The sequence below is a fragment of the Nonomuraea sp. NPDC048826 genome (assembly GCF_043198225.1).
In the GTDB taxonomy this organism is placed as follows: domain Bacteria; phylum Actinomycetota; class Actinomycetes; order Streptosporangiales; family Streptosporangiaceae; genus Nonomuraea.
Map to the genome: position 1 here is coordinate 282,776 of NZ_JBICUQ010000010.1, position 56,426 is coordinate 339,201.

The following is a 56,426-nucleotide window of genomic DNA, read 5'->3' on the forward strand; positions in this document are numbered from 1 at the left end:
CGCCACTCGCTACGGCAACAGAGAACGCATCTACCTGGACACCATCGGCGTCGCCTCGATCCGCATCTGGGCACCATCGGCGTCGCCTCGCATCTGGCTCCGCCACGCCGTCACGTGGCGGGCGCCCCCTCACCGTCGCCGAGGATGGTCACCGTCTCCTCCAGGATTTCCACGAACTCAGCAGCCGGGAGCCTGGCTACGAAGACCGTTTCCGCATGCTCGGGATGTGTGAGCAGGTGGCTCTCTCGCCAGAACTCCAACGTGATCACCAGGCGGACCCCATCCCGCCAGAGGAATGACGTCACGTTGTCGGTCGTGGGACCCCAGCCCCAGCGATGAAAGAACCCGAACCGCTCGTACTCCTGCTCGCCGTCCCCGGCCTGAAGCCGCCGGTGCATGGACGCCGGGGGCAAACCGACGAATGGCGGGGCCCGGTCCTCGGCGGAGCGGATCCCGGCAGCGGTGCGTGTCACGGAAGAACGGAACTGTTTGACGAAGACCATGTTGTCTTCGCACGTCACCCACTGACCGGCGATCCACAGATCCACCCGGCGCAGCGCCGAGCCGTCCCCGTCTCCGACCTCGACAGCGAACCTACGCTTGTCGCCCAAGAGCCCAGCCATCCGAGCACCGTGGCAGATGCCTCGCCCAGGCACAAACACGCCTCGCCCAGGCACGAACACGCCTGCCCGTCACGCACACCGCAGCCATGATCACGGACACGCCCTGGGGCCGGGTTGTGTCCGACGGGCGCTGACGGTCGGATGGTCTCCGGTGTCGATGGCCGGGGTGTCGAGTCGTCGGGCTCGCATCGACTCGTTGCCTGCTCCGGGTCGGGCGGCGGCCTGGCCTTCCGACTTCCCGGGGTGGCGGTGCCGACGGCGGGCCCCACGGCGGGGCCGGGGTGTGGCCGGCCCCGCCGTGGGCGGTGGGATCGCGAGGGTCAGCAGGTTGTGTTTTTCGGGGGGAGGGTGGCGTCGGTGAGGTAGCGGTCGATGTGGGCTCGGGCGCAGGTGTTGACGCCGTAGAGGGTGTGGCCGGGGCCGTCGTGGGTGATCGTGACGCTGCCCGGGACCCGGCTGATGGCTCGGGTGACCGCCTCGGACTCGCCCCACGCCCCGGCGCCCAGGAGGGGCGGCAGGGTGGTGGGCAGCGGGGCGGGCGGGTTGGTGACGGGGACGGGCCAGCCGACACAGGCCAGGCCCGCCGTCGCGATGGTGTTGGCGGGGCCCGCGTTGGGGGCGACCTTCCGGAGGCGGGCCGTCATGGCGTCGGAGGCCGCCCGGCTGGCAGGGCGCGGCCAGTCGACGCACTCGGTCACCCCGGTGGCCATGTCGGGGAAGCGGGCGCCGCGCTGGGGGACGAAGGCCGAGGCGTCGCCGCGGTGGGCCTTGCGGATGGCAGCGGCCAGGGTCGGCCAGGCGGCACTGCCTCCGCGGGCCATGGAGATGGCGAACGACTGGAGGTCGCGCGCGGTGTAGGCGACGCCTTCCGCGGCGCGGATCGGCTTGCGGTCGGCCCTGGTGACGATCGAACGCCATGCGCGGGGGACGTCGGGGCAGTCGCCGGCGGCGCACCAGTCGAAGAACCGGGTCAGGAACTTCTCGTTGCTCCTGGCCATCGCCTCCAGCTCCTTGTCCCAGTCGGCGGCGGCGTGGTTCCAGGTGCCGTCGAGGACCATGGTGCGGACCTGGCCGGGGAAGAGGCGGGCGTAGGTTTGGCCGTAGAAGCCGGCGTAGGAGGCTCCGTAGTAGTTGAGTTTGCCGCCGATGGCCTTCCTGATCGCCTCCATGTCGCGGGCGTGGTCGGCGGAGCTCATGTGGGCGAACAGCTCGGGGTCGCCGGGACGGCACGCCTCGGCGAGGCCGCGGTTGGTGTCGGACATCCGCCCCCACTCGGCGTCGTCGCGCGGCGCGGCGGGGAGGGGGACGCGGGTCCAGAGACACGGCAGGCCGGTGCTCAGGCCGCCGAACTGCTCGCCGTAACCTCGGGTGTCCCACACCACGACGTCCATGCGCTTGCGCAGATCGGCCCACCAGCTCGCGATCGGCTGGGTGTAGGCGATGCCGGGGGCGCCGGGGCCGCCGTAGGCGACGAGCACGGACCCCTCGGAGCGGCCGGTGGCCTTGAGCCTGCCGAGCTTGAGCGTGATCTTCCGGCCTTCGGGCTTGCTCCAGTCGACCGGCACTCGCAGGTCGGAGCACTCCATGCCGATCTTGTCGGTGGGACACGGGCCCCAGGTTGGGGAGTCGGCCTTCGGCGCGTGCGTGCCGCCTGAGACCGCAAGGATCAGGGCCATCACGATGGACTTCAGCATGCCGCTCACGATGGCCGAACGCCCCGGCCTGCCACATCAGACCACGGTCTGGTTCTCCGAGGGCTGGATCAGACCGTGGTCTGTCATCCCACCACTTGATGGCGCGGCCTTGATGGCGCGGCCTTGATGGCGCGGCCTTGGTGGTGCGGGCCTTGGTGGCGCGGCCTTGATGGTGCGGGCCTTGATGGCGCGGCACTTGATGGCGCGGGGCCTGACGTGCAGGCCTGATGCGCGGGGCCTGGCTCCGGGTCCCTTGGAGTGTGGATCCGTCTGCGATGTGCCTGAGGCGTGGGGTCCGTTGGCGGGTCGTCGGAGCGGGGGCCGTCTGCGCTGGGCTGTGGCGCGGGCCCCGTCTGCGGGGCCGTGAAACCCGGGCCCACCTGCGGGGCGTATGAAGGGCGGGACCCACCGGCGGATCCCACCGGCGGGTCCCCGGAAGCGGGGACCCGTCGGCGGGGTGTCTCAAGCCTGGTGTCTCGGCTGCGGTGCTGCTGGACGTGGGGGTCTCGGCTGCGGCACGGCCGGACCGAGGGACGGCGGCTAGAAGTGGAGGGCCTTCTTGAGGAAGTCGACCTGGAGCAGCAGCAGGTTCTCCGCCACGACCTCCTGCGGCGTCATGTGCGTGACGCCCGAGAGCGGCAGCACCGTGTGCGGCCGGCCGGCCGCCAGGAGGGCCGACGACAGGCGGAGGGTGTGGGCGGCCACCACGTTGTCGTCCGCCAGCCCGTGGATGAGCAGCAGCGGACGCTCCAGCTTGGCGGCGTCGCCGAACAGCGAGGACTTGTCGTAGATCTCCGGCTGCTCGTCGGGATGCCCGAGGTAGCGCTCGGTGTAGCAGGTGTCGTACAGCCGCCAGTCGGTCACCGGCGCGCCCGCCACCGCCGCGTGGAACACGTCGGGCCTGCGCAGCACCGCGAGGGCCGCCAGGAACCCGCCGAACGACCACCCGCGGATCGCCACCTTCTCCAGGTCGACGTCGTCGGGGTACTGCTCGGCGACCCCCTGCAGGGCGTCGATCTGATCTTCGAGGGCCGGCGTGGCCAGGTCGTTGAGCACCGCCCGCTCGAAGGCGGGCCCGCGCCCTGGGGTGCCCCGGCCGTCGGCGACGATCACGGCGAACCCCTGCTCGGCGAACCACTGGCTCTCCAGGTAGCCGCCGCGCCGGTTGAGCGCCCGCTGCGCGTGCGGGCCGCCGTACGGGTCCATGAGGACCGGCAGCCGTCGCGAGCCCGGCTCGTGCCAGGAGGGCAGCACCACGGCGGTGGCCAGCTCGCGACGGCCGGAACGGCCGAGCGAGACGCGCAGGTCGAGGCCGGGACGTTCGGCGTAGGAGGGGATGGGGACGGCCATGCCGTCGCGGCGCACGACGGTGGTGGAGACGCCTTCGGAGTCGAGACTCTGCTCGGTGAGCACGCCGACGCCGCCCGCCATCCGGCCGCTGAACACGCCGGACCGGGTGGAGACCGGCAGCAGCGAGTGGCCGTCCCAGGTCCACAGCTGGATCTCGGTCGGGTCGCCGCTGGCGCTGAACAGCACGCTGTCGTGGTCGACGTCGAGCACCGCGCGCACCTGGAGGGTGGGCGGGGTGACCGGGCGGTCGCCGACGAACAGCCGGTGGCCGCCGTCGGCGACGGCCACCCAGACCAGCGAGCCGTCGTCGAGGTGGGCGGGCACGCCGGGGACGATGTCGACCCAGGCCTGATCGGTGTCTTCGCGCACCAGCGTGGACTTCCCGGTCCGCGGGTCGACCGAGAACAGGCGCATCGTCTTCTGGTCGCGGGAGAGCGTCACGATCGACAGCGCGTGGGAGTCCCACGCCGCGGTCGCGAGGTATTCGTGCTCGTACGGGACAGCCACCCTGGACCCGTCGAGCCCCAGCACGAACAGCTCGGTCACGGCGTTGGGCGTGCCTGCGGCGGGATAGCGCTGGGGAGCGGCGGGCCGGCCCGGGTTGGCCGGGTCGGCGATGTGCCAGGTCTGGACCGGCGCCTCGTCGGCCCGCTCGACGAGGAGGGCGTCACTCGACGGCGACCACCAGTGGCCGCGCATGCGGCTCATCTCCTCGGCGGCGATGAACTCCGCGAGCCCGTACGTGACCGTCTCGGACTCGGGGGTGGCCAGCGCCCGGTCGTCGCCGGTGGCCAGGTCGTGGACGTGCAGCGCGCCGCCGGTGACGTAGGCGACGCGGCGGCCGTCGGGGGAGACACGGGGGTCGATCACGGGGCCCGCGGCCTCCAGCCGCCGGGTGCGCCCGGCGGCCACGTCGGTCACGTAGAGGCCGCCGGACAGCGCGAACACCGCCGTGGCCGCGTCGGCGTCGGTCGAGTAGGACACGACCCCGCCCGCCTGCTCGCGGCTGCGCTCGCGGCGGGCGCGCTCCTCCGGCGGCAGGTCCTCGTCGCCGGAGTCGAGCGACCGCGGGTCGACGACCAGCCGTTCGACGTGCGTCTCGGTGTCGAGCTCCCACAGGCACGTGACCGGGTCGGTGCCGGACTCGGTGCGCAGGAACAGCACGCGGGCCCCGTCGGGGGAGATGGTGAAGCCCCTGGGCACTCCGAGGGTGAAGCGGCGGGTCCTGGCGTACAGGCGCGGGAAGCTCTCACTCATGGGCCCAATCCTGCCAGTTGTTACGCTCGGGACCATGACTGACCGACGGCTGCTGCTCGTGCACGCCCACCCCGACGACGAGTCGATCGGGACCGGCGCCACCATGGCCCGCTACGCCGCCGAAGGCGCCCACGTCACGCTGGTCACCTGCACGCTGGGCGAGGAGGGGGAGATCATCCCCGCGGAGCTCGCGCACCTCGCGTCCGACAAGGACGACGCGCTCGGCCGCCACCGGATCGGCGAGCTGGCCGCCGCCTGCGAGGCGCTCGGCGTCGAGGACCACCGGTTCCTGGGCGGCCCGGGTCGCTGGCGCGACTCCGGGATGATGGGGGCCGCGACCAACGACAGGCCCGACGCGTTCTGGCAGGCCGACCTCGACGAGGCGGCGGCCGAGCTGGTCGCGGTCATCCGCGAGGTGCGGCCCCAGGTGCTCGTCACGTACGACGAGAACGGGCACTACGGGCACCCGGACCACATCCAGGCGCACCGGGTCGCCCGGCGGGCGTTCGAGCTGGCGGCCGACCCGGGCTTCGGCGCGGGCGAGCCGTGGCGGATCGCGAAGTTCTACCACACGGCCACGCCCAGATCGGTGCTGCTCAGGTCTACCGAGGCGCTGCGCGAGTCGGGGGCCCCGTTCACTCTCGCGAGCGTGGACGACCTGCCGTTCGGCGACCGCGACGAGGACGTCACCACCGAGATCGACGCCCGGCCGTGGCTCGGCCACAAGGCCGCGGCGATGCGCGCGCACCGGACCCAGATCACGGTGGCCGAGCAGTGGTTCGCGCTCTCCAACGACATCGGTCAAGAGGTACGCGGGGTCGAGCACTATGTGCTGGCCATCGGCGAGCGCGGGCCCGCCGTGCCCGGCCCGCCGCCGGAGACCGGTGGCCTCGGCGAGCCGCACGTACGCGAGAACGATCTGTTCGCCGGCATCCACTAACCTCGATCGACATGGAGCAACGCAGCCAGGCCGAGTCGGCGCTGGGGGGAGCCGCCTACGGGATGCTCTTCGTGCTGGGCGTCGTCATGGGTGTGGTGGGCGGGTTCACGCACGGCGCGTGGCCGGGGCTGCCGATCGTCTCGGCGGTGCTCTGGCTGCTCTTGGTGTTCGGCGTCTCGCTGGGCGCGGGCAAGCTGATGGGCGGGCGCGCGGGCGCCGCCGTCACCTCGGCCGGGTGGTTGCTGGTGACGATGGCGTTCTCGATGCAGCTGGGCGCGGGAGACCTGGTCATCGCCGGCACCGTGGCCGGTCATGTCTACCTTTACGGCGGGGTCGTGGCGGCCGTCGCGGCATTCTTGATGTCGCCCTCGACCGGGGGTTCCTGGCTGTTGCGCGGATATCCGGAGAGTGGCCGGGTCGACTCCGCGAAATAGCGTGCGGCGGGGCGATGAATGCACTGCTGAATAGCGCGGCGGACCATTTGTCGATCTATCGCCGCGGTCAATATAAGGGCCGATAAATATAACTGTGTGTTTCTCCCGGCCCGGCGGAGGAAGGGTGGCCGCCGGGCCGGGAGAAGACGATCACCGCACCGGCGGCGTCACGGTCTCCGTCGGGGGCGGGGTGTCCGTGGGCACATCGGTCGGCACATCGGTCGGGGTGTCCGTCGGCACGTCCGTCGGCACATCGGTCGGCTCGGGGCACGTCGGGATCTCGGTCGGCTCGGTCGGGAGGTCCGTCGGGACGCCGGTCGGCACATCGGTCGGGACGTCGGTCGGCGTGACCGTGGGAAGGTCCGTGGGAACGTCCGTCGGCGGGTCCGTGACGGTCGGCGTCACCGTGGGCGTCTCCGTGGGCGTCTCCGTAGGCGGCTCGGTGGGAGGCTCCGTGGGAGGCACCGTGGGTGTCTCCGTCGGATCGACCGTCGTCGTCGCCGTGGGCAGCTCAGGCGGGGGCGCGGGCCGGCAGGTGAAGGTCTCGGTCACCGTCGCGGTGACGGTCTCCGTGACGGTCACCGGTGGCGCCGTGACGGTCACCGTGGGGCCGGGGAGCGGCCACATCCGGATCCTCGGCTTGCCGCGCAGCCAGTAGTCGCCGCGCCCGAGGCGCTTGCTGACCTGACCCGATCCGGCCGCCACCGTGAGCCCGACCTGGATCGTACGGCACTTGCGCTTGCAGACCCGTTGCCTGACTCTGAACTTGGCCGCGGTGTCGTACGTGATGGCGACGTCCAGGTAGGACACGCCTTCTCTCTCGACGATCTCGGTCCTCGCCACGTACGCCCCCTTGCCGGGGGAGGTGGTGGCGGGTAACGCCGCCGCGGCGGCGACCGGAGAATCGTTCACGGATAAGGGATCGGTGGCTGATGTCTGGGTGATCGCGATTCCGCCGGCTCCGGCCAGTGCTGCCGCACCGAGCAGCGCGCCCAGGATGGTGAATCTCATAATCCTGCTCTTCTAGGAGATTTCAGGACGCAGATCATTATTCCGATTTGTCAAGATTGGTCAAGACTGAGACGCATGAACAGGCGATATCGGTTCCGGCGCATCATCAATTTCCTTAATCTCACCACTCCGCTCGGCCTGCTCATCGCGGTGATCGGGGGCGCGACCAGGCGACCGGGGCCCGACGGGCTCGTGCTCGCCCACGGCTACCGCTACCGCTTCCCCATCGCCGGGGCGTTCACCGTGGGGAACGTGGTGATCACCCGGCGCGACCATCTCGACGAGACGCTGATCGGTCACGAGAACCGGCACGCGACCCAGTGGGCCTGCTGCGCCGGCCTGCCCATGCTTCCCCTGTATCTCCTCTCCATGCTTGTTTCGGTCGTCGTCTGCGGGGATCAGGCCTCGTACAACCCCTTCGAGCGGCTGGCCGGCCTGGACGACGGCGGATACCGCCGTACGCCGCCCCGCTGGCGCAAACGCGCAGATGGGGATGCCCGTGGGTGACTGATCCAGCACGGAGGGCAGGGGCCCTCCATGACGCAGATCATCCGTACTCCGAAGAGACCTGAGAGTTACCGGGACCGCCTCACCGACATCCCGTCAGGGGTGCGGGAGGTGCTCAGCATCGCCTGGCACAGCGTGTTCCCGCCTGACCTGCGGGAGGCCGCCCGCATCCCGGTGGCCGGCGGCGGGTTGCCCCCGGTCGCGGCGGGGGAGACGTCCGTGACGTGGGTCGGCCACGCGACCTACCTGCTCAGGATCGGCGGCCTGGCCATCCTGACCGACCCCGTGTGGTCGCGGCGCCTCCCGGGCGTGCGCGCCCGGTTGACCCCGCCCGGCCTCGCCTGGGAGGAACTGCCGCGCGTCGACGCCGTGGTCATCAGCCACGACCACTACGACCATCTGGACTGGCCCACCGTGCGCAGGCTGCCCAGGGAGACGCCGATGCTGGTGCCGGCCGGGCTCGGGACCTGGTTCACCGAGCGCGGCTTCACCGAGGTGATCGAGCTGGACTGGTGGGAGTCGGCGACGGTCGGCGGGGTGAGCTTCGAGTTCGTGCCCGCCCACCACTGGAGCAGGCGCACCCTCTTCGACTTCTGCAAGACGCTGTGGGGCGGCTGGGTGATCGGCGGGTCGGTGTACTTCGCCGGCGACACCGGCTACGGCGAGCGGCCGGCCCGGATCGGCGCCCGCCACCCCGGCCTGGACCTGGCGCTGATGCCGATCGGCGCCTACCAGCCGCCATGGGCCATGGAGCCCGCCCACGTGAACCCGTCACAGGCCGTACAGGCCTTCCTCGACGTGGGCGCGCACCGGATGGCCACCATGCACTGGGGCACGTTCGTCCTGTCGGGCGAGCCGCTGCTGCGCCCGCTGGAGTGGACCCGTGAGGAGTGGGCCGCCCACGGCCTGCCCCGGGAGTGCCTGTGGGACCTGGCCGTGGGCGAGTCGCGCTCCTTCACTCCCTGATCAGGGGCGCAGCCGCAGCGTGTGCACGGCGGACTTGGTCACCGACTCCGCCTCCGAGCGCATCGGCAGCAGCTCACCCTTGGCCCACAGCTCGGCCTGGTCCCAGTAGTTGTCGTGGAACGCGTGGCCGGACGCCCCGGTCAGGTTGATCCACTGCGACTCGTCCAGGTCGCCGAGGTCGACGATCATCCGCATGGACGGCACGGTCGTGACCGCGTATCCCTCCTGGACGTTCCAGCCGGCCGCGTTCACCGCGTCCTTGCCGCCCGCCACGGCCAGCGGCCCCCGGTTGAACAGCGCCTCGATCGGCGCGATGCCCGAGGTGCCGAGCGAGCCGTGGGTGAGCGTGAGCCGGTGCAGGTCGCCCCAGCGCCACGCCCGCACGTCCGGGCCCAGCAGCTCCGACAGCTCTTGGTACGCCGAGGCCATGGCCAGGCGCAGGATGTCGTCACGCCGCTCGGTGACCTGCTCGGTGCGGGTGTCGTCCCAGAACGGGTCGTCGGGGGCGCGCAGCAGCTCGGCCACGACCTCGTACCAGCGGTCGCCGCCGTTCGGCCGGGCTCCCTCCGGCAGTTCGTCGTGGAAGGTCCGCTCCAGCAGGTGCCGCCAGACCGCGTTGTAGTAGGCCGCCGGGGCCGACCCGACGTCCTGAGCGCCGTCCCAGCCGTCGAGCAGCGCGCGGGCCTCCTTGCTCGGGCCGGCCAGGTCAACGGCCATCAACGAGGGCACCAGCGTCTCGGCGAACAGGTTGCGGTCGTCGCGCTGGATGCGGGACATCGCCGCGGCGTCCACCTTGCCCTTGCCGATCTCCTCGCGCAGCAGGTCGAGGATGCGCTGCGAGCGGTAGCCGTACGACCAGTCCTTCGTCAGCAGCGGCCCGTAGCGCGCCGGGTCGATGACCGCGTTGTTGGCCGTGACGACGAACCCCTCCTCGGGGTCGCGCACCGACGGGAGCTGGTCGTACGGGATGGGCGCGGCGTTCCAGTCGTACTCGCCGGTCCAGCCCGGCACGGGCGCGGTGCCGTCGCCGGCCTTGCGTACGGGGATGCGTCCGGGCGCCTGGTAGCCGATGGCGCCCGAGGTGTCGGCGTAGACCAGGTTCTGCGCGGGCACCTCGAAGAGCGCGGCCGCCGCCTGGAACTCGTGCCAGTCGGTCGCCTCGTTCAGCTCGAAGATCGCGTCGACGGTTCGGCCGGGCATGAGCGCGGTCCACGACAGGGCCACCGCGTTGGCCTCGCCGCTGGGTTTCACCTGGCCCATGACCTCGTTGACCAGCGGCCCGTGCCGGGTGCTGCGCACGGTGAGGGTGACCGGGTCGCCGCCCGCCACCTCGATCCGCTCCTCACGGGTCTCCAGCGGGACCTGCTCGCCCTGGTAGAGGTACGTGTCGCCGTCGACCTTCTCCAGGAACAGGTCGGCCACGTCGGGCCCCAGGTTGGTGAACCCCCAAGCGATCTTGTCCGTGTGGCCGATGATCACGCCGGGGACCCCGGAGAATGAGAAGCCGGTCACGTCGTACGAGCACGACTCGCTCAGCTCGCGGCAGTGCAGCCCCACCTGGTACCAGACCGACGGCATCTGGGCCGACAGGTGCGGGTCGTTGGCCAGGAGCGGCTTGCCGCTCTTGGTGTGCTGACCGGAGACCACCCACGAGTTGGACCCGATGCCCTCCCGGTCCGCCGCGCCCATCGTGGTGGGCACCGCGTCGAAGGTCCGCGCGGCCTCGCCGAGCGCCCGCGCGCCGCTCCTCGGGTCCTGCCGGGGGCGCGGCTCGGCGGCCTGGTCGAAGCGCTCCTGGTCGATCGTGCCCTGGGTGACGATCGGGCTGTGCTCGTCGTACGGGTAGCCGGGGTAGAGCTGGGCGACCCGCTCCGGCGGCAGCGCGGTGAGCGCCAGGCCGCGGTCGATCTCGTCCTCCAGGTTGGTGCGCAGGTCCCAGGCCATGGCCTTGAGCCAGGAGACGGAGTCGAGCGGGGCCCACGGCTCGGGGTCGTAGGCGCCGTTCTGCACCTTGAGTATCGAGTATTCGAGACTCCGGTCGGAGGCGTTGGGGTTGGCGGTGATCCAGGAGTTCACGCCTTTGGCGTAGGAGTCGAGGAAGCGCCTGGTGCGGTCGGTCAGCTCCGGGAGCTCCTGCTCGGCGACCTGGCGCCAGCCCATGGTCCTGATGGCCTTGTCGTTGTCCAGGGTCGCCGCGCCGAACAGCTCCGACAGGCGGCCCGCGGTGACGTGGCGGCGGAAGTCCATCTCCCAGAAGCGGTCCTGGGCGTGCACGAAACCCTGTGCCATGAAGAGGTCTTCGGAGGTGTCGGCGTAGATATGCGGGATGCCGTATTTATCCCGATAAATCTCCACATTCCCGGTGAGGCCGGGGAGCCGGATCGTCCCCTCCAACTGCGGGAACGACTGCCGCACGGTGTAGACCAGCACCGCCGCGAGCACCAGCACGATCGCCAGGAGAACGGTAACCAGCCGCGCGAACCACCGAAGCGGCCTAGGCATCCACGCGTACGGCCTCAACCTCACGAAAAACCTCCATAATCCCCGCTGGCACCAAGTTTGGCAGCCTCCGCCCACTGCTCTCGCCGCCGTCACGCCACGTCCTCTTCCAGGCACGGGAAGACGGTGCGCAACCCGGATGCAACCCAAGATCTGCCTATCGTGCGGATGGCGCGTTTCCGTCCACACCCCCGCACCAGGACGGCGCCACCGGGCGGACGGCTCCTGCCATGCCGTCCGCCCGACCCTCTCGCGCGAACGGCCCGGAGCCGCCTAGGGCCGGGGCTTGCCGATGTCGGCGGACAGGTCGACGGCCAGGACGTGGTCCAGGTGCAGGAACGACTCGAACTTCGCGCCCGGCGGCACCGAGTCGTCCGCCTCCAGCTCGGCCAGGACACGCAGCGCCGTCGCGGTGTCGAGGTCGTCGTCGAGCGCGGCCTCGGCCCGCCGGACGTGCGCGACGGCCATCGGCGCGCTGGGGGACTCCGACCACTCGGCCACCCGGCCGCGCCAGCGGCGCACGGTCTCGTCCGCGGCGCGCAGATCGTCCCAGGTGAGGTCCAGCGGGGTGCGGTAGTGGCGCTCCAGGAAGGCCAGCCGCACCGCCAGAGGGTCGATCCCGGCGCCCGTCACCGCGGCGAGCTCCGGCGGCTCGCCGCCCTCGACCAGCAGCCGCTCGCCGTGCACCCAGTGACGCACCACCTCGTGCCCGGTCACGGCGTCGGACTGGACGCGCACGGCCTCGTGGTGCGGGCGGATCAGCTCGGCCTCGCCCGTCAGGATGTCGATCCGCTCGCCCAGCAGCCGCAGCGACATGGCCGAGCACGCGGCGTGCGGGCCGGGCAGCCCGCGGCCCCACGGGGAGTCCCAGGCCGGCTCGCCGTCGACCGGCCGCCACAGCTCCCAGGTCGTCTCCAGGTCCGTCTTCCCGGACAGCTCGCCGTACGAGGGAGAAGCGGCGGCGTCGAAGAGCACGCGGCCGTCGGCGGTGCGCGCGTGACCCTGCTCGATCAGCCTGGAGATCAGCCCGATCACCTGGTCGGCGTGGTCGGCGGCGCGGGCGGACCGCTCCGGCGGGCGCAGGTTGAGCGCCGCCGCGTCATCGGCGAACCCGCCGGCCGCCCGCTCCGGGTGACCGGGGTCGTCGGCGCCCAGGCAGACCACCATGCGCACGCGGTGCCGTTCCAGGACCCGGCGGATCAGGTCGGACAGCAGCGCCTGGCGCAGGTCGCCGAGGTGGGCCCGGCGGTGGACCGGCGGGGCGCACGCGTACATCCGGAGCCCGCGGGCGGGCGCGATCTCCTCGACCTGCCTCGCGCGCGTGTCGTAGATCCGCAGCATCCCTCGACCCTAGCCGTCATCCCCCGAGGAAGCCGAGGATGTCGCGGTCGCCCCGCTCGCGCAGTCGCGCGAAGACCTCTTCGCGGGTGGCGGTCTCGGGCAGCCCGATCCGCGCCCCGATCAGCCGCAGCCCCTCCATCTCGGAGGCCACCGGCGCGGTGTAGCCGATGAGGTAGAGGGCCCGGTTGAGCGGCGGCATCCCGGGAGGGGCCGCCGGCAGGTAGCGGGTGAGCAGCTCGCCGCCGTCGGAGACGGTGAGGAACACGTGGTCGCCCTCGCTCGCCTTGAAGTCGGCGAGTACGTTGCGGATCGAGCCCATCGTCGGCTGGTTGTGCCAGCTGACGACCACGTCCCCGGAGGGCGTGGCGGCGGTGAGCGACCCGCCCGGCGCCATGCCCAGGTGCGCGGCGAACCCGGTCGGCAGCGGCGAGCCGGAGCCGCGCAGGTGCTCGGCGTTCACGTCCACCCGGTGCCACCAGCGGCCGTCGCGGCTGCGGAAGCTGCGCCGGGTCTCCGAGACGTCCTTGCGCGGCTGGTAGGCGCCGCCCTCACCGGACGGGGAGGTGCCCGCCACCCGGATCCAGCCGCGCTGGCTGCGCTCGAACCCGGGGCCGCCCGAGTAGGCGCGCACCGAGCTCTCGCTGACGTCGTAGCGGGAGGTCAGGTTCGTCACGATCGTGCTGACCGGGGCCTCGCCGCCGGCCCGCTCGATCTCCCTGACGATCATCTCCCTGATGCCCAGGTACTCGTCGCCGCCCCAGCGGGCCAGGCCGTACTTGTTCCGGTCGAGCCGCAGGAACCGGTCGTCGGCGGTGAGCTGGTTGCGGATGCCGACCAGGCTGTAGTCCTCGCCGATGCGCTCCTGGATCTCCTCGGGCGACATCGGCTGCCCGGCGACCGCCAGCACCGCCTCGGCCTTGTCGTTGATGCTGCGCGGCCACGGCACCACGTGCCCGTCGAGCACCCGCAGCTGCGGCACGGCGAGGATCCACCGTTCGGCGACGTCCTCGCGGACGCCGAGCTGGGCCACCATGGTGACCGCCTCGGCCAGCGGGTGCGGCCCGTCGGCGAACAACTGGCGGGTCTTCTCCCGCAGGTCCTCGGCGCCGCCCGCGACCAGCCAGCCGTCGGCCTGCTCGTAGCCGGTCAGCAGCGTGCGCACGAACCGCCAGGCCGGGATGCCCAGCGTGCGCAGCTCGGCCCGGTGCCACGGCACGGCCGCCGTCAGGTCGTCGGCGGGCGCGGCCGAGCCGAGCCGGCCGCGCAGCCAGGTGACGTGCGCGACCAGCGCCGCCGCCTCGGGGCCGCCCAGCCAGAGCTCGACGTGGTCGCGCAGATCCCGCTCGATCTGCCGGATCCGCTCACGGGTCACCGAGAAGCGCTGGGCCAGCTCGTCCAGCGTGGCCCGGTCGGCCGCGTACAGCCGGTCGCGGGCGATGGCCCGCTGCCGCTCGTCCAGCGCCCCGAACACGCCGTCGATCAGCTCGGGCAGCGGCCGGTCCTGCGGGGCCGGGCTGGCCACGGCGGCCGGCGCGGGCTCCAGCAGGCGGTCGAACACGCCGCTGAACAGTTTCTGCACCACGTCCTTGCCGAGCGTCTCCGGCGTCCGCTCGGCCTCGGCGGGGTCGGAGAAACGCAGCAGCGGCAGGATGTCGCCCAGCACCAGATGCCCCCAGAAGGCCACGGCGAGGTCGGCGAGCCGGCTCGCCACGGCCTGGGTGCCCACGATGGCGCACGCCCGGTCGAACGGGATCGCCTGCCACCACGCCTCGGGCAGCTGTGGCTCTTCCGCGATCGGCGCGATCTGACCAGGTGCGGTCCAGCGCAGTGGTGGCGCGATGTCGCTCAAGCTGAGGTTCATTGGGGTCCAACCGGCAAAGATAGATATCCGCAGTTCAGACTATGTGATCAGAAGGACAGAAAGGGGCTCCCTCTTCCGGAATGGGATATGTAGAGCATCGTCCTGGCCCGGGTGCAGGCCACGAACAGCATGCTCCGTTCCCGTTGCAGCGCGCGCGCCCGAGCCCCGGGATCCTCCGGAGGCTGCTCCGGAACGATCCCCTCGGCCACGCCGATGAGCGCCACCCGGTCGAACTCCAGCCCCTTGAGGTTGGCGAACGTCGACACCCGTACGGGCACGTCCCGCAGCGTCCCCTTGGCGGCCCGGACCAGATCCTGGTTGCGCGCCCCCACCGCGATCCGCTCGGCGGGCACGCCCTCGTCCAGCCAGGCGGCGATGGTGCGCTCCAGACCGGCCAGCTCCGCCTCGGCGCTCTCGTACGCGCGCACCACCGGCCTCGGCCCCACCCGCGCGGACCGGAACCCGAACAGCGCCGACACGCCCTTGACCAGCCCGTCGGTCGGCCCGCCGCCGCGCACCCGGACCGCGAACGTCAGAAGCTCGTGCGGCAGCCGGTACGAGACCTTCAGCGCGTACTGGATGGCCGGGATGCCCACGGCGCCGAGAGTCACCCGCGTGTCGGTGACGCGCTGGTGCGGGTCGCCGACGATGAACAGGTCGTCGGCCGCGCGCGGCGCCGCCGCCCGCAGCAGCCGCCACTGCGCCGGGCTGACGTCCTGCGCCTCGTCCACGACGATGTGCCGGTACGGTTTGCGTCCCGGTTCGACGTCGTCCAGCAGGTCGCCGGTCGCCCTGGACAACAGCAGGCGCGCCTCGTCGATCAGCTCGTCCATGGTCCGCGCGCCCGGCCCGACCAGCGCCGGGCGGCGGCCCTCGGCCTGGGCCACGATGCGCATGGCCAGCCGCTCCGGGTTGTCCACCTCGATGCGCTTGCGTACGAGCTCGTCCTGGACGAGCTGGTCGAGCCGGATGGTCAGCTCGTCGCAGAGCCCCTGCGAGAACGTCACCAGCAGCACCGGACCACTCCCGTGGGCCGCCAGATGGGCGGCGCGGTGCAGCGCGATCACCGTCTTGCCGGTGCCGGCCCCGCCCACCACCAGCACCGGATGGTCGAACCTGGCCCTGGTCAGCCGGTGGTGCGGCGGGTGCGGGAACACGCACCACTCGGGCGCCGTCAGCACCCGGTCCAGCTCCATCTTGTCGGCGGCGAACACCGCCCGGTCAGGGCTGCGCAGCAACGCCCGGTGGAAGTCCTCGGGATCGACCGGCTCCTCGGCGTCCTCCTCGAAGGCGCGCCAGCCGTCGAGCTCCCGCCACGCCTCGGCGAGCGTGCCGCCCCTGGCCAGCACCGCCAGCGGCACGTACTGGGTGGGCGGCAGCAGCGGTTCGAGCGCGGCCACGTCCGCCTCGGTGGTGATGAGCCGGACCAGGGGCAGCGCGTGCACGTCGATGCCCAGCGCCAGCAGGTCGCCGTCGCAGATCGGGTCGAACAACCCCGAAGGGCCCGCCGATCGGCGTAACGCGGGCTCGATCCGCTCCAGCGACTCGGCGTCCCACTCCTCGACCACGCCGAGCACCGGGTTGACCCCGTACCGGTGCCTGGCGGCGTACGACCAGGCCTCCGGGTCGGGCAGCACGGTGCGCAGCCAGTAGACGTCCCGCCGGCGCACCACCACGCCCCGGTGGCCCTCGGCCAGCCGGAGCGTCGCCACCCGGGAGTCCCTGGCGCCCCTGACCGACTCGGGGTGCGGGGCGCCCGCCACGTTCAGCAGGAACCGCCGCAACGCGACCACGACGTCCCTGCGCACCGGCTGAGCCAGTGCGCAGAGCTCCCTGGGAAACTCAGGGCCGATCGCGAGCCGCGGCACGGCATCAGTCCAGAAGTTCGAGCAGGTCGCGGTCCCCGCGTTCGCGGAGCCTGGTGAGCAGGTCGGGCAGGTGCACCGGGCCGGTCATGCCGATCCTCGTCGCGATCACCCGGGCCGCCTGGTCGCGGGTGCCGCCCGGGGCCGTGTAGCCGACCAGGCGGAGCGCCTTGGTGATCTGCTCGGCGCCGGCCGCGGCGACCGGCAGGTGCCGGGCCCGCAGCACGCCCTCGTCCGACAGCGTGAGGAACAGGTGACCGCCCTCCTTGGCGCCGACGTCCGACAGCAGCTGGTCGATCGACTCCAGGACCGGGCGGCCGTGCCAGGTCATGGTCAGCTCGCCCGCGGCGCTCCTGACCGTCCTGGTCTCGCCCGGCGACAGGCCCAGGTACGCGGCGAACCCGGTCGGCAGCGCGCACTCGCCGCCCCCGAGCTGCTCGGCCGTCACGTCCACGCGCAGCCACCACCGGCCGTCAGGCTGGCGGAAGCAGCGCCTGGTCTGCGAGACGTCCTTGAGCGGCTGGTACGGCTTGCCGGGTTGCTCGCCGGCCGAGCCGTTCGTCTCGCTCTGCACCGGCACGGCCGGGGCGAACGCCTGGAACTGGGACGGCACCGGGTCGGGCGGCATGAACCCGGGCGGCAGGCTCGGAAGGGGCTTCGGGGATTTCTGCTTCGGGGTGAAGACGGGCGCCGGCTCCGGAGGCGTGCCGTAGGGCGCGCTGAACGCCGACGGGGGCACCGGCGCGGGTCCGGGCTCGGGCAGCGGGGGCCGGTCCGGCAGCGTGGCCAGCACGAACTGCCAGGCGGGCACCTCCAGCGCCTTGATCTCCCGCCCGTGCCAGTCGGCGGCATTGATCAGGCTCTCCTTGGGCGCGGCCGGGCCGATCTTCTCGCGCAGTTCCTCCAGGTGCGCCCGGTAGGGGGCGGCCTCGTCACTGGCGAGCCACTCGTCGAGCATCGCGCGCAGCCGGTCCTCGGTGGCGGCGATCTCGGCGGGCGGCACGGCGAACAGCTTGGCGAGCTGGTCCACGGCCGACGGCTGGTCGGTGAACACCCGGTTCTGCGCCACGGCCCAGCTCTTGTCGTCGAGATGCGCGAACGCCGCCTCGATGAGCTGCGGCAGATCCGCCTCCCGGCCCTCGGCGTCGTCCTCGGGCTCCTCCACGGCGTCGGCGGGCTCCTCCTCGGAGTCCTCGGACTCCGCGGGCTCCTCCACCGCCTCGGCGGGCTCGGCGACGTCCTCGGGCTCCTCCGGCGCGTCCTCGGGGTGCTCCACCGCGTCGGCCGGGCGCTCCTCGGCGTCCCCGCGCTCCTCCCCGTCGTCGGCGTCCTCGGCGTCCTCGGCGGACGCCTCCGCCGCCTCGGCGACACCCTCGGGCTCTTCCGGAGCGTCTGCGGGGTGTTCCGCGACGTTCTCAGGCTCCTCCGCGACGTCCTCAGGCTCCTCGGCGGGTTCTCCGGGCGCGTCGTCGTCGCCGTCCGTCACGGCCTCCGCCGGGACGGGCTCACCGTCCAGCTCGGCGACCCCGCCCGCAGGCGAGCTCTCCGACACGAGCGCCGCCTCGTCGGCGGGGTCGGCGAGCCGGGCCTCGGGCAGCGGGGTCTCGTCGTCCAGGGTGGCCGCGCCGCTCGACGGCACGGGCGCGGCGGGGGACAGCCGGACCAGGGCGGCCGAGAACAGCGCCGTCAGCACCGGCCGGGCCTGGACGAACGGCTGGTCCATCAGCTCACGGCCGGTCAGCGCCAGCAGCCCCGGCCAGGACCCGGCCCGGTCGAGGGCGATGGCCACGTACGGTTCGTCGGCCTCGTCCGGGTCCAGCATGTGCAGCGCCGGCAGCACGTCACCCACGGCGGCAGCGGGCCAGTGCTCGATGACGATCTCGGTCAGCAGCTCGCCCAGCGACTCGGGGCCGATGGCCGCGAGCACGCGCGGCATGGGCAGGCTGCGCCACCAGGCGTCCGGAAGCCCCGGCTGCCCGGTGAGCAGCGTGATCGTGGACGTGTCGCTCCACCTCAACGGTGGTACGAGGTCGCTCAGGCAGAAATTCATCCCGTTCCGTTCACCAGCCCCTCACGCCGCCACGTCGCGGGCCATGCGACGCCGTGCGCGGTGCCATCATCTCGCCGCCCACTGAAGAGACCATAGTCCGGCAAAACAGCCCTACGCATCCTGCACTACGCATCAGCGTCGAACGGCGGCAAACCGTAGGCGCACGTAGTCGGCCATCCAGCCGGACTCCCGGCGCAGCGCCGGTGCCGCCAGCTCGTTGACGCGCTGGAGCAGGGGCTGCACGACGTCGCGCGCCAGCCCGTCGAGCGCCGACGAGGCGAACATCCGCACCCAGTCGGCGGCGCCTCCCGGGCACTCCTCCAGCGGCGTGGGCCGGTCGAAGTACTCCAGCAGCCGCACGACGAATCCTTCGGCCTCCAGCCGCCTGGCGTACTCGGCGGGCGAGGGGAAGTACCACGGCAGCTCGGGCTCGCGCAGCCCGTACTCGCGCCAGGCGGTCAGCATCGCGGTGGTCAGCTCGGCGCAGTTGCCCGCCCCGCCCATCTCGGCGACGAACCGCCCGCCGGGCAGCAGCGCCTCCCGCACGCTGGCGATCACCGCGTCCGGCCGGCTCATCCAGTGCAGCGCGGCGTTGGAGAAGACGGCGTCGTACGGGCGGGCCACGGTGAAGTCGTGCGCGTCGCCGACGATGAAGTTCATGCCCGGGTACTGGGCCAGCGCCTTCTCGATCATGGCGGCCGAGCCGTCGATCCCCAGCACTTCGGCGCCACGGAAGGCGATCTGCGCGGTCAGCACGCCGGTGCCGCACCCGAGGTCGAGGACGCGCTCGCCCGGCTTCGGGTCGAGCAGGTCCACCAGCGGCGCGCCCTGCGTGGAGACGTAGCCGAAGCTGCTGTCGTAGGCGCGACTGTTCCACCGCTCCAAACCCGGTGTGTCATATCGCAAGACGATCAGCTCTCAATCGTGGGACATCGGGCCCCCGTGGCCGTAGTGTCGGTTCACTTTAGAGCTAGATTGTCGCTACGACATACCTGATCACACCGGTCTCACCCCACGCTTTTCGCCCACTCCTTTTTCACATAGGACTTCCCGGCGTCGGTCTGCGGGATGGTGAGCAGCACCGGCGGCCCCGGCGACTTCGGGAGCTTGGCCGCCTGCTCGGTGTCGAGGGTGCCGCGCATGAGCATCGCCTCGCCCCGCGCCGGTCGCGCGTACCCCTTCTGGAACAGGTTCTGGCCCTCGTCGGAGAAGAGGAACTCCTGCCACAGCCGGGCGGCGGCGGGATGCGGCGCGGCCTTGCTGATCGCCTGGACGTGGTAGCCGCCGAGCGGCGCGTCCCTCGGGATCGTCACCTTCCAGGCGGCGGAGTCGCGGGCGGCCCGCGCGGCGTTGACGTGGTCCCAGGTGACGACGGTGTTGGCGGCGGCCGGGGCGGTGAACCGGCCCGCCTGCTTGAGCTTGGCGAACAGCGCCACCCCGGTCTGCGGCTGCGGCGAGTCGCCCTGCAGGGAAGCGGCCATCACGCCGGAGAACGCCGCCATGGAGCGCAGCGGGTCGCCGTCGAGCGCCACTTTGTAGCCGGGCTTGGCCAGATCGGCGAAGGAGGCGGGGGCGGGCACCGCGCCCGGGTCGTACCCGATGGACATGTAGCCGCCGTAGGCGGCGTACCACCCGCCGGCCGGATCCTTGACGTGGTCGGGAAGGTCGAGCCAGCCCTGCACCTTGTACGGTGCGAACGCGCCGGCCGCGCCCACCGCCTCCTCCAGGGTCAGGTCGAACACGTCGGGCTTGAGCCGCGCGGCCGTGTCGAGCGCCCGGCGGCTGCTCGCCCCCGGTTCGAGCTGTTTGACCTCGATGCCGTACTTGTCGGCGAAGGTGTCGATGATCTCGCCGTAGTTCACCCAGTCGCGGGGGAGGCCCACCACGGTGAGCGCCCCTTCCTTCTGGGCCGCCTCGACCAGGCGTTCGAAGGTGCCGAAGCCCTCCTTGAGCGAGGCGGCGTGAACCTTGACGGGTGAGTCGGAACCGGGCTTCTCAGCGGACGGCGACGCGCCGCATCCGGCGCTGGCGAGGATGGCGGCTACGGCGGCGCAGGTACGTACGGTCACACAACGAATACTTACCGTTACTTCTGTCCAGGTCGAGGAGGCGCGGCCGGAACCACCCGGCCCGCCACCAGCGTCTCTTCCGGGATCTCCACGAGGGTGCCGTCGCGTTTGCGCACCTGGAGCACGCCGTCCGCCCAGGATTCGAGGGTGCCGACGGCGTCGCGGAAGCCTCCGGGAACCCGCCTGCGCGTGGTGACGCGCGCCCCGACGTCGGTTGCTGAGATAGTGATCACGAAGCGAGCGGCCACGAGTTTGCCACCCTCCGTTTCAGCCACCTGGTAGGCACGGCAATACTAGGGCCTAGCAAACCGCGGTCAGAGTCATGCCATGGTGCGGAGAAGAAGGAGCTCGAGGTGACCTACGTCATCGCGCAGCCTTGCGTGGACGTCCTGGACAAGGCGTGCATCGAGGAATGCCCCGTCGATTGCATCTACGAGGGCGAGCGCATGCTTTACATCCACCCCGACGAGTGCGTCGACTGCGGAGCGTGCGAGCCTGTGTGCCCGGTCGAGGCCATTTTCTACGAGGACGACCTTCCCGAGCAGTGGAAGGACTTCTACAAGGCCAACGTGGACTTCTTCGAGGACCTCGGATCGCCCGGCGGCGCGTCCAAGGTCGGCAAGATCGAGAAGGACCACCCGGTCGTGGCGGCGCTCCCGCCGCAGAGCGAGTAACCGGCGCGGCCCGTACGCGGGCCGCGCAACCGGCAGGGGCGGCGGGCCGTGCCGCATGTGCCGCGTGCCGTCAGCGGTACGCGGTCCTCAGCCGTTCGTACGAGCCTGGAGAACCGTGAACAACCTGCCTGACTTTCCCTGGGACCGGCTGGAGCCGTACAAGGAGCGGGCCCGCGCGCACCCCGGCGGGATCGTCGACCTCTCGGTCGGCACCCCCGTGGACCCGGTGCCCGGGCTGGTCCAGGACGCGCTGATCCAGGCCGCCGACAGCCCCGGCTATCCCGTCACCCACGGCACGCGGGCGCTGCGGGAAGCGGCGGCGGGCTGGCTGGCGCGCCGCCACGGCGTCCGCGTCGACCAGCGCGACGTGCTGCCGGTGATCGGCTCCAAGGAGTTCGTCGCCTGGCTGCCGACCTATCTCGGCGCCCGGCGGGTGGTCTTCCCCGAGCTGGCCTATCCCACCTACGACGTGGGCGCCCGGCTGGCCGGCGCGGCGGGCACGGCCGCCGACGGCCTGCTCGCGCTCGGCCCGCAGCACGCCGATCTCGTCTGGATCAACTCGCCGGGCAACCCGACCGGCCGCGTGCTGCCCGTGGAGCACCTCCGCAAGGTGGTGGCCTGGGCGCGCGAACGCGGCACGATCGTCGCCTCCGACGAGTGCTACATCGAGCTCGGCTGGGAGGAGCGTCCGGTGTCGATCCTGCACCCGGACGTGTGCGAGGGGTCTCACGAGGGCCTGCTCGCCGTCCATTCCCTGTCCAAACGGTCCAACCTGGCCGGCTACCGCACCGGCTTCGTCACCGGCGACCCCGCGCTGATCAAGCGGCTGCTGGAGATCCGCAAGCACGCCGGCATGCTGATGCCGCAGCCCGCGCAGGCGGCGATGACCGCCGCGCTCGGCGACGACCGCCACGCCGACGAGCAGCGCGAGCGCTACGCCGCGCGCCGCGCCCTGCTGCGGCCCGCGCTGGAGCGGGCGGGCTGGCGGGTCGACCACTCCGAGGCGGGCCTCTACCTGTGGGCCTCCGACGGGCGGAGCTGCTGGGATCAGGTGGGCGCGCTTTCCGAAAACGGCATTCTGGTCGCGCCCGGGGAGTTCTACGGAGCGGCAGGTGGGCGGCACGTCCGGGTGGCGCTCACGGCCACTGACGAACGCATCGATGCGGCAGTGCGCCGCCTCCAGTAGGATCGCCCCTCAAACGCCTCTCCCTTGGACGGAAGGGGCGAGCCGCATATACCGCAGCACAAGTAGATACCGGGCGTTCGCCGAGGCGAACCGCGAGTGGAGCGAGCCGTACGATGAGCATGACCTCCATGGTCGTTCTCGGGCTGAGCATCGCCACCGTCCTCCTCCTGCTTGGGGCGTTCCTGGCCACCCTGCGCCAGGACAGGAAGGACCGCACGGCGACCGAGATGCCGGTCGAGGTCGCTCCCGTCGAGCCGCCGCTCCCGGCGCCGGTCGCGGCGGCCGGGCATGCCGGCACCGACTACACGGATCCGCGCACGCTCAGGGTGGGCGACAAGATCGACGTGCTGGGGTCGCCGGTGCGCGTGGTCGGCGCCCTGTACGTGTCATGGCAGGGCCAGCAGTGGGTCGAGTACCGCCTGCGTGACAGCGCCCGCCGCATCCAGTGGCTGACGGTCGAGATGCGCCAGGGCAGGGCCCCCGACCAGCCGCCGCACCTGGAGGTGCTGCTCTGGACCGACGTGCCCACCCAGGGCATGATCCCCGCGCGGAGCAGCCTGATCATGGACGACGTCGAGTTCCACCCTCTGGAACGCGGCACCGCCGCCTTCCGGTCCGAGGGCAGCACGAGCATGCCCGACCGGGGGCTGCTCGACTTCGCCGACTACCGCGCGACCGACGGGCGGCTGCTGTCGTTCCAGCGTGTCCAGGGCCAGCCGTGGACCGCCTCCTACGCCCAGCCGCTGCCGCCCGGCTCGATCGGCATCATCAGCCGCGCCTCGTCCTAGCCGGGGCCGCTCAGGCCAGCTCGACGGTCCTGCCCTTGGCCGCGCCCGCGTTCTGCCAGCCTTCGACGCGCAGGTCGTTGGACCACCGGGCGCCGGCGTACTCCACCCGGCTCAGCTTGTACTTCTGCGCGTGCGCCACCGACCAGGCGGCGATCAGCCAGCCGCGCCTGCCGTTGGTGACGGCGGTGCTGCCGAGTGCCCGCTTGAGCTGGCGGCGCGCCTGGGCCGTCTTGGGCCGCGGCGCGGCGGCCTGCTCGCCGCCCCCGTTGGCGCCTTCCGGCGGGTACCAGCAGTGGACGGCGCGCGGGACACGCCCGGTGAACGCCGCCGCCAGGAGCCTGGCCTCGTCCTCGTGCGGGCCGTAGGCGTAGCCGGCCGCGGAGCGCTGCACCTCCTGGGCCGCCTCCGCCACCGGCATCTTGCGGTAACCCTTGACCTTCTCCAGCGCGGCGAAGAACCGGTTGGTGGCGTAGACAGGGTCCATGATCTGCTTCTTGCTGCCCCAGCCCTGCGACTCGCGCTGCTGGAACACGCCGACCGAGTCGCGGTCGCCGTAGTCGAGGTTGTAGAGCTTGGACTCCTGCAGCGCCGTCGCGTACGCGATCACCACGGCCTGCTCCGGCAGCTTGCGCCGGGCCGCCACGGCCGCGATGGTGGCCGCGATCTGGGCCTGCTCGACGTCCATCTCCCGCTCGTCGTCGGGCGTGCGCACGACGCAGCGCGCCTCCGGCACGGCCAGCGGCGTGGGGGCGCGCTTGAGCAACTGGTAGACGCCGAAGGAGATGGCCACCGCCAGGACCAGCACGATGGCCGCGATGGTGATGACTCCCCGTGAGAAGCGCAGGTGCACGCTGAAGAACCTACCCGGCGGGATAGGCTCCGTGGCCATGACCGAAGTGAGCACCCTGTCACCGGCCGTCGACGAGCTGTGGAAGCGGCGCGCCGACCTGTCGCCGGCCGACACGGAGGCCCGCGCCGCGGTGGTGGCCGCCGTCGACCTGCTCGACCGCGGCCTGGCCCGGGTGGCCCGGGTGGTGGGTGACGAGGTGGTCGTGGACGAGCGGGCCAGACGGGCCATCCTGCTGGCGTTCAAGGTGCTCGGCATGGCCAGGTCGCAGGTCGGTGACTTCCGCCACCACGACAGGGTGCCGCTCAAGTCCACCTTCGACGGGGTCAGGGTGGTGCCCGGCGCGATCGTCCGCTGGGGCGCCTACGTGGCCCCCGGCGTGGTCCTGATGCCCTCCTTCGTCAACACCGGCGCGTACGTGGGAGCCGGCACGATGGTCGACACCTGGGCCACGGTCGGCTCGTGCGCCCAGATCGGCGCGGACGTCCACCTGTCCGGCGGCGTCGGCATCGGCGGCGTGCTGGAGCCGCCGGGCGCCGTGCCCGTGGTGGTGGAGGACGGTGCGCTGATCGGCAGCCGGGCGATGATCGTCGAGGGCGCCCGGGTGGGCCGCGGCGCCGTGGTCGGCGCCGGCACCATCCTGTCGGCGTCCATGCCCGTCATCGACGTCCAGACCGGCGAGGAACTGGCCCGCGGGCGCGTCCCCGACTGGTGCGTGGCGGTGGGCGGCACCCGTCAGAAGGAGTTCCCCGGCGGGACCTTCGGGCTGCCCTGCGTGCTGGTGCTCAAGCGCCTGGAGCCGGGGCGGCGCCATGACAAGGCAGCGCTCAACGACGTGCTGCGCGAACACGGAGTGAACACCTGATGCTTGACCTGACGCAGGACGTGCGGACGCTGACCGCGGCCGTCGTCGACATCCAGTCGGTGAGCGGCGCCGAACAGGTGCTGGCCGGGCTGGTCGAGCAGGCCCTGCGCGGGCTGCCGCACCTGAAGGTCGACAGGTCGGGGCAGACCGTGGTGGCCCGCACCGGGCTGGGCCGCGCCGAGCGGGTGCTGATCGCCGGCCACCTCGACACGGTGCCGGTCGCCGGCAACCTGCCCAGCCGGGTCGAGGACGGCCTCCTCTACGGCTGCGGCACCTCCGACATGAAGGCCGGGGTGGCCGTCGCGCTGAAGCTGGCCGCCACGGTGCCCGACCCCGACCGCGACGTCACGTACGTCTTCTACGACTGCGAGGAGGTCGAGGCCGAGCGCAACGGGCTCAACCGGATCGCCCGCGAGCAGCCCGGCTGGCTGGCCGCCGACTTCGCGGTCCTGATGGAGCCCACCGACGGCGAGATCGAGGGCGGCTGCCAGGGCACGCTCCGCGCCGACGTCCGGGTCACCGGCAAGCGCGCCCACAGCGCCAGGTCGTGGTTCGGGGTCAACGCCATCCACGGCATCGAGCCGGTGCTCGCCCGGCTCAACGCCTACGAGGCGCGACGGCCGGTGGTCGACGGGCTGGAGTACCACGAAGGGCTGAACGCGGTCGGCGTGCGCGGCGGCGTGGCGGGCAACGTCATCCCCGACGAGTGCGTGGTGACCGTCAACTACCGGTTCGCCCCCGACCTGACGATCGAGCAGGCCCAGGCGCACGTGCGGGAGGTCTTCGACGGGTACGAGGTCGCGTTCGTCGACGCGGCCCCCGGGGCGCGGCCGGGCCTGACGCATCCGGTCGCGGCCGCCTTCGCCGCCGCCGTCGGCGGGACGCCGCGGGCCAAGCTGGGCTGGACCGACGTGGCGCGGTTCTCGGCGCTGGGGGTCCCGGCGGTCAACTACGGTCCCGGGGATCCGAACCTGGCCCACCAGCAGGGCGAGTACGTGACGCTGGAGAAGATCGTGGAAAGCGAGCGGGCGCTGCGCGCCTGGCTCACCGGGGGCCGGACAAAGTGAAAGTGGCTCTCCTCGCCGGCCATTTGACGGGGAGAGCCACTTTCAGTCCCGAGCAGCACCCTCGCCGGTTAGACGCAGGCTTCGCGAAATCTGGTTCCCGGTTTCCCGGGAAGTTTTTCAAGATTCTTCCGGGCGCCTTCCGGACGACGTCCCACGCCCGTCGGCGCAGGGTATCCAGGCATCGAACATGTTGGGAATCATTGGGGATAGCGTGCAACGTATGAGAGCGAATCGCCGCGAACGGCGCCAGGGTCAGGCTGTGGTGCGTGGCAGCATGGTGCCCGAATCGACCCATGACGAAAGGCTGCTGGCTCGCCAGGGGCCTTCCGACTGGGTGCACATGGACCCGTGGCGCGTGCTGCGCATCCAGGCGGAGTTCGTCGAGGGCTTCGGCCAGCTCGCCGAGCTGCCCCGGGCGGTCACCGTGTTCGGCTCGGCCAGGACCCCCGGCGACTCTCCTGAATACGCGATGGGCCGGGCCCTCGGCAAGGAGCTGGCGCAGGCCGGCTTCGCCGTCATCACCGGCGGCGGGCCCGGCGTCATGGAGGCGGCCAACCGAGGCGCCACCGAGATCGACGGCGGCGTGTCGGTGGGGCTCGGCATCGAGCTGCCGTTCGAGCAGCGCATGAACGACTACGTGGACCTCGGCATCGAGTTCCGCTACTTCTTCGTACGCAAGACCATGTTCGTGAAGTACTCCTGCGGGTTCATCGCGCTGCCCGGCGGGTTCGGCACGCTCGACGAGCTGTTCGAGGCGCTCACCCTGGTCCAGACCCACAAGGTCACCAGCTTCCCCGTGGTGCTGATGGGCTCGGAGTTCTGGGGCGGGCTGCTCGACTGGGTCAAGAGCCAGCTGGCCGGCACCGGCAAGATCGCCGCCCAGGACCTCGACCTGATCAAGGTGACCGACGACGTGGCCGAAGCGGTGAAGATCATCACTGACTCCGAGCTGAACCGGTCGCGGCTGCGGCAGGAGGAGAAGGCGGCTGCCAGGGCGCAGGTGAGCGAGCCGCAATAGGCTGGCTCCCCGTGAACATCTGCGTTTTCTGCGCCTCCAGCCGGCACATCGACGACAAGTATCTCCGCCTGGCGGCGGAGGTGGGCGGCGAGCTGGCCCGGCGCGGCCACACCCTGGTGAGCGGCGGCGCGACCGTGTCGTGCATGGGCGAGATCACCAGGGCGGCCCGCGCCGCCGGCGGCCGCACGATCGGCGTCATCCCCCAGGTCCTCGTCGACATCGAGGTCGCCGACGAGGACTCCGACGAGCTGATCGTCACGGCCGACATGCGCGAGCGCAAGGGCCACATGGACGCCAGGTCCGACGCCTTCCTCGTGCTGCCCGGCGGCATCGGCACGCTGGAGGAGCTGTTCGAGATGTGGACGGCCAGGGTGCTCGGCATCCACGACCGCCCGCTGGTGATCCTCGACCCGTGGGGGCTCTACCAGCCGCTCAGGGACCTCGTCACGGGGATGTACGACGCCGGTTTCTGCCGGGCCGACGTCTTCGACGCCATCTCCTGGACCACCACGGTCGAGGAGGCGTTCGCCCGGCTGGAGGCCCGCGCGCAGCCCGTCCGGCCGAGCGTGGAGGAGCTGAGCGAGGCCGCCGACTGAGCGCCCGGCTGCGCACCGCGTGCGGCAAGTGCGGGACTCGTGCACCGGTGGTATGAGTACGATGCCAATGTGCTGCTGGTCATCCTCGCCATCGCCGCGCTCGCCATCCTGGCCAGCGTGGTCCTGGTGTCCCTGGGCAAGGGCGGTGAGCTGACCGAGTTCCCGCCGGACGTGCCGCCGCTCAACCTCCCCGAGGCGGGCAACCTCGCGGCGGTCGACTTCATGGCGCTCCAACTGCCGGTCAACCTGGTGGGTTATCACACGCAGAGCGTCGACGAGACGCTGCGCAGGGCGGCCAACGCCATCAGCGCGCGTGACACCAGGATCGCGATCCTGGAGCAGCGGGTGTCGGAGCTGCTGTCGAGCCGGCTGCACGCCCGCCAGGAGGTCTACGCCGCGCCGGGCAACGGGCCGCGCACCGAGCACGAGCCGCCCGCCGCGCCCCTGACGCTGCCCGTGGAGAGCGACCCGCTGTCCAACGGCCACGTGCCCGCGGCCGCGCAGGAGGAGCCGGCCAGCGCCGAGCACGAGCCGGTGACCTGGGCCGAGCCCGCGGATGCCACGGACGCCACGGATGCCACGGATGCCACGGATGCCACGGAGACCGGCAAGCCGGACGAGACCGGCAAGCCGGACGAGTCCGGTGAGGTGGACAAGCCGGACGAGGACGTGGCCGCGGACCCCACCGGTCAGGACACCGATGATCCGGATGAGGCCCAGGAGTCCGTGCGGGTGATCGGCAAGGGTGAGGGCGGCCGGGCGTGACCGAGGTGATCCGCTGCTCCTGGGCGGGCATGACGGACCCGCTCTACCTCGCCTACCACGACGAGGAGTGGGGCCGTCCGGTGCGGGGCGACGACCTGGTCTTCGAGCGGGTGACGCTGGAGGCGTTCCAGTCGGGCCTGTCGTGGCTGACGATCCTGCGCAAGCGAGACAACTTCCGCGCGGCCTTCGACGGCTTCGCGATCCCCAAGGTGGCCGCGTACACCGAGAAGGACGTCGAGCGGCTGCTCGGCGACGCGGGGATCGTGCGCAACCGGGCCAAGATCGAGGCGGCCGTGGCCAACGCCAGGGCGGCGATGGAGTTGCCCGACGGCCTGTCCGACCTGGTGTGGAAATATGCTGACCCGTCGGCTCCGGTGCCCAGGAGCATGGCCGACGTGCCCGCCGTCACCCCCGCCTCGACGGCTCTGGCCAAGGAGCTGAAGAGGCACGGGTTCAGGTTCGTCGGCCCGACCACCGCGTACGCGCTGATGCAGGCGATCGGGCTGGTCAACGACCACGTCGAAGGCTGTCTCGCGCGGTCCTGAGAGCTCAGCGGCCCTCGAACACCGGCCGCTCCTTGGCCAGGAACGCCGCCGTGGCCCGCACGTGGTCGTCGGTGGCCGCGCACGCGTCCTGCAGGTCGGCCTCCAGCGCCAGCGTCTCCGGCAGCGAGTGACCGGCCGCGTGGGCCAGCGCCCGCTTGGTGGCCCCGAAGGCCTTCGTCGGGCCCTGCGCGAGCCGTACGGCCAGCTCGTGCGCGGTCTTGAGCACCTCGTCGGCGGGCACCACGCGGGTGACCAGACCCAGCTCCAGCGCCCGGGCGGCGTCGACGGGCTCGCCCAGCAGCAGCAGCTCCGTCGCCCGGCCCAGCCCGACCAGGCGCTGCAGCGTCCACGAGGCGCCCGAGTCGGGCGCCAGCCCGATGCCGCCGAACGCCAGCGCGAACTTGGCCTTCTCCGCGGCGACCCGCAGGTCGCAGGCGAAGGCCAGCGCGGCGCCCGCGCCCGCGGCCACCCCGTTGACCGCCGCCACGACCGGCTGGTCCATGGTGGTGATCAGCTCGATGATCGGGTTGTAGTGCGCGCGCACGGTGTTGTCCAGGCCGCGGCCGGCCTCCAGATTGGCCGCGTGCTCGCGCAGGTCCTGCCCCGCGCAGAAGGCCCGGCCGGAGCCGGTCAGCAGGACGGCGCGCACGCCGGGGTCGGCCGCCGCCCGGCGCAGCGCCTCCAGCAGGGCGGTCTTGACCTCCGCCGTCAGCGAGTTCATCGCGTCGGGCCGGTCGAGCGTGATGGTGGCGACGGCGTCGGCCACGTCATAGCGGATCAATGCAACTCCCTGTCGACGAACGCGGCGGCTGCGGGCAGCAGCCGGGCTGCCTCCTGCTCGAAGAACGCCCTGGCCTTCTCGCCCGGCCAGCCCGCGGGCAGCAGCTCGGGCGGCAGGCCGGGATCACGGAACAGGAAGTTCCGCCATCCGTGCACGAGCTTGCTCCTCGTCGCGAAGACCTGGTCGGGCGCGGCCTGGGCGGGCAGGGCGGTGATCAGCGTGTCAGCCTCGGCGTGCCACTGCTCGTAAGCCTCGCCGATGGCGTGCAGATCCCAGGCCCGCGCCACCAGCTCGCGCGGGTCGCCCTCCAGTGCCGACTCGAACCTATCGGCCCGCACTCCCTCGCTCTCCAGCAGGTTGTCCAGCTCGGCGGAGGAACGCGGGCCGATCCAGGTGCTCTCGGACAGCGCCGCGTAGCCCAGGAAGGTCAGCGTGGCCCTGACCCGCTCGCGCCGCGGCCGCTCCTTGACCGGCGGGAACACGATCACGTGCCAGCACCTGTTCCAGCTCAAGGTTCCGGCTCGGTAAATTCTCAGGGCCGCCTCGTCCAGCCGCCTGACGCACTTCGGCGTGACCCCGTAGCCGGGCCCGGGCGGCAGCCGGACCGGCTCCAGCCAGCCCTGCCTGACCATGCGCGAAACGGCTGTACGCACGGCCGGAGCGGCGATCTCCAGGGGTTTCATCAATCGGACGAGAGCGGCCACGGACGCCTGCCCACCGCGTGAGCGCAGGTGGTCTCCGTAGAGGTCGAACAGGGCGGCGCGTGCGTGCACGAAGTCCAGTTTGGATGCCTTCGACCCGCTCGACAACGCATTCTGGGAGGAGATCGTTACCCATGAGGGCTCTCGATGCGGGAGAATAGGACATCACAGAAGACGTGAATACGCCGACCGCCCCTTTCGGGAGGTCGGAGGTCGGAAATCGCGGGCCGCGGGAGCCCAAGGCAGGAAGGGATGCACGCATGGCGGCGATGAAGCCGCGGACCGGCGATGGTCCGCTCGAGGTCACCAAGGAAGGGCGCGGCATTGTCATGCGGGTCCCCCTGGAGGGTGGCGGACGGCTCGTCGTGGAGATCTCAGCGGATGAGGCGAAGGCGCTCGGCGAAGCGTTGAAGAACGTCGTCGGCTAAGAGCTCCCCGGACGATCTTCACCCCGGCCCTGGCGTGCACCGGCGTGCCAGGGTCGCCGACGTATGAGGAGAGACAGTGCCGATCGAGACCGCCGCGTCGGTGGCCGCCCAGGTTCCCGATGACGCCGCGCTGCTGGCCGTCCCGTACGATGCCGAGCTCCACCCGGCGCTCCCGCTGGACCTGCACGTGCCGGTCGCCGGGTTGCTCGCGCATTACGAGGCCAAAGGGGAGGCGGGCGAGGTCGTCGAGGTGCCGGTGGCCCGGGGCGACGACGTCGGCCGGGTGCTGCTCTACGGCGTGGGTGACGGCTCGCCGCGAAGCCTGCGCAAGGCCGCGGCCACGCTGACCCGCCGCGTCCGCGGCAAGGAGTCGCTGGCCGTGGTCCTGCCCGAGGGCGACACGCGGGCCTTCGCCGAGGCCGCGCTGCTCGCCGCCTACACCTTCAAGATCGGGTCGCCGGGCAAGCGGCCGGTCGCCGCGCTCACCTTCGTCACCGCCGACGAGGAGGGGGTGCGCCAGGGCGAGAGCGTGGCGCAGGCCGTGGCGCTGGCCCGCGACCTGGCCAACACGCCCTCGTCGGTCAAGAGCCCGGCCTGGCTGGCCGAGCAGGCCGCCGAGCAGGGCGTCCCGGTCCGGGTCTGGGACGAGGAACACCTCCAGGCCGAGGGGTTCGGCGGCCTGCTGGCCGTCGGCCGCGGCTCGGTCCGCCCGCCGCGCCTCATCCAGCTCTCCTACACCCCCGACCAGCCCGCGGCCCGCCACGTGGTGCTGGTCGGCAAGGGCATCACGTTCGACTCGGGCGGGCTGTCGCTCAAGCCCACCGAGAACATGAAGACCCAGAAGACCGACATGGCCGGCGGGGCCGTGGTGATCGCCGTGATCGGCGCGCTGGCCCGGCTCGGCCTCCCGATCCGGGTGACGGGCCTCGTGGCCGCCGCCGAGAACATGCCGTCCGGCACGGCCCAGCGCCCCAGCGACGTGATCAAGCCGTACGGGGGACGCCACACCGTCGAGGTGCTCAACACCGACGCCGAGGGCCGCCTGGTGCTGGCCGACGCGCTCGCCTACGCCGACGCCCAGCTCGACCCCGACGTGGTCGTCGACGTCGCCACGCTCACCGGGGCCGTCACCGTGGCGCTCGGCCGTCACGTCGGCGGCCTCTACGCCTCCGACGACGAGCTCGCCGCGCGGCTGCTGGAGGCGGGGGAGGCCAGCGGCGACCGGCTGTGGCGGTTGCCGCTGATCGACGACTACGCCGGCGCCCTGGAGTCGCCGATCGCCGACCTGGCCAACGTCGAGATCGGCTCCCGCTTCGGCGCCGGGTCGATCACGGCGGCGCTGTTCCTGCGCGAGTTCGCCGGCGAGCGGCCGTGGGCCCACCTCGACATCGCCGGCGTCGGGCGCAGCACGGTCGACGAGGGGGTGCTCACCAAGGGCGCCACCGGGTTCGGCGTCCGGGTGCTGCTGGAGTGGCTGGCCCGCCTCTAGCCCGGCGTCTTGTCCGGAGTGGTTGCCTGTCTCTAACCCGGCGCCTCGGCTGGAGCGGTTTGCCTGCCTCTAGCCAGACACCTTGACGGCGGCCAGGAGGCCGTCGCCGAGCGGCATGAGCACCGACCGGAGCCGGTCGTCGCCCTGGACGAGCTTGCCCAGCTCGCGCAGCGACACGGTGTCGGGGTCGCGCTGCGCGGGGTCGGCCACCCGGTGGTGCCAGAGCACGTTGTCGAAGGCCACGATGCCGCCGACGCGCAGCAGGCGGACCGCCTCGGCGAGATAGTCGGCGTACTCCTGCTTGGCCCCGTCGGCGAAGACGAGGTCGTAGCCGCCGTCGGAGAGCCGCGGCAGCACGTCGAGCGCGCGGCCGGCGATCAGCCGCACCCTGCCGCCAGAGAAGCCCGCCTCCGCGAACGCCTGGCGGGCCAGCCGCTGGTGCTCCGGCTCGACGTCCACGCTCGTCAGCGTGCCGTCGGCGCGCATGCCGCGCAGCAGCCACAGCCCCGAGACGCCGCAGCCGGTGCCGATCTCGACCACCGACTTGGCGTTGATCACGGTGGCGAGGAAGCAGAGCGCGGCCCCACCCCCCGGGAGGATGGGCGTGGCGCCCATCTCCAGCCCGCGCTGCCGCGCCGCGTGCAGGATTTCATCCTCGTGATGAAACTGCTCCGCATAGGCCAGAGTGGCCTCCAACGGACTGGTCATCGGCCTCCTCCCCCCACTTTCGTGCGATTGGTCACCGATCGCAGCCTAGGGGAGTAGCGGCGGGACGGGAACTCAGGAGGGCCCCGAGGCGTTGCAGGTTTAAACGGGCTTTGCCGGTCCGGATGGCAGCCAGTGCGCATGAAGGGACAAAACCAGGCACTATGGCGGTAGCGGTGGTCCCAGAGAGAGGAGTTCTGGTGGACGAAAGTGACCACCAGGCCGATACTCCCATGTCCCATGTCTCCAACGCGGCGCGCGAACCCGAATGGACCCCTCCCAGCTGGGAGGAAGTGGTGCGGACCCACTCCGCGCGGGTCTATCGCCTGGCGTACCGCCTCACCGGCAACGTCCACGACGCGGAGGACCTCACCCAGGAGGTCTTCGTCCGGGTCTTCCGCTCGCTGTCCAGCTACACCCCCGGCACGTTCGAGGGCTGGCTGCACCGGATCACGACCAACCTGTTCCTCGACATGGCGCGGCGCAAGCAGCGCATCAGGTTCGAGGGGCTCGCCGACGACGCCGCCGAGCGGCTGCGAGGTCGCGAGCCGTCGCCCGCGCAGGCCCTGCACGACGCCCACCTCGAGCCGGACATCCAGGCCGCGCTCGACGCGCTCGCCCCGGAGTTCCGGGCCGCGATCGTGCTGTGTGACATCGAGGGGCTGTCTTACGAAGAGATCGCGGCCACGCTCGGCGTCAAGCTGGGAACGGTCAGAAGCCGGATTCACCGTGGCCGGGCACAGTTGCGCGAGGCGCTCGACCATCGAGCACCCCGCAATTCCCAACTCCCCCCGCCCGTAACTCGTGGGGAGGAAGTCTGACATGGCTCACCTTGGAGAACGCGTTTCAGCGCTCGTCGACGGCGAACTCAATCACGCCGAGCGAGACAGGGCGCTGGCCCATCTGACCTTCTGCGCGGACTGCAGACGAGAGGTGGAGTCGGTGCGGGCGCTCAAGTCGCGCCTGCGCTCGCTCGAACATCCCGCCCTGCCGGCGGACCTCACCATGTCGCTGCTGCGCATGGCCGAACCCGGCGGCCCGCTGCCGCCCAGGGAGCGGCCTTTCCCTACCCGCACGTTCGAAGGGGTGCCCATCCCGGGGCCGCACAGCATCGCCCCTTTGGACAACAGGCCCCGCAGGAACGCCACTGGTGGCGCCGCCTCGGGCCCGGGCCGCGGGACTAGGCGGCGCAGCACGTACGTGGCGGTCGGCTTCGTGTCGGCGGCCGTGGCGCTCGGCACCTTCTTCGCCGTCTCCGGCGCCGGACAGAACACTCAGGCCCCGCCGGTCGAGCTCGTCAAGCGGGTCCAGCCGACGCCGACGGGCGCTCCTTCCACTGCCACTCCTTGATAGCGATCCCGACTGGGATACTGGTGATGGCGTAGTCCATGGCGTGAGGGGCATACGATCTGGGATCGGGATATGTCAGGAGAATCCGGCTGACAGTTGCTTTACAGCACCCGTATGCCGATCAGGCCATGATTGCGGTGTCGTGAGCAAGGAGTGGTGAGAGTAGATGACCGACGAGACGCGCCGCGAAGGACGCACGCCGTCGGGAAACCCTGAGCCACAGGGCCGGCCGGAGTTCCTGCCCGCCGGTGAACAGCCGGCCGAGCGGCCGCCGCCCAACGGCTGGGAAGACTCCGGTGACACTTCCGTGTTCGGCGGCTCCCAGTCCCACGACGACCCGCGTCCCTACGACCCGTCCGTCCCGCCCCCGCCCTTCGGCTACCCGGGCGCAGAGGGCCCGGCTCACGGCGAGCAGCCCCGGTTCGGCCCCCCGGGCGGTGAAGGCCCGTCCTACGGCGAGCCGTCCCGACCCGGCCCTGAAGGTCCGTCATACGGTGAGCCCTCCCGTTTCGGCGGTGAGGGCCCGGTTCAAGGGGAGCCGCCCCGGTTCGGTCCCCCTGGTGGAGAAGGCCCGCAGTACGGCGGCGCCGGCGAGCAGCCCCGATTCGGCGGCGAAAGCCCGTCGTACGGCGAGCCTCGTTTCGGTGGTGAAGGTCCGTCGTACGGCGAGCCTCGTTTCGGTGGTGAAGGTCCGTCGTACGGCGAGCAGTCCCGTTTCGGCGCTGAAGGTCCGGCGTACGGCGAGCCGTCCAGGTTCGCCCCTCCGGGTGGCGAGAACCCGCAGTTCCGCGCCCCCGGCGGCGAGCGCACCTACGGGACCGCCGAGTGGCCGTTCTTCGGCAACCCCGGCGGCGAGCGGCGCCCCGGCTCCGCCACCAACCCCAGCGGCGAAGGCCCGTTCGGCCCCGGCGGCCCGCCGCCGCCACCGAACGCCCTGCCCATGGGCGCCAACTGGGCGCCGCCGCCCGGCGCCACCAGAGTCGCACCGCCCAGGCGAGGCCCCAGCACGCCCGTGATGCTCGTGGTCGCGCTGGCCATCGCGCTGATCGCGTCCGGACTCGGCAGCGTCGGCACCTACCTGCTCACCCGGCCGAGCGGCGACACCACCGACCCGTCCTACAGCCTCGGCCCGGTCCCCTCCGGCAACGTGCAGCGCGCCCCCGGCTCGGTCGCCGGCGTGGCCTCCCGGGTGCTGCCCAGCGTGGTCTCGCTGGAGGTCGGCAACGGCAGCAACACCGAGGGCGCCTCCGGCTCCGGGTTCCTGATCAAGAACGGGTACGTGGTGACGAACAACCACGTGGTCGCCCTGGCCGCCAAGGGCGGCGAGATCCGGGTCATCTTCAACAACCGCAAGACCACCACGGCCCAGATCGTCGGCCGCGACCCCGGATCCGACCTCGCGGTGCTCAAGCCGGAAGAGACGTTCGGCACCCCCGAGATCACGCTCGGCAACTCCGACCAGGTGGTCGTGGGCGACCCGGTCATCGCGATCGGCTCGCCGCTGGGCCTCACCGGCACCGTCACCACCGGCATCGTCAGCTCGCTCAACCGGCCGGTCATCGCCGGCGACGAGAGCGGCGGGAGCGGCGAGGAGACCGCCTACATCAGCGCCATCCAGACCGACGCCGCCATCAACCCCGGCAACTCGGGCGGCCCGCTCGTCAACGGGCGCGGCGAGGTCGTCGGCGTCAACTCGGCGATCGCCACCCTCAGCAGGTCCATGGCCAGCCAGAGCGGCAGCATCGGCCTCGGCTTCGCCATCCCGGTCAACCAGACCCGCCGCGTCGCCGAAGAACTCATCACCACGGGCAAGGCCAAGCGGCCCAAGATCGGCATCGTGCTCGACACTGAATACCGCGGCGAGGGCGTCCGCATCGCCTCCGGCAACCAGAACGGCCGCCCGCCGATCGACAAGGGCGGTCCGGCGGAGAAGGCCGGGCTCAAGCCCGGCGACGTCATCCTGGAAGTCGACGGGCTGCGCCTGCAGGACGGCAACGAGCTCATCGCGCTCATCCGGAGCAAGGCGCCGGGCGCGAAGATCGCCATCAAGTACGAGCGCGACAAGCAGGAACACACCGCCACCCTGGTGGTGAGCGCCGACGCCCCCACCCCGACGCCGTCATGATGTCCCTGCGTTCGTGCGGGCCGCCGTCGCGACCTGCTCGTCCGTGAGGGCGGTAAAGACTTCTTGGGGAACCCCCTCGGGTGCGGCGCCGTGATGCATGCCTTCGGCCTGCTCAGCCCGCCGTAGGGGGGGTGGGACGCGGGGGAAGCCAGGTCCGGTGCGGAGCTTCTCCGGTCCCGTGGGGTAGTGAAGACTTTTGGGGAACCCCCTCGGGTGCGGCGCCGTGATGCATGCCTTCGGCCTGCTCAGCCCGCCGTAGGGGGGGTGGGACGCGGGGGAAGCCAGGTCCGGTGCGGAGCTTCTCCGGTCCCGTGGGGTAGTGAAGACTTTTGGGGAACCCCCTCGGGCGCGGCGCCGTGATGCATGCCTTCGGCCTGCTCAGCCCGCCGTAGGGGGTGGGACGCGGGGCCGGGGGGTGGGGGTGGGGAATTGTCCCTGGGGAGGAGACCGAGCTACCCGGTAGAGCCCTTAGTCTGTGGGATAGCCGGGGTTGTCCCCCGGGGCGGTTGACTGCTTGGAGCTGACGGTGTTCGGACTTGGCTGGCTGGAAGTCGGTGCGCTGATCATTATCGCGCTGCTGGTCTTCGGTCCGGAGAAGCTGCCGCAGGCGGCCGCCCAGGCCGGCAAGACCCTGCGCAACCTGCGCCGCATGGCCAACAACGCGCGTGACGACCTGCGGGCCGGGCTGGGCCCGGAGTTCTCCGACTTCGACCCGGCCGACCTCAACCCGCGCAACTTCGTACGCAAGCATCTGCTCGAAGAGGACGACGACTGGAAGGACAAGCCGGCCGCCGCCGAGCTGGAGCCCGTTCCGGCCCCCGTCCCGGTGGGCGGCGAGCTGGGCGTGGGCGAGATCCCCCCGTACGACAACGAGGCGACCTGACCCACGCCCGAGGCGTCAGGACCGGTTGGGCGCGAGGCCGAGCTGCATGCCCTTGAGGCTGGAGGAGCGCTTGCTCAGCGAGGCCGCGATGGTGCGCAGCTCCGTGGCCGCGGGGGAGTCGGGGTCGGTGAGGACCAGGGGCTTGCCCTCGTCGCCGCCCTCACGCAGCCGCAGGTCGATCGGGACCTGACCGAGCAGCGGCACCCGCGTGCCGAGGATGCGGGTGAGCGCGTCGGCGACCGTCTGACCACCGCCCTCGCCGAAGACGGCGATGCGCTCGTCGCAGTGGGGACAGGGCAGCCAGGCCATGTTCTCGATGACGCCGGCGATCTGCTGGTGGGTCTGCGCCGCGATGGAGCCGGCCCGCTCGGCCACCTCGGCGGCGGCCATCTGCGGGGTGGTGACGACCAGGATCTCGGCCCCCGGCAGCCGCTGGGCCACCGAGATGGCGATGTCGCCGGTGCCGGGCGGCAGGTCGAGCAGCAGGACGTCCAGGTCGCCCCAGTAGACGTCGGTGAGGAACTGGTGGAGCGCCCGGTCGAGCATCGGCCCGCGCCACACGACGGGGGTGTTGCCCTCGGGCTTGAACATGCCGACCGAGATGACCTTGATGTCATGGGCCACCGGCGGCATGATCATGTCTTCGACCTTGGTGGGCCGCTCGGCCGCGCCCAGCATGCGGGGGACGCTGTGGCCGTAGATGTCGGCGTCGACGATGCCGACCTTCATCCCGTTGGCGGCCATCGCGGCGGCGAGGTTGACCGTCACGGACGACTTGCCGACGCCGCCCTTGCCGCTCGCGACCGCGAAGACGCGGGTCAGCGAGCCGGGCTTGTTGAACGGGACCTCCTTCTCGGGGCCCCGGTCGCCGCGCAGCTTGGTCTGCAGCTCCTTGCGCTGCTCCTGGCTCATCACGTCGAGCTCGAGCTCCACGGCGCTGACGCCGTCGAGCTTGGCGACCGCGGTCGTGACGTCGCGCCGGATGGTGTCCTTCATCGGGCAGCCGGCCACCGTGAGGTAGACGCCGACGCGCACCGTGCCGTCTGCGGCGATGTCGACGCCCTTGACCATGCCTAGGTCGGTGATCGGGCGGCGGATCTCGGGGTCGATGACGGTGGCGAGAGCGGCCGTCACCTGGTCCTGGGTTGGTGCCATCGAAGTCTCGGCACGCCCGGTGAGGGGGTGCCGTCCCTCCTTTGCCGGTATATGTGTGACAGGCGCTGGACGCCAGTTGAGGATGCCCCTCCATGGTATGAACCCGGGGGGCGGTCCGGTTAATCCAGCAGGGTTCATCGGGATCCGAGCAACGTTCCAAGGTTACTGCGTGGTTCTCCCGGTGGACGAGGGCCCGTCGGCCGTCAGCCTCGCTGCTTGAGCTCCTCGCCCAGTCGTTGCAGCTCCGAGCGCAGGTAGTCGCGGGTCGTCACCTCGCCGACCGCCAGCCGCAGCCCGGCGATCTCGCGGGTGAGGTACTCGATGTCGGCGCGGTTGCGCTCGGCCGTCTGCCGGTCCTGCTCGTACTGGACGCGGTCGCGGTCGTCCTGCCGGTTCTGCGCGAGCAGGATGAGCGGGGCCGCGTAGGAGGCCTGCAGCGACAGCATGAGCGTCAGGAAGATGAACGGGTACGGGTCGAACTGGAGCCGGGCCGGGACGGCGACGTTCCAGCTCACCCAGACCGCCACGAACACGCTCATGTAGACCAGGAAGCGCGCGGTGCCGAGGAACCGGGCGATGCGCTCCGACAGGCGGCCGAAGGCCTCGGGGTCGTAGTGCGGGCGCAGCGAGCGGCGCAGGTCACGGGGTTGGTCCAGGCGTTCGGTGGTCAAGTCAGAGCCTCTCGCGCCAGTCATGGGGGAGCAGGTGGTCCAGGACGTCGTCGACGGTCACCGCGCCGACGAGCCGGTTGTGCTCGTCGACGACCGGGGCCGCGACGAGGTTGTAGACCGCCAGGTAGGCGGCGACGTCGGGGAGCGGCAGTTCGGGCCGGATCGGGTCGATCGACGGGTCGATGACGTTGCCGAGCAGGGTGGAGGGCGGGTCGCGGAGCAGCCGCTGGAAGTGGCTCACGCCGAGGTAGCGGCCGGTCGGGGTCTCGTTGGGCGGCCGGGTGATGAACACCTGGGCCGCCACGGCGGGGGTCAGCTCCTTCTGCCGGATGTGCGCGAGCGCCTCGGCGACCGTGCTGGTCGGGGGGAGGATGACCGGGTCGGTGGTCATCAGGCCGCCGGCGGTGTCGTTCGGGTAGGTGAGCAGCCGCCGCACCGGGGCGGCCTCCTCCGGCTCCATCAGCGCCAGCAGCGCGGACGCCTGCTCCGAGGGCAGGTCGTGGAGCAGGTCGGCGGCGTCGTCCGGGCCCATCTCCTCCAGCACGTCGGCGGCGCGCTCCGGCTCCAGGGCGCCCAGGATGCCGATCTGGTCGCCGGGCGGCAGCTCCTCCAGCACGTCGGCGAGCCGGTTGTCGTCGAGCGCGCGGGCGACCTCCTCGCGCCGCTTGCCGGACAGCTCGTGCAGGGCGCTGGCCAGGTCGGCGGCGCGCAGCGACTCGAACGAGGCGATCAGCCCGGCGGCGCCCTGGTCGGCCTGGAGGATGTCGAAGCCGGCCACCTCGCCCCAGTCGACCACCCGCGCGTCGCGCCGCCGCCTGCCCCGGTGGACCGCGATCTGGGTGACCTGCCACTCGGCGGGCTTGATCTCGGCGATGGCCACGTCGTAGACGGTCATCTGCTCGCCGTCGACCCGCACGGTCAGGTCGAGCATCTCGCCGATCACCAGGGTCTCCAGGGGCCGCTGCTCGAACCGGCGGACGTTGAGCTTGCCCGTGAAGATCACCGCGCCCGCCTCGATGCCGCGCACCCGGGTGATGGGCAGGAACACCCGGCGGCGCGGGCGGACCTCGACCACCATGCCGTGCACCCGGGGCGGGCGGGCGCCGCGCAGGCCCACCACCACGTCCCTGATGCGGCCGATCTGGTCGCCCGCCGGGTCGAAGACCGGGGTGCCCGCCAGCCGGGCGACGAAGATCTGCACGTCAGCAGGCTAACAGCGCCGTCGCGTTGCGCCGCGGACCCCGGACATGTCAGTATCAAACCTGCGCAACGGTGATTACGGATTGACGGGGGTTCGCGTGCGCTACGTGGGACTCGCGATGGCCTTCGTGTCCTCGCTCTGCTTCGCCTTCTCCGGCAACATGGCCAAGTACCTCAACGAGGTCGGCCTGGCGCCGCTGGAGGCGGTGTGGGTGCGGATGGCGGGCGCGGGGGTGCTGCTGCTCGCTGTCCTCGCCGTGGTCAAGCCGTCGGCGCTGCGGATCGCCCGCTCACGGCTGCCGTTCTTCGGGGTGTACGCGGTCGTCGCCGTCGCCGGTGTGCAGTCACTGTACTTCGCGGCCATCACCCGGTTGCCCGTCGGGATCGCCCTGCTGCTGGAGTTCATGGCGCCGGTGATGGTGGTGGCGTGGGTGCGGATCGTGCGCAAGGTCCGCCTGGCCAGGGCCGCCTACATCGGCGCCGTCGTGGCGGTGGCCGGGCTGGCGATCGTGGTCGAGGCGTGGCAGGGCATGCGGCTGGACGCGCTCGGGCTGATCCTGGCGCTGCTGGCCGGCGCGTGCGCCGCCGGATATTTCCTGATGAGCGATAGCTTCGCGGACGACGTCGACCCGCTCGGCCTGATCGCCTGGGGCATGACCGGCGCCGCCGTCGTGCTCGCGCCCATCGCCCGGCCGTGGGACATCTCGTGGGACGCCTTCACCCTGACCGCCGCGCCCGGCGGCGCCACCCCGCTCCCGGTGCTCGGCGCGTACCTGTGGATGGTGGTCGTCGCCACCGTCCTCGCCTACATCCTCGGGGTGAACGCGGTGCGCAGGCTCTCGGCGGCCGTGGGCGCGACCGTCGCCACGCTGGAGGTCATCTTCGGCTCGATCATCGCCTGGGTGCTGCTCGGGCAGACGCTCGGCGCGTACCAGATCGTCGGCGGCCTGATCGTGCTGTCGGGCGCGCTGCTGGCGCAGACCGCCACCATCAGCCGTCAGGCGGCGCCCGCCGATCCGGCCGCGGCCACGGGCGTGAGCCGCACCACCGTCGACTCCTGAGCCCAGCGCCCGGGCAGGCGCTCGCTGTCGCGGGCGTTGAGCCGCTCCTTGGCCAGCACGGCCACCACCTCGGGCTCGGCCGCCTGCTCGACGACCGACACGGCGGCGTCGAACACCACCAGCCGGGCCCCGTTGTCCTTGCTGCGCAGCGTGACCCGTACGCTCTCCAGCCCGGTCAGGCCCGGCAGCGCCTGCTCCTCGCCGCCGGTCACCAGGTAGATCGCGCCGTCGTGCCACGCGTGCCAGGCCAGCCGCGGCCGGTCCAGGTCGAGCCAGAGGATGCCGGACTTCTTGGCGCCCTCCTCGATTGCCAGGGTGTTGTCGGTCACAGCACGAATGTAACCGGCCGCGGTGCCGTTACGGTGTGGCTCATGTTGCGTTCGCGTAGATCCGTTCTGGCCGTGCCCGGCAGCAACCCCCGGTTCCTGGAGAAGGCCCGCGGCCTGCCCGTCGACGAGGTGTTCCTGGACCTGGAGGACGCGGTCGCGCCGCTGGCGAAGGAGGAGGCGCGGCGCAACGTGGTGGGCGCGCTGCGCGAGGGCGGCTGGGACGGCAAGACCGTCGCGGTGCGGGTCAACGACCTGGCGACGCAGTGGGCGTACCGGGATGTCATCGAGGTCGTCGAGGGCGCCGGAGACAGGCTCGACTGCCTGATTCTGCCCAAGGTGCAGGACCCGACCGAGGTCGTGTGGCTCGACACGCTGCTCACCCAGATCGAGAAGGCCATGGGCTACGAGCCGGGCCGGATCGGCATCGAGGCGCAGATCGAGAACGCCCGCGGGCTGGTGAACGCCGACGCCATCGCGGGCTCGTCCGGGCGGCTGGAGACGCTGATCTTCGGGCCGGCCGACTTCATGGCCTCGATCAACATGCGCACCCTCGTCGTGGGCGAGCAGCCGCCCGGTTACGAGGAGGGCGACGCCTACCACTACATCCTGATGCGCCTGCTCATGGCCGCCCGCACCCACGACCTGCAGGTCATCGACGGCCCCTACCTGCAGATCAAGGACCTCGACGGGTTCCGCAGGGCCGCCCGGCGCTCGGCCGCGCTCGGCTACGACGGCAAGTGGGTGCTCCACCCGCTGCAGGTCGACGCGGCCAACGAGGTGTTCTCGCCGCCCCAGGACGACTACGACCGCGCCGAGCTCATCCTCGACGCGTACGAGCACTACACGACGGTCGAGAAGCGCGGCGCGGTCATGCTCGGCGACGAGATGATCGACGAGGCGTCCAGGAAGATGGCGCTGGTCGTGGCGGCCAAGGGACGGGCCGCCGGGCTGAAGCGCACCACGAGCTTCAGCCCGGGGAGCTAGACCTTCAGCCCGACCGCGGTGAAGAACCAGAACGACGAGGTCAGCCAGAGGCCGACCAGCGCGGTGAACGCCAGCCCGCCGATCACCGGCAGGGTCCAGCCGGGGGTGTTCTCCTTGCGCAGGGCCAGCATCTTGGTGACGAACACGCCGTAGAAGAAGCAGCCCAGCAGCGAGTGGATCATCACCCGCGGCACGTCGTACTGCAGGCCGAGCGCGTACAGGCAGTGGAAGGCCACCGGGATGGTGAGCAGGAACGCCAGCCTGCCCGACCACCGGTGGACCCCGTCGGGGATCCGCACCCCGAGCTTGCCCCACATGGACAGGGCGGAGACGACCTGCACCACGGCCAGCGCCGCCGCGCCCGTGGTCAGCCAGACCTTCATCGGCAGCGCGGCCGAGAAGCCCGCCACGCCGACGGCGAAGCCGGTGGGGGTGTGCGCGCGCCCGTACACGCCGAGCGCGATCATGATCACGGCGCCGGCCAGCAGCGGCACCAGCAGCGAGACGGAACTGCGCGGCGGGGTGCGGTGGATGGCGGTCATCGCATCTCCTCGATGAAGCCGTCGACGTCCTCGGGCGTGACGGCGGTTCCGTTCACGGTGACGGGGCTGGTCGGGTCGTCGCCGTCGATGCGCGGGACCTCGACCGGCTCGCCGTCGCGAGAGGCGGCGCCCACCTGCGTGTAGCCGCCGTTCGGGTCCTCGACCACGATCCAGCCCGCCTGGAACTTGGCGCCCCTGACGAGGGCGCTGGCGCGGTAGAGGCCCGAGGGCTTCTTCGCGGTGCTCGCGACGAAGCTCCACTTCTTGCCGCCCACGGCGACCTGGCCCTCGGCCTTGCCGCCACCGAGCTCGGCCTTGACCGTGGCCTTCCCGTTGACGCCCTTCAGCGCCAGGTCGGCACTGCTCGCGTCTCCCTTGAACCAGGCCTCGGTCCTGCCGTCGCAGAAGTATCCGATGGCCCTGCCGTCACGGATCGAGATGGCGATGAGGCCGCCGTTGCCCTTCACCCGGCCGGCGTAGTCGGCCTTCTCCGGCACGGGAGGTGCCGTCTCCTCGAACGTCGGCGTCTCACTGGGCGAGGGCTCGGCCGCGGCCGTCGCCTCGCTGGCTTCAGGTGCTTCCGTCGCGTCGGCGGATTCGGGTGCTTCCGTCGCCTCGTCGGCGGTGGCGACGGTCTGATCGGCCGCCGGTAAGGCGGTGATGCTGGCGACGCCAAGTCCCGCGGCGAGCACGGCGCCCGCCGCCAGGGTGACGATAGGTCCCAGCCTTGACATGGCTTGCTCCCAGGGTCGACATGCGTACGCCTTCGAGCATCCGCCGAAAAGGGCGGGCCGTCTGTGAACTATTGCGCACCGGACGGACAGAATATGGAGATGCAGGAGAATCCTGAGCCTTCCATCGGCCCGTACGGCCCACCGCAGGGGCCGCCCGCGTATGTGCCGTATCCGCCGCCGCAGTCCTGGTTCGTGCCCGTGCCGCAGGACGCACGGTACGACCACCTCGCCAGGACCCCGGTCAACCGGATCTGGCGCCAGATCGTCGGCACCCTGATCGTCGCCGCCGGGTTCTTCGTCATCGGCACGATCGTGCTGCTGGCCGGGACGATCCTGGGGGTGGTCCTGGGCATCCCCGCGCCGGGTCCCGGCCAGATCTCCGGCGATCCGGTGTACGGGATGGTCGAGCTGCTGCTGTCGATCGCGGCCGTGCTGCCGCTGGTGTTCGGCGTGGCCGCGCTGGTGCAGCGGCGGCGGCCGGGCACGCTGTCGTCGGTGGCCGGGCGGCTGCGCTGGTCGTGGCTGCTGATCTGCGTGGGCGTGGCCGTGCTCTCGATGGTGCTGGCCCAGATCGCCCAGGTGGCCCTGCTGGTCGGTACGGGGGAGCAGACGGACGACATCTTCGGCTGGACGGGGTGGGAGCGGTTCCTGCCGGCGCTGATCGTCATCATCCTGCTGGTGCCCTTCCAGGCGGCCACCGAGGAGTACATCTTCCGCGGGTGGCTGCTGCAGGCGTTCGGCGCGCACCTGAGGAACCCGTGGTGGGGCATCGTGATCAGCTCGGTGCTGTTCGCGTCGCTGCACGGATACCAGTGGGCGGGCCTGCTCGACGTGTTCACGTTCGGCCTGGCCATGGCGTTCCTCACGGTGTGGACCGGCGGGCTGGAGGCGGCCATCGCGCTGCACGTGATGAACAACATGGTGGCGTTCGGCATCAGCGCGGCGGCCGGGCAACTGGACGAGGCTCTGGACCAGGCGTCGGTGCCGGTGCCGTGGCAGTCGCTCGTGGGAACGGTCGTGCAGCTCGGGGTGTTCATTGTTTTGGTGCTCTATCTAGCCAAAAAGCGGTCAATCAGTACTAACGCCGGATAAATCGCCCGCAGGGTGTCAGGAATCTCGCTAGAGAGGTCTCGCCATTCCGGCTCCGGCGTGCTGGTCTGGTTCTGTGGAGTTGGCGGTACGAGGTGAGGGGTGATCGTTTCGGACCGGCGGGGTAGGAGTAGACGTTGTGCGAGCGATCCTGTGGCGGGTGCCAGGGGAAGGGGCGCGAAGGTCGAAATAAGCCCATTTACTGCACATTTGCGGCCGAGTCACGCTTGGAACGGTCCCTCCGTTTCCATCGGTTCCGTTGAGCGCAGCCGCCCAGACCCGATCTCGCCCCCGTCGAGCGGACCGGCCGCTTCCGTCCCGCTCGACCTGTCCGACTAGGAGGTACGGCGCGTGGCCTCCGGCGCCAGTGACCAGCAACGGCAGCCGCCGGACGATCCTCGTCCCGGCGACGCCACAGCCCCGGACTCACCCCCCGCCGACGACCCCACCCCGGCCCCCGGCCGCACAGACCCGTCCACCGAAGGCCCGGCCGGAGGTTCCCCCGCGGGCGCGCACCGGGCCGACCCCGTCCGCGAGCCGCGCATCCGGCACAACCCGCCAGGGCCGACGGACGACCGGGCGCGTGGTTTACCGCTGACCTCGCCCTGGGGGATGCCGCCGTTCGCCGCGCCCACCCCGGAGGACGACACCCAGGAGGTTCCCCGGGGCCGCCGCCCCTACAGCTCCCCCACCGCCGAGCCCGAGGTCGAACCCCGGCCGCGCCGGCGCATCGTCGACCGCCCCGACAAGCTCGTGGCCAGCGGCCCCCCGCGTCCCGTCCCCGCACCGGCGTCCAGAGACTCCGAGCCTTCCCCGCCCGGCGAGGGGGCGGGGAAGGACCTCGGTCCTCCCCAGGACACCGTCCCGCCGACCGGCGACACCGCCGTCCAGCCCGCCGACGACGTCCCGGGCCCGGTCGAGGACCCTTCCGACGTCCGCGGCCGCAGAGACGCCCGTACGGCCCCGTACGGCATCACCCACCAGCCCTCACGCCCCGCCGACCCGCCGGACCGGGCCCCGGCCGGTGAGGAGGTCGACGAGAACGCGGGCGACCCGCCTCCCCGGCGTGACCGGCCCTACGTGAGAAAGCTGGCCGATTCCGGATGGTTCACCCGGCCCGAACGGCCGAGCGAGGAGTTCTCCGGGGAGCACGCCGCCGTCCACGGTGCCGCGGCGGGTGCCGGGGCTGCGGGCGGGGACCGTACGGGAAAGCCGGTCGCCGACGACCCGGACGAGCCCGTACGCGACGGGGACGAGCCCGGACGCGACGCTGACGAGGCCGCGCGCCACGAGGACGAGCGCGTACGCGATGAGGACGGGCGCGTACGACCCGAGGACGAGCCCGTACGGCACGAGGACGAGCACGTACGCCTTGAAAAAGAGCCCGTACGCGACATCGGCGAGCCCGTACGGGACGCCGACGAGCCCGTACCGGGCGCTGACGAGCCCGTGCGGCGCGTCGGGAGGCCTCCGGGAGGGAGGCCGACCCGGCCGGACCTGCTGGTCGCCTCAGGCCCCGAGCGGGCCGCAGGGAGCGGCGGGCGACACCAGCGGGGTCCCGCGCCGGCGGCGGTGCGGCGGGCGAGTCCCGTGCGGCGGCGGCGCAGCCCCGCCGTGCCGATGGCCGTGGCGGTGGCGATCGCGCTGCTGGTGGCCGCCGGGGTGCTGGTGTGGCAGTGGCGCGGCCCCGACGAGGTCCAGCTCAGGCTCGCCACCGGCACCGGCAGGGACGGCGACGACCTGTTCACGGTCCCGGCCGCGGCGCAGGGCACCGACCAGAAGCTCAACGACCTGGCCGCCGACGGCCGCGCCGTGGTGGTCGTGGGGAGCGACACCACGAGCCCGACGCCCAGGCCGCTGTTCCTCTACTCGGCCGATGGCAAGAAGTGGCAGCTCGGGCGTGTCACCGGCGCGAGCACGCCCATCGTGCAGCGGGTGGTCGGCGGCGACGGCCGCTGGCTGGCCGCCGGCGGCGACGGCGTGCGCGAGAACGGCCTGTGGGCCAGCGCCGACGGGCTCAACTGGCAGGCGGTCGGCGGCGGCGCGGCGTTCAGGGACGGCGACCTGATCCACGACATCGCCAGGACCGGCTCCGGGTTCGTCGCGGTGGGGAAGGCGGCGCTGCGCGACGGCGGCGCGGGCCCGGCCGCCTGGCACTCCGCCGACGGCCGCACCTGGGAGCGGGTGGAGACCCGCGGCCTGGAAGCGGGCGAGATCCGGGCGGTGGCGGCCAGGGGCGACTCGGTGGTGGCCATGGCCAGGCCCGCGCAGGGCGACGGCTCCCGCGTCATCAGGTCCGCCGACGGCGGCCGCACCTGGCAGGCGACCGGCTTCCAGCTCCCCGAGGCGACGCCCAAGCCGGGTTCGCTGGCGGTGGCGTCGAAGCGGTTCGTGCTGGTGCCCGGCAGGCAGCGCACGATCACTGGTGATGTGCGGGTCTACTGCTCGCCCACCGGGGCGGAGTGGTCGCAGTGCGGCACGATCGACGGCCTGCCCGCGGCCAGCCCAGGCGTGGAGCGCCTGGTCTCGTACGACGGCGGCGTGGCCGCGGTCAGCCAGGCCGGGATCGGCTCGTACGCGGTGCTGACGAGCACGGACGGCCGTTCCTGGAGCGAGCGGACCGGCATCGGCGACCTGGGCGGGGCGACGCTGCGCGGGTTCGCCCTCACGACGGGCGGCACCCTGTACGCGGGCGGCGACCGCGCCGTCTCGGACGTGCACAACGAGCCGGTGCTGATGGCGGCGCCCCAGCGCGGCAAGCCCGTCCGCGTACGGCTCGACCAGGTCGAGGGCCTGACCAGGATGGCCCGCGAGACGAGCGGCCTGGCCGGTCACGACGGCCGGTACGTGGCCGTCGGCTCGGCCGCCGGGGAGGCGGGCGTCTGGACCACTCAGGACTGGAAGGACTGGACGTCCATCGGGCTCGGCGGGCCCAGGCGGCAGCAGCTGAACGACGTGGCCTACGGCCGCCGCGGCTGGCTCGCCGTGGGCGCCACCCAGGCCGACCTCCAGGTCACCGAGCCGTTCCTGGTGAGCTCAGGCGACGGTCGCGCCTGGAAGAAGGTGCCGCTGTCGGACGACCTCGCGAGGCCGGGCGATCACCCGTACCTGGACGTGCGGGCGGTCGCGGCGGGCCCCGGGGGTTACCTGCTCGCGGGCGAGGACCGCGGGCCCGCGGGCACCGTGGCGGCCGTCTGGTTCACCCCTGACCTGCGCGCCTACACCCGCTCGGCGCGGCTGCCGCAGGGCGGCTCCGGCGTGCGCCTGCATGACGTGGCGGCCACTCCCACCGGGTACGTCGCGGTCGGCGGCGCGGGCGCGGGCGGGAACGAGAGCGGCGTCGTCTGGGTGTCGGAGGACGGGCTCAACTGGACGGCCAGGGAGCGGGTCTCCCCGCCGGACGCGTCGTCGGCCGGGCTGCGCCAGGTGGCGGCGTACGAGGACAAGCTGGTCGTCATCGGCACGGCCCAGAGCATGTCGGGCACGTCCCGGGCCTTCTCCGCGGTCTCCGAGGACGACGGCGTCACCTGGGAGACGTCCTGGCTGCCCGCGGATCAGGCGGCGGGCGTGCACGACCTGGCGGCGGCCCCGCAGGGGCTGGTGGCGGTCGGCTGGCACGGCGCGCGGGGCGAGGGCGACAGCGCGGCCTGGACCTCGCAGGACGGCCTGTCGTGGAGCCGGCTGGACCTGAAGGAGGACCGCCTGGCGGGACCGGGCGCGCAGTGGCTGGCCGCGGTCACCATCTCCGGCGAGGAGGTGGTGGCACTGGGCCGCTCCACGACCTACAGCGCCGACCACCTCATCCTCTGGACCTCATCACTCACCGCCGGCCGCTGACCCGGCGCGGCCCTTCACCCCGGAAGGATCTGCCAGGACCGCAGGTTGTCGAGCAGGCCGGCGGTGAGGGGCAGGCCCGCGAGCTCGTCCGCCGCGTACCAGCGGGCGTCGGTGGCGTCGTCGCCCGCCACCAGCGCGCCGCCGACCACGGTGGCGCGATAGTCGCGCACCGCGTACGTGACGCCGCCGGGAGCGGGGAGGTCCACCGTGCCCGCCAACGGCCCGACGGCGACCTCCAACCCTGTCTCCTCCAGCACCTCGCGGCGCACCGCCGCGGCATCGGACTCGCCGGGCTCCACCCGGCCACCGGGAATCGACCAGCGCCCGGCGCCCGGAGGACGCCCTCGCCTGATCAGCAGAAGGCGGCGCGCGTCGTCCAGAACGATCGCGCCGACACAATTTACGCGCACCTGACCAAGATTACGACGTGACAACGGACTGCGGCCTTGACGGGGCGGTGCCCGAAGAAGCACCGTGGGTAGCTGTGAGAGCGGCTCCGACCTGCCCACGGTGTTTCGGCCAACTGCACGCGCCGAGCGTGTGGTCGAGCGCCTGGCGTTGCGACGCGCACGGTGACGTCCTGCCCTTCCAGCCGCCCAGGCCGCCTTCGGAGACGGCCGCGGAGGCGATGCGCAAGACGTCGCTGGTGCCGGTGTGGCTGCCCTGGCCCCTGCCGTCCGGATGGCTGGTGACCGGGTTCGGCGAGGTGGGCGACGAGCGCAAGGGAGTACGGGCGAGCCTGGTCGCGCTGTCCGGGCCGTCCTTCCTGGAGGGTCCCGCCGACATCGTCGTCATCGCGGAAGAGCCCGGCGTGGGGATCGGCGCCGCGTACGCGGGCCTGGCGGGGGCCGACCCCGGTGAGGGGTTCGACGCCGGGCCGCCCAACGCCAAGATCGAGGTGATGGGTCACCCCGCTCCGCTCTGGTGCGTCAACGGCGCCTCCGACCGGGCCGTCTACGCCGGCGAGGCGCTCGGCAACTGGCTGTGGACCATCGCCTGGCCCGCCGAGGCGGGCTGCCTCATCGCACTCTCCGAGCTGAGCCTGCTCGACCTGCGCGACCACGACCTCGACATTCCCTTCGGCGCGTTCTCGCCCCGGCTCGAAGACTGATGCCCAACGGGATTCGCTCACCGGTGCGGACGGGCTAGAGTTCGGAGGCGTGACAGCGCGTATCGAGCGAGTGGTGACCGAGGGCCTCGTCGACATCGACGGCACCGAGCACAAGGTCGAGAACAACACCTGGATCATCGGCGACGACGAGGAGGCCATCGTCATCGACCCGGCCAGGGACGCCGAGAAGATCCTGGAGCAGGTGGGCGACCGCGAGGTGCTCGCGGTCATCTGCACCCACGGCCTTCCCGACCACGTCGGCGCCGCCATCGAGGTGGCGGCCAGAGACGAGGCGATCGTCGCCCTCCACCCCAAGGACAAGCCGCTCTGGCGGGAGACCTGGACCGAGACCTGGCCCGACATCGACATGGAGGACGACGGCATCTTCCAGGTCGCCGACGTCCAGCTCGACGTCATGGAGACGCCCGGCGTCACGCCCGGCGGGGTCTCGCTCTACTGCGAGGGCCTCGGCGTGGTCTTCTCCGGCAAGACGTTGCAGGCCGACGGCCCCGGCAAGCTCGGCGGCGAATACCCGCGCCTGGCCGACCAGCTCACCGCCATCGGCGGGCGGCTGTTCACGCTGGCGGGCGAGACCCGGGTGCTGCCGGCCCACGGCGAGGAGGTCACCATCGGAGACCTGGAGCCGCACTTCGACGACTGGATCGGCGGTTCGCTGACCCGCGTCGAGACCGAGCCCGCGGAGGAGGGCCCGCTGACCGACGGCACCAAGGCCGCCCGCATCAGGCTCGACTCCGGCGACGAATAGGGTGTACGACCAGCTCCCGCTGGATGGGATGCCGCGGCGGCTCTACTCCTGCACGCCGTCGCGGTTGAACGCGTGGCTCGACTGCCGCCGCCGCTACCGGTTCACCTACCTGGACCGGCCGCAGCCGTCGAAGGGTCCCGCCTGGGCCCACAACAGCGTGGGAGCGAGCGTCCACAACGCGCTGGCGGCGTGGTGGCGGGAGCCGTACGAACGGCGCACGCCGCTGACGGCGGCCGTCCTGCTCACCAAGGGCTGGATCACCGAGGGGTTCAGGGACGAGGCCCAGTCGGCCCACTGGCTCGGCCGCTCCCGCGACCTGGTCTCGGGGTACGTGGCCACGCTCGACCCGTCGGACGACCCGGTCGGCGTCGAGCGCACGGTGGCCACCCGCACCTCGGTCATCGCCGTCTCGGGCCGCATCGACCGGCTCGACCGGCGCGGCGACGAGTTGGTCGTGGTCGACTACAAGACGGGGCGGCGGCCGCTCTCCCAGGACGACGCGCGCTCCTCGCTCGCGCTGGCGATCTACGCGGTCGCGGCGTCCCGCATGATGCGCACCCCGGCCCGCGCCGTCGAGCTGCACCACCTGCCGACGGGCGAGATCGTGCAGTGGCGCCACACGGACGAGTCCCTCGGCCGTCATCTGCGGCGGGCCGAGGAGATCGGCCTGGAGGCGGCCGACGCCGACGAGCGCTACCGGGCGGTCATGGGCGAACCCACCCAGCCCAAGCGCCCCCGGGGAAAGCCCCGGGACAACGCCGCTCAGAGCCCTCAGAGCCCCGCACCGGGCGCGCAGGCAACCGGACCGGGCACGTACGGGGCCGCGCAGAAAAGCGGATCGGGCACGTACGCGGCCGCGCAGGAAACCGGATCGGGCACGTCCGGGGCCGTGCAGGAAGGGGCGTTAGGCGCGCAGGGGAGCGCGGCCGCTGGGCCCGCTCCCGAGCGGCGTGACAGGCCCTTCGTGAGCCCGCCGCGCGTGCCCGCCGAACTGGACGCGGTGTTCGCGCCGAACCCCGGCCCCATCTGCGGCTGGTGCGACTTCCGCCGCCACTGCCCCGAAGGCATGACCGCCGCCCCCGAACACCGCCCCTGGGACGCCCTGGCCGAGTGACGCATCGAACGAGCGGCCCGGTCAGTGGACCGGCACCGGCTCGCCCCTCCGTCACGCGACTTCCCCCGCTTCTCTGCGCTTCCGAGCCCGAGACGATGAGGACGAGCGGTCAAGGATGGCGGCTCTCCGCCGTGTTCCAGAACCTGATGAGCGCCGCCGCCGTGGTCTCCGGCGCCTCCACCGCAGGAGAGTGGGCCGCGCCCGGCACCACCACGCAGTCGGCGCCCAGGAGTGCCGCCATCTCCTGCTGGGTCTCGGCCGGCCAGCCGTCGTCGTGCTCCCCGTACAGGACCAGCGTGGGGATCTCGACCTCGCGCAGCTCGTCGGTGCGGTCGCGCATGGACACCACCTCGTCGGACATGGTCGCCAGGCCCGTCGGCGAGTTGGACAGCAGCCGCTTGCGCAGGAACGCCAGGATGTCGTCGGGCACCCCCGCCGCGAGCGCCTCCGGCTCGAAGCCGGCGTGCCACACGTGCTCCAGCCCTGAGACGGGGATCGTGCGCACCAGCCAACCCGCGTGCTCGGCACGCCTGCCGGTGATGCCCGCCGGGCCCGAGCCGAGCAGCGTGAACGAGGCGAACTTGGTGCGGCCGTCGATCACCGCCTCGCGTGCCACCAGGCCGCCGAAGGAGTGGCCCACCAGATGGACCGGCTCCCCGTCGCCGATCTGCTGGGCGAGCGCGTCGGCGTCGGCGCCGAGCTCCGCGCAGGTGTAGGCGCCGGGGTCGTCGGAGCCCGGCGTCTCGTACTGGCCGCGCAGGTCGGCGGCGAGCACGCGGCGCCCGGACAGGGCCAGGGTCTGCAGGACCGCGATGAAGTCTTCCTTGCTGCCCGTCAGGCCCGGGAGCAGCAGTGCGGGCCAGCGTTCGACCACGCCGGTGGCCGGCAGCGCCTCGAGGGCCGCGAACGTCCCCCGGGCGGTCTCGACCTTGCGTGGGGTGACGCCAGGAGGCAGGTGCAGGAATCGCGGCGTACTCACGTGGGGCAACAATACCCAGAGCTCACCAGGTCAACACCGGCGAACGCGTTACGCCGGTGCAAGCAGGGGAACCGCCGCCTCAGCCCCTCCCAAACCCACCCAAAAGCCCCACGACATGCCCGAACACGAAGGAAGCGGGCATGCCCCCGTAGGGAAGGGGCACGCGCCCTGATGGCCTGTGGGGAGGCCATGCGAAGGCGCGCCCCTTGGTGCCGTGCGAAAGGCGCATCCCCTGATGCTCGTACGGGAGAGCGTCTCCTGATCCCTGTACGGGAGGACGCGGGAAGGGACGAGCACCCTGACGCCCGTACGGAGCGCGCACGAGAATGCGTTCCCCGGATGCCCGTACGGAGCGTGCACGAAGGTACGTCCCCCCGATGCCCGTCCACCTGAGGCGCGGAAGAGGCGCGCACCCTGGTTGCCCGCACGGGGCGCGCACGAAAGGTGCGTCCCCCCGATGCCCGGACACCTGGGGCACGGAAAAGGCGCGCACCCTCAGCAGGGTGCGCGCCTTCTCAGATGAGTCGTCAGCCGGCGCGACGGCGGTTGCCGCCGCCGCGGTTGCCGCCGTTGTTGCGGCGTGCCTGCTTGCGCTCCGTGGCGGCCGACGGCGCGATGTCGTCGTCGTCCGTCGCCAGGTCAGGTGACTGGAAGATCACCGTGAACGGGCTCGCCGGGATGATCCGCTCAGGCTCCTGCCGCGGCGGGGCCGAGAACTGCGGCTCGCTCGACGGGGCGGAGAACCCGCCGCGCGCCGGCGGCGTGAACTCGGCCTCACGCGACGAAGCCTCGTGCGAGGAAGCCTCACGCGAGGGAACCTCACGCGACGGAACCTCACGGGACGGAACCTCACGGGACGGAACCTCGTGCGCCGGGGCCGAGGACACCCGGCGCGACCGCGTCGGGCGCTCCTCGCCGACCGGAGCCTCCCGCCGAACCCGCACGGGAGTGTCTTCCCGCGGCGGGGCCGCGACGGCCTGCTCCTGAGGCGCGACGACGCTCGCGACCGGCTCGACCACCTGCTCGGCGACCGGTTCCGCGACGGCGGACCGGCGGGTGCGGCGGCGCGGCTCGGCCACGGCCGCCACCTCCTCCGCGCTGATGATCGCGGGAGTCTCCTCCTGCTGCTTGCTGGAGCGACCGGTCACGTGCTCGACCTCCGGCGTCTCGACGGCCGGACCGGCCGCAGTCTCTTCCGCGGGCTTGCCGCCACGGGTGCGGCGGCGCTGGCGGGTGTTGCGGGGGGGACGCTCCCGCTCCTCACGCTCTTCGCGGCGACGACCGCGCCCGCGAGGCCGTCCCGTCTCGCCGAGGTCCTCGATGCGCTCCGCCGACAGGCCGGCGCGGGAACGGCTGGCGTGCGGCAGCACGCCCTTCGTGCCTTCGGGGATGGCGAGCTCGGTGTAGACGTGCGGCGAGGTGGAGTAGGTCTCCTCGGGCTCCGGGAAGTCGAGGCCGAGCATCTGGTTGATCATCTTCCAGCGCGTCAGCTCTTCCCACTCCACGAACGTGACCGCGATGCCGGTGCGCCCGGCCCGGCCGGTGCGGCCGATGCGGTGCACGTACGCCTTGTCGTCGGCGGGGCAGTCGTAGTTGACCACGTGGGTGACGTCGTCGATGTCGATGCCGCGGGCGGCCACGTCGGTGGCCACCAGCACGTCGATCTTGCCGTTGCGGAACGCCCGCAGGGCCTGCTCGCGCTGGCCCTGGCCGAGGTCTCCGTGGACGGCCGCGACCGCGAACCCGCGCGTGTCGAGCTGCTCGGAGACCATGTCGCAGGCTCGCTTGGTCTCGCAGAAGACCATCGTGAGCCCGCGGCCGTCGGCCTGCAGCAGCCGGGCGAGGATTTCGATCTTGTCCATCCGGTGGGCGCGCCACACGATCTGGCGCACCTGCGGGGTGGCCTCGGCCTCGCCGCTCTCGATCTCCGCGCGCACGTGGGTGGGGCGGCTGAGGTACTTGCGGGAGAGCGAGACGATCTCGCCCGGCATGGTCGCCGAGAACAGCATCGTCTGCCGCTCCGCCGGGATCAGCTTGAAGATCCGCTCGATGTCGGGCAGGAAGCCCAGGTCGAGCATCCGGTCGGCCTCGTCCAGAACCAGGGTGGTGACCTGGCTGAGGTCGAGGTGCTTCTGCTTGACCAGGTCGAGGAGTCGTCCGGGGGTGCCGACGATGACGTCGACGCCCGCCTTGAGCGCCTCGACCTGCGGCTCGTACGCGCGCCCGCCGTAGACGGTGAGCACCCGCGAGCCGAGCTTGCCGGCGGCGGTGACGAGGTCCTCGCTCACCTGGGTGGCGAGCTCGCGGGTCGGCACGACGACCAGCCCGCGGGGCTTCTTGCGGTTCTTGCGCGGCTTGCCGATGCTCTGCAGCATCGCGATGCCGAACGCGTAGGTCTTACCGGTGCCCGTGCGGGCCTGGCCGATCAGGTCTTGACCGTTCAGCGCGAGCGGAAGGGCCATCTCCTGGATCGGGAACGGTGTGGTGATGCCCTCGGTCTCGAGGGCATCGGCGATTTCTGGTGTGACTCCGAGGTCTCGGAAAGTCGTCAGCGTGGCCTGCCTCAGTCTCAAATGAAGGCGGGCCTGCCGGGACCGACGGGCGGAAATCCGACTCCGTGCTTGGGTCCTCGCGGTAGAGCCAGCCCTCTCGCGTCATTACGACCGCGCACCCGGGGATCGGGGGATTCGGGGGAGAGACCCCCGAATGTACACAGTGCGGTCGCACTTTCTCAGAGCAGTGTACTCGATAGCACAACGCTGACCAGGCTTACGTATGTTCCCGAAGATTCCCGCAAGTACGCTGCCATGCATGAACGAGTCTCCTGGGGTCGTCGACCTGCTCGGCGTCCTGGCCTATGCCGAGCTGAGCGCCTTCACGAGGATGACCGAGGACGCCGCCACTCTGGCGCCGACGCTCGCCGACCGGACGGCGCTGTGCGAGCTGGCCGTCGCCGAATATGAGCACTTCAGGCTCTTGTACGACCGGCTGCGGGAGCTGGGCGCCGACCCGGAGCGGGCGATGCAGCCGTTCGCCGAGGCGCTGGACGCCTGGCACACCCAGACCACCCCGGCCGACTGGCTGCAGGCTCTGGTCAAGGCTTACGTGGGGGTCGGCATCGCGCTCGACTTCTATCGTGAGGCGGCCCGCCGGCTGGACCCGTCGATCGCGGAACTGGTCGACGAGGTGCTGGCGGACGAGGGGCGCGCGGAGTTCGCGGTCGAGCGCGTACGGGCCGGTCTGGCGGCGGATCCGGTGGCGGGCGGGCGGCTGGCGCTGTGGGCCAGGCGGCTCGTCGGCGAGGCGCTCAGCCAGGGCCAGCGGGTCGCGGCGGCCCGACCCGAGCTGGCCACCATGCTGGTGGAGTCGGGCGAGAACGACCAGGCGGAGATCTCCCGCCTGTTCGCCAGGCTGACCGAGGAGCACGGCAAGCGGATGGCGGCCCTCGGCATCTGAACGGCGACGCCCGGGGCCGCGCCCGAGCAGGCGCGGCTCGCGGGCGGGTGGCGACCTACAGAGTCCCTCCGAAGCCCACGGGACGCGACTCGTCTTCGCCGATCTCCAGGAAGCCCAG

At 72.0% G+C, this 56,426-nt stretch carries 53 protein-coding genes (1 of these 53 cut by a window edge); 27 read left to right on the forward strand and 26 right to left on the reverse strand.

The features are described from left to right. Positions 1 to 110 precede the first annotated feature (110 nt). The 3 genes from ACGFI7_RS34080 to ACGFI7_RS34090 form a co-directional block, all read right to left on the reverse strand. Positions 111 to 623 (reverse strand): hypothetical protein, encoded by a 513-nt coding sequence (locus tag ACGFI7_RS34080; RefSeq protein WP_393411953.1) that lies wholly within the window; start codon positions 621 to 623, stop codon positions 111 to 113. Between the two features lie 320 nt (positions 624 to 943). Further along, entirely contained in the window at positions 944 to 2,317 is a 1,374-nt protein-coding gene (locus ACGFI7_RS34085; protein ID WP_393411955.1) for an alpha/beta fold hydrolase, read from the reverse strand. A gap of 540 nt (positions 2,318 to 2,857) precedes the next feature. Next, positions 2,858 to 4,924, reverse strand: a complete 2,067-nt coding sequence (locus tag ACGFI7_RS34090) for a prolyl oligopeptidase family serine peptidase (protein ID WP_393411956.1) — start codon at positions 4,922 to 4,924, stop codon at positions 2,858 to 2,860. 34 nt (positions 4,925 to 4,958) lie between these two features. On the opposite strand from ACGFI7_RS34090, the gene mshB reads away from it, so the two are divergent. Together mshB and ACGFI7_RS34100 are read left to right on the forward strand one after the other, a co-directional pair. Further along, entirely contained in the window at positions 4,959 to 5,864 is a 906-nt protein-coding gene (mshB, locus tag ACGFI7_RS34095) for an N-acetyl-1-D-myo-inositol-2-amino-2-deoxy-alpha-D-glucopyranoside deacetylase (protein WP_393411958.1), read from the forward strand. Between the two features lie 11 nt (positions 5,865 to 5,875). Beyond that, a complete protein-coding gene (locus tag ACGFI7_RS34100; protein ID WP_393411960.1) occupies positions 5,876 to 6,298 on the forward strand; it encodes a DUF6113 family protein in 423 nt (140 codons plus the stop codon). A 150-nt stretch (positions 6,299 to 6,448) separates the two neighbouring features. On the opposite strand, the gene ACGFI7_RS34105 is transcribed toward ACGFI7_RS34100, so the two are convergent. Next, positions 6,449 to 7,309: a hypothetical protein gene (locus ACGFI7_RS34105; protein ID WP_393411961.1), complete on the reverse strand. Its 861-nt coding sequence runs from the start codon at positions 7,307 to 7,309 to the stop codon at positions 6,449 to 6,451. Between the two features lie 75 nt (positions 7,310 to 7,384). Between ACGFI7_RS34105 and ACGFI7_RS34110 the strand changes: the two genes are divergently transcribed. Both ACGFI7_RS34110 and ACGFI7_RS34115 read left to right on the forward strand, forming a co-directional pair. Continuing rightward, positions 7,385 to 7,816, forward strand: a complete 432-nt coding sequence (locus ACGFI7_RS34110) for a hypothetical protein (RefSeq protein WP_393411963.1) — start codon at positions 7,385 to 7,387, stop codon at positions 7,814 to 7,816. A 30-nt stretch (positions 7,817 to 7,846) separates the two neighbouring features. Continuing rightward, on the forward strand, positions 7,847 to 8,782 hold the full coding sequence (locus tag ACGFI7_RS34115; RefSeq protein ID WP_393411965.1) for an MBL fold metallo-hydrolase: 936 nt from the start codon (positions 7,847 to 7,849) through the stop codon (positions 8,780 to 8,782). Here the strand turns inward: ACGFI7_RS34115 and ACGFI7_RS34120 are convergent, their stop codons facing one another. The 8 genes from ACGFI7_RS34120 to ACGFI7_RS34155 form a co-directional block, all read right to left on the reverse strand. Continuing rightward, entirely contained in the window at positions 8,783 to 11,284 is a 2,502-nt protein-coding gene (locus tag ACGFI7_RS34120) for a penicillin acylase family protein (RefSeq protein WP_393411967.1), read from the reverse strand. It abuts the gene before it with no gap. A 270-nt stretch (positions 11,285 to 11,554) separates the two neighbouring features. Next, entirely contained in the window at positions 11,555 to 12,622 is a 1,068-nt protein-coding gene (locus tag ACGFI7_RS34125; protein ID WP_393411969.1) for a cysteine--tRNA ligase, read from the reverse strand. A gap of 16 nt (positions 12,623 to 12,638) precedes the next feature. Beyond that, entirely contained in the window at positions 12,639 to 14,471 is a 1,833-nt protein-coding gene (locus ACGFI7_RS34130; protein ID WP_393411971.1) for a sigma factor-like helix-turn-helix DNA-binding protein, read from the reverse strand. Between the two features lie 59 nt (positions 14,472 to 14,530). Further along, the gene (locus tag ACGFI7_RS34135) at positions 14,531 to 16,351 is read right to left on the reverse strand and encodes a UvrD-helicase domain-containing protein (RefSeq protein ID WP_393411973.1); all 1,821 of its coding nucleotides are present in this window, start codon (positions 16,349 to 16,351) and stop codon (positions 14,531 to 14,533) included. Positions 16,352 to 16,355: 4 nt separating this feature from the next. Continuing rightward, a complete protein-coding gene (locus ACGFI7_RS34140) occupies positions 16,356 to 18,365 on the reverse strand; it encodes a hypothetical protein (protein WP_393411975.1) in 2,010 nt (669 codons plus the stop codon). Between the two features lie 165 nt (positions 18,366 to 18,530). After that, entirely contained in the window at positions 18,531 to 19,304 is a 774-nt protein-coding gene (locus tag ACGFI7_RS34145) for a class I SAM-dependent methyltransferase (protein ID WP_393411977.1), read from the reverse strand. Between the two features lie 101 nt (positions 19,305 to 19,405). Then, positions 19,406 to 20,467: an ABC transporter substrate-binding protein gene (locus ACGFI7_RS34150; protein WP_393411979.1), complete on the reverse strand. Its 1,062-nt coding sequence runs from the start codon at positions 20,465 to 20,467 to the stop codon at positions 19,406 to 19,408. 17 nt (positions 20,468 to 20,484) lie between these two features. Then, a complete protein-coding gene (locus tag ACGFI7_RS34155) occupies positions 20,485 to 20,700 on the reverse strand; it encodes a hypothetical protein (protein ID WP_393411981.1) in 216 nt (71 codons plus the stop codon). Positions 20,701 to 20,820: 120 nt separating this feature from the next. Between ACGFI7_RS34155 and fdxA the strand changes: the two genes are divergently transcribed. From fdxA to ACGFI7_RS34170, 3 genes are all read left to right on the forward strand, one after another. Continuing rightward, positions 20,821 to 21,141 (forward strand): ferredoxin, encoded by a 321-nt coding sequence (gene fdxA / locus ACGFI7_RS34160; RefSeq protein WP_148029241.1) that lies wholly within the window; start codon positions 20,821 to 20,823, stop codon positions 21,139 to 21,141. Positions 21,142 to 21,256: 115 nt separating this feature from the next. Next, a complete protein-coding gene (gene dapC / locus ACGFI7_RS34165) occupies positions 21,257 to 22,327 on the forward strand; it encodes a succinyldiaminopimelate transaminase (RefSeq protein ID WP_393411984.1) in 1,071 nt (356 codons plus the stop codon). A gap of 119 nt (positions 22,328 to 22,446) precedes the next feature. Continuing rightward, complete coding sequence (locus tag ACGFI7_RS34170) at positions 22,447 to 23,115, forward strand: DUF4178 domain-containing protein (RefSeq protein WP_393411986.1); 669 nt, start codon at positions 22,447 to 22,449, stop codon at positions 23,113 to 23,115. Between the two features lie 10 nt (positions 23,116 to 23,125). Here ACGFI7_RS34170 and ACGFI7_RS34175 read toward each other — a convergent pair whose 3' ends face one another. Beyond that, on the reverse strand, positions 23,126 to 24,004 hold the full coding sequence (locus tag ACGFI7_RS34175; RefSeq protein WP_393411988.1) for a hypothetical protein: 879 nt from the start codon (positions 24,002 to 24,004) through the stop codon (positions 23,126 to 23,128). On the opposite strand from ACGFI7_RS34175, the gene ACGFI7_RS34180 reads away from it, so the two are divergent. The 6 genes from ACGFI7_RS34180 (at position 24,003) to ACGFI7_RS34205 (ending at position 28,818) form a co-directional block, all read left to right on the forward strand. Beyond that, positions 24,003 to 24,827, forward strand: a complete 825-nt coding sequence (locus tag ACGFI7_RS34180; protein ID WP_393411990.1) for a 2,3,4,5-tetrahydropyridine-2,6-dicarboxylate N-succinyltransferase — start codon at positions 24,003 to 24,005, stop codon at positions 24,825 to 24,827. The genes ACGFI7_RS34175 and ACGFI7_RS34180 overlap by 2 nt on opposite strands. Further along, the gene (gene dapE / locus ACGFI7_RS34185; protein ID WP_393411992.1) at positions 24,827 to 25,894 is read left to right on the forward strand and encodes a succinyl-diaminopimelate desuccinylase; all 1,068 of its coding nucleotides are present in this window, start codon (positions 24,827 to 24,829) and stop codon (positions 25,892 to 25,894) included. The genes ACGFI7_RS34180 and dapE overlap by 1 nt, the downstream gene beginning before the upstream one ends. 220 nt (positions 25,895 to 26,114) lie before the next feature. After that, a complete protein-coding gene (locus ACGFI7_RS34190; protein WP_393411994.1) occupies positions 26,115 to 26,912 on the forward strand; it encodes a TIGR00730 family Rossman fold protein in 798 nt (265 codons plus the stop codon). Positions 26,913 to 26,923: 11 nt separating this feature from the next. Beyond that, entirely contained in the window at positions 26,924 to 27,508 is a 585-nt protein-coding gene (locus ACGFI7_RS34195) for a TIGR00730 family Rossman fold protein (protein WP_393411996.1), read from the forward strand. A 69-nt stretch (positions 27,509 to 27,577) separates the two neighbouring features. Further along, positions 27,578 to 28,273, forward strand: a complete 696-nt coding sequence (locus ACGFI7_RS34200; protein ID WP_393411998.1) for a hypothetical protein — start codon at positions 27,578 to 27,580, stop codon at positions 28,271 to 28,273. Continuing rightward, positions 28,270 to 28,818, forward strand: a complete 549-nt coding sequence (locus ACGFI7_RS34205; protein WP_393412000.1) for a DNA-3-methyladenine glycosylase I — start codon at positions 28,270 to 28,272, stop codon at positions 28,816 to 28,818. Before ACGFI7_RS34200 ends, ACGFI7_RS34205 begins: the two co-directional genes overlap by 4 nt. Before the next feature lie 4 nt (positions 28,819 to 28,822). Here ACGFI7_RS34205 and ACGFI7_RS34210 read toward each other — a convergent pair whose 3' ends face one another. Continuing rightward, complete coding sequence (locus ACGFI7_RS34210) at positions 28,823 to 29,599, reverse strand: enoyl-CoA hydratase-related protein (RefSeq protein WP_393412002.1); 777 nt, start codon at positions 29,597 to 29,599, stop codon at positions 28,823 to 28,825. Beyond that, the gene (locus ACGFI7_RS34215) at positions 29,596 to 30,372 is read right to left on the reverse strand and encodes a PaaX family transcriptional regulator C-terminal domain-containing protein (protein ID WP_393412004.1); all 777 of its coding nucleotides are present in this window, start codon (positions 30,370 to 30,372) and stop codon (positions 29,596 to 29,598) included. The genes ACGFI7_RS34210 and ACGFI7_RS34215 overlap by 4 nt, the downstream gene beginning before the upstream one ends. A gap of 188 nt (positions 30,373 to 30,560) precedes the next feature. Between ACGFI7_RS34215 and ACGFI7_RS34220 the strand changes: the two genes are divergently transcribed. Then, positions 30,561 to 30,728: a DUF3117 domain-containing protein gene (locus tag ACGFI7_RS34220; RefSeq protein ID WP_020545024.1), complete on the forward strand. Its 168-nt coding sequence runs from the start codon at positions 30,561 to 30,563 to the stop codon at positions 30,726 to 30,728. Positions 30,729 to 30,804: 76 nt separating this feature from the next. Beyond that, positions 30,805 to 32,217: a leucyl aminopeptidase gene (locus ACGFI7_RS34225; RefSeq protein ID WP_393412006.1), complete on the forward strand. Its 1,413-nt coding sequence runs from the start codon at positions 30,805 to 30,807 to the stop codon at positions 32,215 to 32,217. 69 nt (positions 32,218 to 32,286) lie between these two features. Here the strand turns inward: ACGFI7_RS34225 and ACGFI7_RS34230 are convergent, their stop codons facing one another. Beyond that, a complete protein-coding gene (locus ACGFI7_RS34230; protein ID WP_393412008.1) occupies positions 32,287 to 32,925 on the reverse strand; it encodes an O-methyltransferase in 639 nt (212 codons plus the stop codon). A 161-nt stretch (positions 32,926 to 33,086) separates the two neighbouring features. Between ACGFI7_RS34230 and sigE the strand changes: the two genes are divergently transcribed. From sigE to ACGFI7_RS34250, 4 genes are all read left to right on the forward strand, one after another. Then, positions 33,087 to 33,743, forward strand: a complete 657-nt coding sequence (gene sigE / locus ACGFI7_RS34235; protein WP_393412010.1) for an RNA polymerase sigma factor SigE — start codon at positions 33,087 to 33,089, stop codon at positions 33,741 to 33,743. A gap of 1 nt (position 33,744) precedes the next feature. Next, positions 33,745 to 34,272: an anti-sigma factor family protein gene (locus ACGFI7_RS34240; protein WP_393412012.1), complete on the forward strand. Its 528-nt coding sequence runs from the start codon at positions 33,745 to 33,747 to the stop codon at positions 34,270 to 34,272. A gap of 166 nt (positions 34,273 to 34,438) precedes the next feature. Further along, positions 34,439 to 36,397 (forward strand): trypsin-like peptidase domain-containing protein, encoded by a 1,959-nt coding sequence (locus ACGFI7_RS34245; protein WP_393412014.1) that lies wholly within the window; start codon positions 34,439 to 34,441, stop codon positions 36,395 to 36,397. 526 nt (positions 36,398 to 36,923) lie between these two features. Beyond that, positions 36,924 to 37,280: a sec-independent translocase gene (locus ACGFI7_RS34250; RefSeq protein ID WP_393412016.1), complete on the forward strand. Its 357-nt coding sequence runs from the start codon at positions 36,924 to 36,926 to the stop codon at positions 37,278 to 37,280. Between the two features lie 15 nt (positions 37,281 to 37,295). Here the strand turns inward: ACGFI7_RS34250 and ACGFI7_RS34255 are convergent, their stop codons facing one another. The 3 genes from ACGFI7_RS34255 to ACGFI7_RS34265 form a co-directional block, all read right to left on the reverse strand. After that, the gene (locus ACGFI7_RS34255) at positions 37,296 to 38,435 is read right to left on the reverse strand and encodes an Mrp/NBP35 family ATP-binding protein (RefSeq protein WP_393412018.1); all 1,140 of its coding nucleotides are present in this window, start codon (positions 38,433 to 38,435) and stop codon (positions 37,296 to 37,298) included. A gap of 203 nt (positions 38,436 to 38,638) precedes the next feature. Further along, positions 38,639 to 39,106: a DUF1003 domain-containing protein gene (locus tag ACGFI7_RS34260; RefSeq protein WP_393412019.1), complete on the reverse strand. Its 468-nt coding sequence runs from the start codon at positions 39,104 to 39,106 to the stop codon at positions 38,639 to 38,641. A gap of 1 nt (position 39,107) precedes the next feature. Continuing rightward, positions 39,108 to 40,307 (reverse strand): magnesium transporter MgtE N-terminal domain-containing protein, encoded by a 1,200-nt coding sequence (locus ACGFI7_RS34265; protein ID WP_393412021.1) that lies wholly within the window; start codon positions 40,305 to 40,307, stop codon positions 39,108 to 39,110. A gap of 97 nt (positions 40,308 to 40,404) precedes the next feature. On the opposite strand from ACGFI7_RS34265, the gene ACGFI7_RS34270 reads away from it, so the two are divergent. After that, a complete protein-coding gene (locus ACGFI7_RS34270; protein ID WP_393412023.1) occupies positions 40,405 to 41,367 on the forward strand; it encodes a DMT family transporter in 963 nt (320 codons plus the stop codon). On the opposite strand, the gene ACGFI7_RS34275 is transcribed toward ACGFI7_RS34270, so the two are convergent. After that, complete coding sequence (locus tag ACGFI7_RS34275; RefSeq protein WP_393412025.1) at positions 41,304 to 41,696, reverse strand: hypothetical protein; 393 nt, start codon at positions 41,694 to 41,696, stop codon at positions 41,304 to 41,306. The genes ACGFI7_RS34270 and ACGFI7_RS34275 overlap by 64 nt on opposite strands. A gap of 42 nt (positions 41,697 to 41,738) precedes the next feature. On the opposite strand from ACGFI7_RS34275, the gene ACGFI7_RS34280 reads away from it, so the two are divergent. Next, on the forward strand, positions 41,739 to 42,680 hold the full coding sequence (locus ACGFI7_RS34280; protein ID WP_393412027.1) for an HpcH/HpaI aldolase/citrate lyase family protein: 942 nt from the start codon (positions 41,739 to 41,741) through the stop codon (positions 42,678 to 42,680). Here ACGFI7_RS34280 and ACGFI7_RS34285 read toward each other — a convergent pair. Next, a complete protein-coding gene (locus ACGFI7_RS34285) occupies positions 42,677 to 43,222 on the reverse strand; it encodes a DUF6529 family protein (RefSeq protein ID WP_393412029.1) in 546 nt (181 codons plus the stop codon). The two genes, ACGFI7_RS34280 and ACGFI7_RS34285, sit on opposite strands and share 4 nt — an antisense overlap. Beyond that, complete coding sequence (locus tag ACGFI7_RS34290; protein ID WP_393412030.1) at positions 43,219 to 43,956, reverse strand: hypothetical protein; 738 nt, start codon at positions 43,954 to 43,956, stop codon at positions 43,219 to 43,221. Before ACGFI7_RS34290 ends, ACGFI7_RS34285 begins: the two co-directional genes overlap by 4 nt. Before the next feature lie 99 nt (positions 43,957 to 44,055). Between ACGFI7_RS34290 and ACGFI7_RS34295 the strand changes: the two genes are divergently transcribed. Further along, positions 44,056 to 45,048 (forward strand): CPBP family intramembrane glutamic endopeptidase, encoded by a 993-nt coding sequence (locus ACGFI7_RS34295; RefSeq protein WP_393412032.1) that lies wholly within the window; start codon positions 44,056 to 44,058, stop codon positions 45,046 to 45,048. A gap of 348 nt (positions 45,049 to 45,396) precedes the next feature. Then, positions 45,397 to 48,882, forward strand: coding sequence for a hypothetical protein (locus ACGFI7_RS34300; protein WP_393412034.1), 3,486 nt, complete (start codon positions 45,397 to 45,399; stop codon positions 48,880 to 48,882). Positions 48,883 to 48,896: 14 nt separating this feature from the next. Here ACGFI7_RS34300 and ACGFI7_RS34305 read toward each other — a convergent pair whose 3' ends face one another. Continuing rightward, positions 48,897 to 49,292, reverse strand: a complete 396-nt coding sequence (locus ACGFI7_RS34305; RefSeq protein WP_393412036.1) for an NUDIX hydrolase — start codon at positions 49,290 to 49,292, stop codon at positions 48,897 to 48,899. Positions 49,293 to 49,366: 74 nt separating this feature from the next. Here ACGFI7_RS34305 and ACGFI7_RS34310 point away from each other — a divergent pair, with 74 nt between their 5' ends. Genes ACGFI7_RS34310 through ACGFI7_RS34320 form a run of 3 tightly spaced genes read left to right on the forward strand, consistent with a single transcriptional unit; the run spans position 49,367 to position 51,873 of the window. Next, positions 49,367 to 49,993 carry a DUF6758 family protein gene (locus tag ACGFI7_RS34310; RefSeq protein WP_393412038.1) on the forward strand — a complete coding sequence of 209 codons (627 nt, stop codon included), beginning with the start codon at positions 49,367 to 49,369 and terminating at the stop codon, positions 49,991 to 49,993. A gap of 49 nt (positions 49,994 to 50,042) precedes the next feature. Next, the gene (locus ACGFI7_RS34315; protein WP_393412040.1) at positions 50,043 to 50,759 is read left to right on the forward strand and encodes an MBL fold metallo-hydrolase; all 717 of its coding nucleotides are present in this window, start codon (positions 50,043 to 50,045) and stop codon (positions 50,757 to 50,759) included. A gap of 1 nt (position 50,760) precedes the next feature. Continuing rightward, positions 50,761 to 51,873, forward strand: coding sequence for a PD-(D/E)XK nuclease family protein (locus ACGFI7_RS34320; protein WP_393412042.1), 1,113 nt, complete (start codon positions 50,761 to 50,763; stop codon positions 51,871 to 51,873). Between the two features lie 109 nt (positions 51,874 to 51,982). Here ACGFI7_RS34320 and ACGFI7_RS34325 read toward each other — a convergent pair whose 3' ends face one another. Both ACGFI7_RS34325 and ACGFI7_RS34330 read right to left on the reverse strand, forming a co-directional pair. Continuing rightward, the gene (locus ACGFI7_RS34325) at positions 51,983 to 52,852 is read right to left on the reverse strand and encodes an alpha/beta fold hydrolase (protein WP_393412044.1); all 870 of its coding nucleotides are present in this window, start codon (positions 52,850 to 52,852) and stop codon (positions 51,983 to 51,985) included. A gap of 527 nt (positions 52,853 to 53,379) precedes the next feature. Further along, positions 53,380 to 55,314: a DEAD/DEAH box helicase gene (locus ACGFI7_RS34330; protein ID WP_393412046.1), complete on the reverse strand. Its 1,935-nt coding sequence runs from the start codon at positions 55,312 to 55,314 to the stop codon at positions 53,380 to 53,382. Positions 55,315 to 55,663: 349 nt separating this feature from the next. Between ACGFI7_RS34330 and ACGFI7_RS34335 the strand changes: the two genes are divergently transcribed. Continuing rightward, the gene (locus ACGFI7_RS34335) at positions 55,664 to 56,308 is read left to right on the forward strand and encodes a ferritin-like fold-containing protein (protein ID WP_393412048.1); all 645 of its coding nucleotides are present in this window, start codon (positions 55,664 to 55,666) and stop codon (positions 56,306 to 56,308) included. Positions 56,309 to 56,363: 55 nt separating this feature from the next. On the opposite strand, the gene ACGFI7_RS34340 is transcribed toward ACGFI7_RS34335, so the two are convergent. Beyond that, positions 56,364 to 56,426: the final stretch of a DUF3107 domain-containing protein gene (locus ACGFI7_RS34340; protein WP_393412050.1), read on the reverse strand. The gene runs 171 nt beyond the window's last position; the window shows 63 of its 234 coding nt (coding positions 172–234); the start codon falls outside the window, past its right edge; its stop codon occupies positions 56,364 to 56,366.

Bases quoted from the DNA above. Each gene is read 5' to 3' on its own strand.
- ACGFI7_RS34085 (WP_393411955.1), bottom strand. From the start codon at position 2,317: ATGCTGAAGTCCATCGTGATGGCCCTGATCCTTGCGGTCTCAGGCGGC.
- ACGFI7_RS34110 (WP_393411963.1), top strand. From the start codon at position 7,385: ATGAACAGGCGATATCGGTTCCGGCGCATCATCAATTTCCTTAATCTC.
- ACGFI7_RS34230 (WP_393412008.1), bottom strand. From the start codon at position 32,925: ATGACCAGTCCGTTGGAGGCCACTCTGGCCTATGCGGAGCAGTTTCAT.
- ACGFI7_RS34125 (WP_393411969.1), bottom strand. From the start codon at position 12,622: ATGCTGCGGATCTACGACACGCGCGCGAGGCAGGTCGAGGAGATCGCG.
- ACGFI7_RS34180 (WP_393411990.1), top strand. From the start codon at position 24,003: ATGACCGAAGTGAGCACCCTGTCACCGGCCGTCGACGAGCTGTGGAAG.
- ACGFI7_RS34105 (WP_393411961.1), bottom strand. From the start codon at position 7,309: ATGAGATTCACCATCCTGGGCGCGCTGCTCGGTGCGGCAGCACTGGCC.
- ACGFI7_RS34245 (WP_393412014.1), top strand. From the start codon at position 34,439: ATGACCGACGAGACGCGCCGCGAAGGACGCACGCCGTCGGGAAACCCT.
- ACGFI7_RS34090 (WP_393411956.1), bottom strand. From the start codon at position 4,924: ATGAGTGAGAGCTTCCCGCGCCTGTACGCCAGGACCCGCCGCTTCACC.
- ACGFI7_RS34220 (WP_020545024.1), top strand. From the start codon at position 30,561: ATGGCGGCGATGAAGCCGCGGACCGGCGATGGTCCGCTCGAGGTCACC.
- ACGFI7_RS34100 (WP_393411960.1), top strand. From the start codon at position 5,876: ATGGAGCAACGCAGCCAGGCCGAGTCGGCGCTGGGGGGAGCCGCCTAC.
- ACGFI7_RS34175 (WP_393411988.1), bottom strand. From the start codon at position 24,004: ATGGCCACGGAGCCTATCCCGCCGGGTAGGTTCTTCAGCGTGCACCTG.
- dapE (WP_393411992.1), top strand. From the start codon at position 24,827: ATGCTTGACCTGACGCAGGACGTGCGGACGCTGACCGCGGCCGTCGTC.
- ACGFI7_RS34240 (WP_393412012.1), top strand. From the start codon at position 33,745: ATGGCTCACCTTGGAGAACGCGTTTCAGCGCTCGTCGACGGCGAACTC.
- ACGFI7_RS34120 (WP_393411967.1), bottom strand. From the start codon at position 11,284: ATGCCTAGGCCGCTTCGGTGGTTCGCGCGGCTGGTTACCGTTCTCCTG.
- ACGFI7_RS34170 (WP_393411986.1), top strand. From the start codon at position 22,447: ATGACCTCCATGGTCGTTCTCGGGCTGAGCATCGCCACCGTCCTCCTC.
- ACGFI7_RS34115 (WP_393411965.1), top strand. From the start codon at position 7,847: ATGACGCAGATCATCCGTACTCCGAAGAGACCTGAGAGTTACCGGGAC.
- ACGFI7_RS34295 (WP_393412032.1), top strand. From the start codon at position 44,056: ATGCAGGAGAATCCTGAGCCTTCCATCGGCCCGTACGGCCCACCGCAG.
- ACGFI7_RS34285 (WP_393412029.1), bottom strand. From the start codon at position 43,222: ATGACCGCCATCCACCGCACCCCGCCGCGCAGTTCCGTCTCGCTGCTG.
- ACGFI7_RS34280 (WP_393412027.1), top strand. From the start codon at position 41,739: ATGTTGCGTTCGCGTAGATCCGTTCTGGCCGTGCCCGGCAGCAACCCC.
- ACGFI7_RS34290 (WP_393412030.1), bottom strand. From the start codon at position 43,956: ATGTCAAGGCTGGGACCTATCGTCACCCTGGCGGCGGGCGCCGTGCTC.
- ACGFI7_RS34255 (WP_393412018.1), bottom strand. From the start codon at position 38,435: ATGGCACCAACCCAGGACCAGGTGACGGCCGCTCTCGCCACCGTCATC.
- ACGFI7_RS34190 (WP_393411994.1), top strand. From the start codon at position 26,115: ATGAGAGCGAATCGCCGCGAACGGCGCCAGGGTCAGGCTGTGGTGCGT.
- sigE (WP_393412010.1), top strand. From the start codon at position 33,087: ATGGCGGTAGCGGTGGTCCCAGAGAGAGGAGTTCTGGTGGACGAAAGT.
- ACGFI7_RS34335 (WP_393412048.1), top strand. From the start codon at position 55,664: ATGAACGAGTCTCCTGGGGTCGTCGACCTGCTCGGCGTCCTGGCCTAT.
- ACGFI7_RS34080 (WP_393411953.1), bottom strand. From the start codon at position 623: ATGGCTGGGCTCTTGGGCGACAAGCGTAGGTTCGCTGTCGAGGTCGGA.
- mshB (WP_393411958.1), top strand. From the start codon at position 4,959: ATGACTGACCGACGGCTGCTGCTCGTGCACGCCCACCCCGACGACGAG.
- ACGFI7_RS34330 (WP_393412046.1), bottom strand. From the start codon at position 55,314: ATGGCCCTTCCGCTCGCGCTGAACGGTCAAGACCTGATCGGCCAGGCC.